The following is a 57,671-nucleotide window of genomic DNA, read 5'->3' as shown; positions in this document are numbered from 1 at the left end:
CTTGATGTCCAGCAGGGACGCGGCGCGGAACGCCTCGATGAGGTCGTAGTGCGTGACCGACGGCTTGCCCTCGGCGACCACGGCCCACTTGTAGTCGTGCTGCGGGTGCCGGCCCACGGGGGCGTCGATGGTGCCGCTCATCGGGTCCGGGTGACCCTGGACGAGGGCGTGGTAACGCTTGTCGACCGTACGCTCGCGGAACTGCGTCTTGAGCGAGGTGTACGCGCGCTCCGACTTGGCCACGACCATCAGGCCCGACGTGCCGACGTCGAGCCGGTGCACGATGCCCTGGCGCTCGGCGGCACCGGAGGTGGAAATGCGGTAGCCGGCGGCGGCGAGGCCGCCGATGACGGTGGTGCCGGTCCAGCCGGGGCTGGGGTGCGCGGCGACACCCACCGGCTTCACGATCACCAGCACGTCGTCGTCATCATGGATGATCTCCATGCCTTCGACGTGCTCGGCGACGATCTGGACGGGGGCGACGGGGGCGGGCATCTCGACCTCGAGCCAGGCCCCGCCGTGCACGCGCTCGGACTTCCCGACCACCGCGCCGTCGACCTGGACCTTTCCGGCAGCGGCGAGCTCGGCCGCCTTGGTCCGGGAGAACCCGAACATCCGGGAAATAGCGGCGTCGACGCGCTCGCCTTCAAGGCCATCGGGAACGGGCAGGGTGCGGATCTCGGGAATCGTACTCACCCGTCGAGTATGCAGGACCACACCGACAAGCCTTACCGAAAGCCGCCCCCGGCCCCTTCGACGGGGCCCTGCCTCAGCTCTTGTGCACGGTCCCGTCCGGGTCCAGGCCCCGGAACGACAGGATCACAATCAGGATTCCGCCGCAGACGACCGCCGAGTCCGCGAGGTTGAAGACCGCGAAGTTCGCGGGCGCGATGAAGTCGACGACCGCCCCCTCCAGGAAGCCGGGCGTACGGAAGATCCGGTCGGTGAGATTGCCCAGCGCCCCGCCGAGCAGCAGCCCCAGAGCGATGGCCCACGGCATGCTGTAGAGCTTGCGCGCCAGCCTGGCGATCACCACGATCACCGAGGACGCGATGATCGTGAAGACGATCGTGTACGCCTCGCCGATGCCGAACGCGGCCCCCGCGTTGCGGATCGCCCTCAGCTGCAGCAGCTCGCCGATCAGCGGGATCGTCTCGCCGCTGGGCTCCAGCTTGGCCACCACGAGCAGCTTGCTGCCGAGGTCGAGCGCGTAGGCGAGGAGCGCGATCACCAGGAGAACCGTGAGCTTCCGCTTCCCCCGCCCGGCAGGCTTCGCCGCACCGTCGTCCGACGCTCCGTCCGACGCCTCGTCCGCGGTGTCGGCACCGGCACCGGAACCGGCACCGACCTGCGGCCCGTCATCGGTCTTCCGCTTGTCGGCGTCCGCCGTCTTCCCGGCAGCCGTCTCCGCAGCGCCCTCGTCACCCGAGGACTGCTCCGGCCCGGCTCCCTCCACATCTGGCGTACCGATGATGCGCTCCGCCTCTGCCACGTCAGTCCCTCGCCCTCGTACCTGAATGAGCACGAGGGTACGGCACACACGTACGGACCCCGCTGGCCAGCAGCGCCCCAAAAGCCCCCATAGGGGCGCGGGGCTGTAGGGGACATGCGGCTCCGCCGCGTGGGCGCGGCCAGCCACGACGGCGCCGCACATGAGCGACGGCACCGACAGCGAAGCACTCAGTAACGCCGCTCCTGCTTCTGCTTGCACTCCACACAGAGCGTGGCGCGCGGAAAGGCCTGCACCCGGGCCTTGCCGATCGGCTTGCCGCAGTTCTCGCAGATGCCGTACGTCCAGGTGTCCAGCCGGTCGCGGGCGCGCTCGGTCTGCTCCAGCATTTCGCGGGCGTTGGCGGCCAGGGACATCTCGTGCTCGCGGGTGATGTTCTTGGTCCCGGTGTCCGCGTCGTCGTCGCCCGCGCCGTCGCCGGAGTCGCGCATCAGCCCGGTCAGCGCCTCCTCGGACGACACGATCTCGGCCCGCAGCCGCAGGATCTCGCTGTCGAGCTCGGCGCGCGCCTCGGCGATCTCGTCCGGCGTCCAGGGGTCCTCCCCGGGCCGTACGGCAAGCTCGCCCGGCACCACAGCCGTGGTGGCACGGGCCGCAGGCACCGCCTTCTTCCTGGCCGCGGTGGCCTTGGCCGTCGTGGCCCTGGCCGTCGTGGCGCCGCCCGGACTCTTCTTCGCAACCACCGTCTCGGCTCCCGTCTCCGCGGCCTCGGCCGCCCCCTCGGCCGCGGGCGCGGCCACCTGCCCGGCCGCCGCGGCAGGATCCGCGGCAGCCGCACTCGCGGCACCGGCCTTCTTGGCCGGAGCCTTCTTCGCCGCCGCCTTCTTCCCGGCGGCCTTCTTCACCGGCGCCCCGGCGCCGGCCGCTTCCTCCTCGGCCGGCACCCCGGCCCCGCTCTCCGCGGCGGCCTTCTTCCCCACCGTCTTCTTCGCCGGGGCCGCCTTCTTCACCGGCGCGGCCTTCTTCGACACGCCCGCCGGCGCCTTCTTCGCAGCAGCGCTTCGCTTCGCCGCCGCCGGTCCGGCCTGCTCCTTCTCGACGTCCTTCTCCGCGTCCTTCTCGGCGTCCTTCTCGGCGAGCGATTCCGCCAGCGCCGCCGCGAACTCCTCGGCGGAGTGCTTTTCGGCCGCCGCTCCGGTGGATCTCATCGACGCCGTTTTCTTCGTTGCGGCGCTCTTCTCAGCCACCATGGCCGCGGCCCCTTCACATTTTGTGATCTTGCACGCGCATCGTGCTGGGACGATAAATCGACCCCAACGCCGCGGCAACGGGGCACGCCGCCGGTTCCGCCCTCCCCACGTCGTGTCGAGACGAACCTGCATCCGTTGTGCCCAGCTCTCCGCCGGGTAATCGCCCCGCACCGGCGGGCCCGGAGCCCGCGGCGCCCCATGTGCCCATTCGGGTCACGGCCGGCCCGCCCCCGCACCCCGCGCCCGCTCCCCGCCCGCCCCCGGAAAACCGGTCTGCCGCCGCGCACCCCGCCCCGTACACTGGCCCAAGCGAAAGGCATCGATGGGGCCGAGTAGCGCCGCACGCAGCGATGAGCGATCCGGGGACGGTGAGAGCCCGGGGGCGAGCACGGCGCGAAGCATCACCCCGGAGCCGCCGGAAGAAAGCCCGCCACGAAAGCGGCGGGCCAGTAGACCCGGCATCGCGCCCCTAATGAGGGGGCCGCGGACGCACGTCGTCCGGGGTCAAGGAGGGTGGTACCGCGGGAGCAGCAGCATCGCTCTCGTCCCTCCGACGGAAGCCAGAAGTCCGCCGGAGGAAGAGACCCCCATGACAGCGCCGACGCCGCCGAAGCCGATGCCGCAGTACAACCCGGTCCCCGCACAGGTCGACCTGCCCGCCCTGGAGCACGCCGTGCTCGACTTCTGGGAGCAGGCGAAGGTCTTCTCGAAGTCCCTCGAAGCGTCCGAGGGCCGCCCGGAGTGGGTCTTCTACGAGGGCCCGCCGACCGCCAACGGCATGCCCGGCGCCCACCACATCGAGGCCCGCGTCTTCAAGGACGTCTTCCCCCGCTTCCGTACGATGCAGGGCTACCACGTCGGCCGCAGGGCCGGCTGGGACTGCCACGGCCTCCCCGTCGAGCTGGCCGTCGAGAAGGACCTCGGCTTCACCGGCAAGAAGGACATCGAGAACTACGGCATCGCCGCGTTCAACGACAAGTGTCGCGAGTCCGTCACCCGCCACACCGACGCCTTCGCCGCGCTGACCGAGCGGATGGGTTACTGGCTCGACCTGGAAAACCCGTACCGCACCATGGACCCGGAGTACATCGAGTCCGTCTGGTGGTCCCTCAAGGAGATCTTCAACAAGGGCCTCCTCACCCAGGACTACCGCGTCGCCCCCTGGTGCCCCCGCTGCGGCACCGGCCTCTCCGACCACGAGCTGGCCCAGGGTTACGAGACGGTCGTCGACCCCTCGGTCTTCGTCCGCTTCCCGCTGACCGGCGGCCCCCTCGCGGGCCGGGCCGCGCTCCTGGTGTGGACGACCACCCCCTGGACCCTCGTCTCCAACACGGCGGTCGCGGCCCACCCGGAGGTCCGTTACGTCGTCGCCACCAACGGCGAGGAGAACCTCGTCGTCGCCGAACCGCTCCTCGAAAAGGCCCTCGGCGAGGGCTGGTCGGTGACCGGCGAGTCCTTCACCGGCGCCGACATGGAGCGCTGGACCTACCAGCGCCCCTTCGACCTCGTCGAGTTCCCGGCCGAGGCCCACTACGTCGTCAACGCCGACTACGTCACCACCGAGGACGGCACCGGCCTCGTCCACCAGTCCCCCGCCTTCGGCGCCGACGACCTCGTGGTCTGCAAGTCGTACGGCCTCCCGGTCGTGAACCCGGTCCGCCCGGACGGCACCTTCGAGGAGGAGATCCCCCTCGTCGGCGGCGTGTTCTTCAAGAAGGCCGACGAGCAGCTCACCGCCGACCTCGACGCCCGCGGTCTGCTGTTCCGTCATGTCCCGTACGAGCACAGCTATCCGCACTGCTGGCGCTGCCACACGGCGCTGCTCTACTACGCACAGCCGTCCTGGTACGTCCGTACGACCGCCGTCAAGGACCGTCTCCTCGAAGAGAACGAGAAGACCAACTGGTACCCGGACACGGTCAAGCACGGCCGCTTCGGCGACTGGCTCAACAACAACATCGACTGGGCCCTCTCCCGCAACCGCTACTGGGGCACGCCCCTGCCCATCTGGCGCTGCGAGGACGACCACCTCACCTGCGTCGGCTCCCGCGCCGAACTCTCCGAGCTGTCCGGCCAGGACCACAGCGCCCTGGACCCGCACCGCCCGTTCATCGACGACGTCACCTTCACCTGCACCCACGAGGGCTGCTCGCTGACGGCGACCCGCGTGCCCGAGGTCATCGACGCCTGGTACGACTCGGGTTCCATGCCCTTCGCGCAGTGGGGCTACCCGTACAAGAACAAGGACGTCTTCGAGAAGCGCTACCCGGCGCAGTTCATCTCGGAGGCCATCGACCAGACGCGTGGCTGGTTCTACACGCTGATGGCGATCGGCACCCTGGTCTTCGACAAGTCCAGTTACGAGAACGTGGTCTGCCTCGGCCACATCCTCGCCGAGGACGGCCGCAAGATGTCCAAGCACCTGGGCAACACCCTCGATCCCATCCCGCTGATGGACCAGCACGGCGCGGACGCCGTGCGCTGGTTCATGGCGGCCGGCGGTTCCCCGTGGGCGGCCCGGCGGGTGGGCCACGGCACCATCCAGGAGGTCGTCCGCAAGACCCTCCTCACGTACTGGAACACGGTCGCCTTCCAGGCCCTGTACGCCCGTACGTCCGGCTGGGCGCCCAGCGCCGCCGACCCGGCCCCCGCCGACCGGACGGTCCTGGACCGCTGGCTGCTCTCCGAGCTGGGCGCCCTTGTCGACCAGGTCACTTCGGCCCTGGAGTCGTACGACACCCAGAAGGCGGGCAAGCTCCTCTCCGCCTTCGTCGACGACCTCTCCAACTGGTACGTACGCCGCTCGCGCCGCCGGTTCTGGCAGGGCGACAAAGCTGCCCTGCGCACCCTGCACGACGTCGTCGAGACGGTCACCCGGCTCATGGCCCCCCTGACCCCCTTCATCACGGAACGGGTCTGGCAGGACATGGTCGTCCCGGTCACCCCGGACGCCCCCGAGTCGATCCACCTCGCCGACTGGCCGAAGCCCGACCTGGCCGCCATCGACCCCACCCTGTCGACCCAGATGGCTCTCGTACGCCGCCTGGTCGAGCTGGGCCGCGCCACGCGCGCGGAGTCGGGCGTCAAGACCCGCCAGCCGCTCTCCCGGGCCCTGGTCGCGGCGACGGGCTTCGCCGCCCTCTCGCCCGAACTCCAGGCCCAGATCACCGAGGAGCTCAACGTCTCCTCCCTGTCCTCCCTCTCCGAGGTGGGGGGTTCGCTGGTCGACACGACCGCCAAGGCGAACTTCCGGGCCCTCGGCAAGCGCTTCGGCAAGGGCGTCCAGGACGTCGCGAAGGCAGTGGCCGCCGCCGACGCGGCGGCTCTCTCCCTCGCCCTCCGCGACGGTGAGGCCCCCCTGGTCGTGAACGGCGAAACGATCACCCTCACCCCCGACGAGGTGATCATCACCGAGACCCCCCGCGAGGGCTGGTCCGTCGCCTCGGACTCCGGTGCCACGGTCGCCCTCGACCTCGAAATCACCCCGGAGCTCCGCAAGGCGGGCCTGGCCCGCGACGCGATCCGCCTGATCCAGGAGGCCCGCAAGAACTCCGGCCTGGACGTCGCGGACCGTATCGCGGTCCGCTGGACCTCTTCCTCCCCGGAAACGTCCGAAGCCCTCTCCCACCACGCCTCCCTCATCTCCGAGGAGGTCCTGGCAACGGACTACGCACAGGGCGCCCCTGACTCCACCTACGGCTCCCCCTTCACGGACGAGCCCCTCTCCCTGACCTTCCACCTGCGCAAGGTCTGACCCGCCCGAACAAACGTGAAGGGCCCGGAGGCTGTTGCCTCCGGGCCCTTCCCATTTACGCGGGGCACGGGTGTCCTTCGCGCGGGTACGCCGTGGCTGATCGCGCAGTTCCCCGCGCCCCCAAAAACACTCCCTAGCCCTCCCTAGCCTCCTTGGGCAGCGGGGCCGCCCCCCGGGGGCAGTGGGGTCTCCCCTGCTCGAGCGAAGCCGAGAGCTTGGGGAAGGGTGGGCAAGGGGGCGGCCCCCACGCAGAGCACGCCCCTCCACGACCGCACGCCCCCGACACCGCCCCCCCCGCCACGCAAAAGGGCGGGCCCCAGGACCAAAAGGTCCCAGGGCCCGCCCCCAGCCTGCCGACGGCTACGCGCTCATCACGCGCACCAACCGCCTCAGTTGTCGTCCTCGTCGATCAGGAACCCACGCATCGGCGAAGGCGCCTGCTGCATCGGCTGCGGACCCTGCGGCCGCACCGGTGCCATCGGCTGGGTCATCGCCGGCGTCATCTGCTGCTGACCGCCGTACGACGGAGCGCCGTTGGACTGACCGCCGCCCATCGGAGAGGGCGCGCCCATCGACGGGTTGCCGCCCATGGAGTGACCCATCGAACCCGCACCGGCCGGAGCCATCGAGTTGCTCATCTGCGGGGCCGGCGGCAGCGAAGCCGTCGCCGGGGTCCGCGGCGGAGCCAGCGAGTCGTCGGCCTGGGTCTCCAGCTGACGCAGCTGCGACTCCAGGTAGGACTTCAGCCGCGTACGGTACTCGCGCTCAAAGCCGCGCAGGTCCTCGACCTTGCGCTCCAGCGTGGCGCGGGCGGACTCCAGCGAGCCCATCGCGACGCGGTGCTTCTCCTGCGCGTCCCGCTCCAGTGCGTCGGCCTTGGCACGGGCGTCCCGCTCCAGGCCCTCGGCACGCGAACGGGCCTCGCCGACGATCTTGTTGGCCTCGGAACGGGCCTCCGCGATCGCCTGGTCAGCGGTCTGCTGCGCCAGCGAGAGCACACGCGCGGCGCTGTCCCCACCGGGCTGCGGCATCTGCTGCTGCTGCGGCTGCTGCTGCATCGGGGGCTGTCCCATGGGACCGCCCATCGGGCCCTGGCCCATGCCCTGCTGCTGGCCCATACCCTGCTGCTGGCCCATCGGGCCGCCCTGCTGCATCGGGTTCTGGCCCATCGGGCCGGGGCCGTGCTGGCCCTGCATCGGACCCTGGCCCATCGGACCGGGACCGTGCTGGCCCTGCTGCGGGCCGGGGCCGTGGCCACCGGGACCGGCCGGGAGCTGGAGCGGACCGCCCTGCTGCTGGGGCTGCCCCATCTGCGGCTGCTGCTGCTGTTGCTGCTGCTGAGGCGGTCCGGATATGGCCGCGGGAACGGGCGCGCCCGGTCCACCGGGCCGGTTGTCCTGCGGTTCGGGCTTGCGCATGCCCTGCTGCTGGTTCTGCGCGGCCGCACGGGTCGCTGCGGCGAGCTTGGCCCGCAGGTCCTCGTTCTCGCGGAGCAGACGGGTCAGCTCGGACTCGACCTCGTCGAGGAAGGCATCAACCTCGTCCTCGTCGTAGCCTTCTCGGAGGCGGACGGTCGTGAACTGCTTGTTCCGCACGTCCTCGGGGGTCAGCGGCATCTCTTCTTCACCTCTACGTAGTCGTCGGCAGTCGGCAAGACCGTATCGCTCACATCCCGCGCCCAATGCTGTTCACAACATTGATCAGGATGTAGACGATGATCATCAGAACGAAGAAGGACAGGTCGAGTGCCACGCCCCCGAGACGCAGCGGCGGAATGAACCGCCGCAGAAGCTTGAGCGGTGGATCGGTGACAGTGTAAGTGGCCTCAAGAACGACCACCATCGCCTTGCCGGGTTGCCATGAGCGGGCGAACTGAAAAACGTAGTCCATGACGAGCCGGAAAATCAGCACGACGAGGAAGCACATCAGCGCGATGTAGATCACGTCCAGTGCGATGCCCATTCCCCTGCGTCCCTCTCCCCTGGCTCTCGCCTCAGTTCGGCCTCAAGGCCGGTTGTTTCCGGTTGTGTTGCTCTCGGCTCTGTCAGCTCTGGTTGAAGAAACCGCCCTCTGCGATACGGGCCTTGTCCTCCGCCGTGACATCGACGTTAGCAGGCGACAACAGGAACACCTTCTGCGTCACTCGCTCAATGCTGCCATGCAGACCGAAGACGAGTCCCGCGGCAAAGTCGACAAGTCGCTTCGCGTCGGTGTCGTCCATCTCCGTGAGATTCATGATCACCGGAGTGCCCTCGCGGAAGTGTTCCCCGATGGTACGGGCCTCGTTGTAGGTCCGGGGGTGCAGCGTGGTGATGCGGTACGGCTCCCGCTCGGACACGACCTTGGGCATGATCACCGGTGCGTTCTTCTCCAGGCTCGGGCGTTCAGGTGTGATGGATGCCACGGGGGCAATTCGTGCGGGTCGTCCGCTTTCCACCGGAAGCTGAACGGGCTCGCGGGGGGCCGGGGGTTGTGCCACTCGTACCGGTTCGTCCCGCTCCCGCTCGGCCTGGTGCGGGGGCTGGTGGCGACGGTGGTCACGCTCCGGCTCCGGCTCGGGTTCGAAGTCGTCGTCGGGGTCAAAGCCCCGGCCGTCGTACCCATCGTCCTCCACGAGGCCGAGGTAGACCGCCATCTTGCGCATAGCGCCGGCCATTTCCTGAGTCCTCCGCTCTGTGGTGGATCGGCCTCGTCACCAAGTGCCCGCGATCCACTGGGCCTGCCCCCGAATAGTGGGGATGACCATATTTTCTGCTGTGGTCCGACTGCTTCGCGACGTTACCCGAGGCGAGGGCGGACACCGAGTACCGCAGTGCCGACGCGCACATGTGTCGCACCGGCAGCCACCGCCTCGTCCAGATCCGCGCTCATTCCCGCAGACACCATGGTGGCAGCCGGATGTGCCGTGCGCAGCCGGGTCGAGATTTCCATCAGTGCCCCGAAAGCGGCTTGTTGGCGCCCCGCGTACTCCCCGGAAAGGGGAGCGACGGTCATCAGGCCGTCCAGCCGGAGTCCCTCCGCGGCGGCCACCGCGGCGGCCAGCTCCTCGACCCCTTGGGGAGAGACGCCGCCCCTTTCGCCCCTTTCGCCCACCTCGGCGTCCAGGGCCACCTGGAGCAGGCAGCCGACCTCGCGCCCGGCCCGTACGGCCGCCGCGGACAGGGAGCCGACGAGCTTGAGCCGGTCCACGGACTGCACCTCGTCCGCGTAACCGACCACCGAGCGCACCTTGTTGGTCTGCAGCTGCCCGACGAAGTGCCAGGTCAGCGGCAGGTCCGCGCACTCGGCGGCCTTGGGGGCCGCGTCCTGGTCGCGGTTCTCCGCGACATGACGCACCCCCAGCTCGGCGAGCAGCCGGACATCGCTCGCCGGGTAGGTCTTGGTGACCACGATCAGGGTCACTTCTTCACGCGCGCGCCCGACAGCTGCACAAGCGGAAGAGATACGTTCCTCCACCTGTGCCAGGTTCGAGGCGAGTTGGTCCTTGCGTGCCGGGAGCCCGGAGGCCTCGGCGCTTTCCATACGGTCCGTCATGTCCTACCCGCCCAACCAGACATATCCGGCGAGCCGACCCGTGGTGCGGTCCCGCCGGTAGGAGAAGTGGTCGCCCGACTCGCGTGTGCACACCGGCGACTGCGACCGCGTCCGCACCCCGAGCGCCGCGAGCTGGGCGTGCACTCCGGCGCTCACGTCGACCGCCGGAGTGCCCCAGCTGGTCTCGGCCCAGGCGGCCGGTTCGATCGCGGCCGCGTCGGCGCGCATCTGCTCGGGCACCTCGTAACAGCGCCCGCACACGGCGGGCCCCGTCCAGGCCTTGGTACGGGAGGGTTCCGCGCCGAGCGAGACCATCGCCTCGACGGCCGCGGGCACCACCCCGGCCAGCATCCCGGGCCGGCCCGCGTGGGCCGCCGCGACCACTCCGGCGACCGGGTCGGCCAGGAGCACCGGGGTGCAGTCGGCGGTGAGCACCGCGAGGGCGAGCCCCCGACGGGCGGTCACGACCGCGTCGACCGAGGGGATTTCGGCGCCGGGTGCCCAGGGTCCTTCGACCACCGCGACGTCCCGCCCGTGCACCTGGTTCATCCAGACCACCTGTGCCGGGTCGAGCCCCATGGACTCGGCGGCCAGCCGGCGGTTCTTCCGTACGGCGTCGGGGTCGTCGCCGACCGCTCCGCCGAGATTGAGCTGCTCGTACGGAACGGCGCTCACCCCGCCCCACCTGTCGGTGAAGGCGAAGTGCGCGCCGCTCTCGTCGTCGTACCGCTGTATCACTGAGCGCTTCCGGTCACTTCAGGAAGTCCGGCACGTCCAGCTCCTCGGCCGCGCTGTCCGCGTACGACGGGCGGGCCGGCGGGACGTGCGGCGAAGGCTGCGGGGCCGGGGCCTCGTTGACCGGTGCGGGCGCGACCGGGGCCGGCGCCTCCTCGCGGATCGGTACGGAGCCGATTCCGGTCGGACGCGAGGGCTCCGGGGCCGGGCGCGAGGCCGGGGCGGGCTCCTCGCGCTTGCCCGCTCCTGCTCCCAGTACGTTCTCGCGCCGGGCCGGCGGCTGTCCGCCGTCGAATCCGGCGGCGATGACGGTGACCCGTACCTCGTCGCCCAGGGCGTCGTCGATGACGGCGCCGAAGATGATGTTGGCCTCCGGGTGGGCCGCCTCGCTGACCAGCTGGGCCGCCTCGTTGATCTCGAAGAGACCGAGGTCGGAACCGCCGGAGATGGAGAGCAGTACGCCGCGGGCGCCGTCGATGGAGGCTTCGAGAAGCGGCGAGGAGATCGCCATTTCCGCCGCCGCCACCGCGCGGTCGTCGCCGCGCGCCGAGCCGATGCCCATGAGCGCCGAGCCGGCCTCGGACATGACCGACTTGACGTCGGCGAAGTCGAGGTTGATCAGGCCCGGGGTGGTGATCAGGTCGGTGATGCCCTGGACACCGGACAGCAGGACCTGGTCGGCCGACTTGAAGGCGTCGAGGACAGAGACCTGACGGTCGCTGATCGACAGCAGTCGGTCGTTGGGAATGACGATGAGGGTGTCGACCTCTTCGCGGAGCTGGGCGATGCCGTCCTCCGCCTGGTTCGCACGCCGCCGGCCCTCGAAGGTGAACGGGCGGGTGACCACGCCGATCGTCAGGGCGCCCAGCGAGCGGGCGATGTTGGCGACGACGGGGGCGCCACCGGTTCCGGTGCCACCGCCTTCGCCTGCCGTCACGAAGACCATGTCGGCCCCCTTGAGGACCTCTTCGATCTCTTCGCGGTGGTCCTCTGCCGCCTTCCGGCCGACGTCCGGGTTGGCGCCGGCGCCAAGGCCTCGGGTGAGTTCACGGCCGACGTCCAGCTTGACGTCGGCGTCGCTCATCAACAGCGCTTGCGCGTCGGTGTTGATCGCGATGAACTCGACGCCCTTGAGACCGACCTCGATCATCCGGTTGATGGCATTGACACCACCGCCGCCGACACCGATGACCTTGATGACTGCGAGGTAGTTCTGCGGTGCTGCCACGTCGAAGGCCTCTCGCCTCGATTTACGTGCCGCCACGGAGTTTGCAGCGCCGCGACGACTGATGCCGATTTGGGACGGTCCGAACGCCGACCCGAACCCTAACGCTGAAGTTTAGGGTTACCAGTGTGTCTGTTCCTTGGACTCTTCCGAACAGGACACTAAGTCGACAAGTGGTGCGCGTTCAACGAACACGCCGAACCTCCCGTTTTTCTTTTCACCCTATGTGATCACCCATATCGCTGACCAACCAGGGGGCTGGCCAGGCCGAATGACCGTCAACTCCCGCTCGCCGCCGGGGCGGTGGGGGCACTTACGTCGAAGTGTCCCGCTTCGGGCGCCGCTTTCATGAGAGCGAGAAGCGCACGCGACTTGGCCGCGTTGTCCTCGCCGCTGCCCCAGAAGGCAGTTCGGCCGTGCCCGAGGTCCAGTGTGATCGAGTCGAACGAAGTCACCTTCACCGTCGCCAGGTTACGGGCCAGGGCCGCCGGAAGCTCGCTCGTGACGCGCACCGCCCCCTCCAGAAGCCTCTGTTCGCCGAAACGGCGCAGGCTCGGGGAGCGCTGTGCCGCCAGTTCGAGGAGAGGTACCCCCTTGGGGGCTTTCGTCACAGTGGCGAACCGCACACCGTGGCGGTCCACTTCGGTGAACTTCGCGTCCTTTTCGATGAGGAGCACCGGCTTTCGCTCCGTCACTTTCAGACCGATTCCGTGCGGCCACGACCGGACCACGTCGATCGTGTCGATCCGGGGCAATTGTTCGCGAACCCGGTCCTCTATGGCTCCCGTGTCGACGGAAATCATCGGAACTCCGGTCGGAACCGCGGCTGCCGCGAGCACTTCACCGGGTGTCAGAACCTGGGTCCCGGTGGTCTTCACCTGCTCCACGCGCAGCCAGTTCGAGCCGTAGAGCGCCCAGACCGCGCCACCGGCGAGCAGGATCGAAAGGGCGAGGAGGAGAACGACCGGGCGGCTGACGGGAATCCGCAGCCGCCCGCCCGCGCGTCCCTTCCGGGGCGCCCGGGGCGTGGCCGGGCCCGACTTCGCTTTCGTACCGCGTTCGCGGGTCGTCGGTCCGGCCACGTGCCTCTTGCCTCCTGTGTCGGGGGCCGGTCAGCCGGCCCGGCGTGCTGCGATCGCCTGGTAGACCATGCCGACGAGCAGCTCGTCGGCGTCCCGGCGGCCGAACTCCGATGCCGCGCGCGACATCTCGTACAGCCGGTGCGGATCGGCGAGCACCGGCAGGATGTTGGCCTGCACCCACTCGGGGGTGAGGACCGCGTCGTCCACCAGCAGCCCGCCGCCCGCGTTGACCAGCGGCTGGGCGTTCAGCCGCTGTTCACCGTTGCCGATGGGCAGCGGGACGTAGGCGGCGGGGAGCCCGACGGCGGAGAGTTCGGCGACGGTCATGGCGCCCGCGCGGCAGAGCATCATGTCGGCCGCCGCGTACGCCAGGTCCATCCGGTCCACGTACGGTACCGGGATGTAGGGCGGCATTCCGGGCATGTTGTCCACGCGCGGCAGTTCGTTCTTCGGGCCGACCGCGTGCAGGATCTGGATTCCGGCGCGCTGGAGGTACGGAGCGGCCTGCTGGACCACCTCGTTGAGGCGGCGGGCGCCCTGCGAGCCGCCGGAGACCAGCAGCGTCGGCAGGTTCGGGTCGAGCCCGAACGCGGCGCGTGCCTCGGGGCGTACGGCCGCCCGGTCGAGGGTGGCGATGGTGCGGCGCAGCGGGATGCCGATGTACCGGGCGCCCCGCAGCTTGCTGTCGGGCGTGGAGACCGCGACGGCGGCTGCGTACCGCGAGCCGATCTTGTTGGCCAGGCCGGGCCGGGCGTTGGCCTCGTGGACGATGATCGGCACCCCGAGGCGCTTGGCCGCGAGGTAGCCGGGCAGTGCCACGTAGCCGCCGAAGCCGACGACGCAGTCCGCCTTGGTGCGCTCCAGGATCTGCTCGGCGGCCTTGATGGTGCCGCGCAGCCGTCCGGGGACGGTGATCAGCTCGGGCGTGGGCTTGCGCGGCAGCGGTACGGCGGGGATCAGCCCGAGCTCGTAGCCGCGTTCGGGTACGAGCCTGGTCTCCAGCCCCCGTTCCGTGCCGAGGGCCGTGATCCCCACGGTGGGGTCCTGCCTGCGCAGGGCGTCCGCGAGGGCGAGCGCGGGCTCGATGTGGCCGGCGGTCCCCCCACCGGCGAGTACGACATGCACCGAAATTCACCGCTCTCCGGACGGACGCTTTTTGACGCGCCGTCTCATCGTTTTCCATCTCGTCCCGGGCCGCCTCATGGCCAGTGCGGCCCGCGCCGCCGGGTCGTCACGCGCGAAGGCGATCAGCAACCCTACGGCGAACATGGTCGGCAGCAGCGCCGAGCCCCCGTACGAGAACAGCGGGAGCGGGACACCGGCGATCGGCAACAGGCCGAGCACCGCACCGATGTTGATCGTGGCCTGCGCCATGATCCAAGTGGTCACACCTCCCGCTGCGTACCTCACGAAGGGGTCCTCCGTGCGTCCGGCCACGCGGATACCCGCATAGCCTAGGGCCGCGAACAGGGCGAGTACCGACAGTGTCCCCGCCAGACCCAGTTCCTCGCCGGTGATGGCGAAGATGAAGTCGTTGTGGGGCTCGGGGAGTTGACCCCATTTCTCCACACTCGCACCGAGCCCGGATCCGAACCAGCCGCCGGATGCGAGGGCGTAGATTCCGTGCACGGCCTGCTGGCACTGCCCCTCGGGGCCCATCTCGGTGCTCAGTACGCAGTCGAGGCGGGCCATCCGGTTGGAACTGGTCTTGACGAGTACGAAGCCGAGGAATCCGGCGATGCCCAGGACGCCCGCGAACAGCCGGGTCGGCGCACCCGCCAGCCACAACAGGCCGAAAAGGATCGCGGTGAGGATGATCGCGGTGCCCATGTCCCCGCCGAGCATGATCAGCCCGAGCAGCATGAAGGCCACCGGCACGAGCGGCACCAGCATGTGCTTCCACTGGGCCAGCAGGTGCTTGTCCTGCTTGCGGGCGAGCAGGTCCGCGCCCCACAGGATGAGGGCCAGCTTGCCGAACTCGCTGGGCTGGAGCTGGAAGGGGCCGCCGAGGGAGATCCAGTTCTGGTTGCCGTTGACCGCGCGCCCTATCCCGGGGACCTGGACGAGCGCCATCAGGAAGACCGTGCCGGCCAGCAGCGGGTAGGAGAGCGCACGGTGCAGCTTGACCGGCATCCGGGCGGCGGCCAGCAGCAGCACGGCGCCGATGGCGGCGGCCAGGAACTGCTTGCGGAAGAAGTACGAGCTGACCAGATGGAGCTGGAGAGCCTTGATCATCGACGCGGAGTAGACCATCACCAGGCCCAGACCCGTGATGAGGAGCGCGCTGCCGAGGATGACGTAGTAGGCCGTCAGGGGGCGGTCCCAGGCCCTGCGGACCTGCTCGTACAGCTTGCGGGGACCACCGGGGCCGCGCGGGGCCCCGGCCGGTGTCCCGCCGCGTGCTGCGGCGGGACGTGCGCCTGACGTTCTTCTGGCCGTGGCCGGCATCTCGGTGGTCCCCTCCAACAACAGTTGCGCCGATGAGCCGGGGCCGGATCATCGGCCGGGGTGTCTACCGCCCGTTGTCCGCCTGGGCCTCGGCCAGTTCGCGTACGGCGTCGGCGAAGGCCTCGCCGCGCCTGTTGTAGTTGGCGAACATGTCCATCGAGGCACAGGCCGGGGCCAACAGCACCGTGTCCCCCGGCTCGGCGAGTGCGGCCGCCGCACGGACCGCCGCCTCCAGTGCCCCAGTGTCGGTCCGGTCGAGGTCGACCACCGGCACCTCGGGTGCGTGTCGCGCGAGGGCTTCGCGGATGAGAGCACGGTCGGCGCCGATCAGGACGGCGCCGCGCAGTCGCTTTGCCGACTTCTCGACGAGTTCGTCGAAGGTGGCGCCCTTGGCGAGGCCGCCGGCGATCCAGACGATGGACTCGTACGCGGCCAGCGACGCCTCGGCTGCGTGCGTGTTGGTGGCCTTGGAGTCGTCGACGTACGCGACGCCTGCCACGTCCGCGACGTGCTCGATGCGGTGCGCGTCCGGGCGGAAGGCGCGCAGGCCCTCTCGTACGGCTGCGGGCTTCACGCCGTACGCACGGGCCAGCGCGGCGGCCGCGAGGGCGTTGGCGAGGTTGTGCGGGGCGGCGGGGCGCACGTCGGAGACCTCGGCGAGCTCCTGGGCGTTCTTCTGCCGGTTCGCCACGAAGGCGCGGTCGACGAGGATGCCGTCGACGATGCCCAGCTGGGAGGGGCCCGGGGAGCCGAGGGTGAAGCCGATCGCGCGGCAGCCCTCCGTCACGTCGGCCTCGACGACCAGGTGCTCGGTGGCGGGGTCGGCGACGTTGTAGACGCAGGCGACCTCGTTGCCCTCATAGATGCGGCCCTTGTCGAGGGCGTAGGCGTCCATGGAGCCGTGCCAGTCGAGGTGGTCCGGCGCCAGGTTGAGCACGGCGGCGGAGTGGGCGCGCAGGGACGGGGCCCAGTGCAGCTGGTAGCTGGAGAGCTCGACGGCGAGGACGTCGTACGCGTCGTCCTGCAGGACCACGTCGATGATCGGGGTGCCGATGTTGCCGACGGCCGCGGTGCGCAGGCCGGCCGCGGTCAGGATCGACGCGAGCATCTGGGTGGTGGTGGTCTTGCCGTTGGTGCCGGTGATGGCGAGCCAGGGGGCGGCGCCGGGGCCGCGCAGCCGCCAGGCGATCTCGACGTCGCCGACGACGTCGACCCCCGCCTTCGCCGCCGCCTCGAAGAGGGGGCTGGAGGGCTTCCAGCCGGGCGAGGTGACGATGAGTCCGGTGCCCTCGGGGAGGGTGTCCGCGTCCGCCAGACGTACGGCGATGCCTTCGCCTTCGAGCTCCGCCGCGCGGGCCCGGTGCGCGGCGCTGTCGCCGCCGTCGACGACGGTGACGCGGGCGCCGAGGCCGGCCAGGGCGCGGGCGGCGCTGATGCCGCTCACGCCGAGGCCGGCGACGGTGATGCTCTGGCCGTTCCAGGATTCCCGGGTGGTCACTTGCCGGCTGCCCATCCTGCGTAGAAGAGACCGAGACCGACGATCACGCACATGCCCTGGATGATCCAGAAGCGGACCACGACAAGGACTTCCGACCACCCCTTGAGTTCGAAGTGGTGCTGGAGCGGTGCCATCCGGAAGACCCGCTTGCGGGTCATCTTGAACGAGCCGACCTGGATGACCACCGACATGGTGATGAGGACGAAGAGTCCGCCGAGGATGGCCATCAGCAGCTGCGTGCGGGAGCAGATCGCCAGACCTGCGAGCGCGCCGCCCAGTGCCAGCGAGCCGGTGTCGCCCATGAAGATCTTGGCGGGCGAGGTGTTCCACCACAGGAAGCCGAAGCAGGAGCCCATCAGGGCGGAGGCCACGACCGCGAGGTCGAGCGGGTCCCGTACCTCGAAGCAGGCGTTGGGGTTGGTGAGGCTCGTCGCGTTGGCGCAGGACTCCTGGAACTGCCACAGGCCGATGAAGGTGTACGCGCCGAAGACCATCACGGAGGCGCCGGTGGCGAGTCCGTCGAGGCCGTCGGTGAGGTTCACGCCGTTCGACATCGCGAGGATCATGAACAGCGCCCACACCACGAACAGCACGGGCGTGATCGACCAGCCGAAGTCCGTGACGAAGGAGAGCCGGTCGGACGCCGGGGTCTGGCCGCGGCTGTCGGCGAAGTTGAGCGAGAGCACCGCGAAGGCGATGCCGACGATCAGCTGGCCGAGCATCTTCGCCTTGGCGCGCAGGCCGAGCGAGCGCTGCTTGACGATCTTGATGTAGTCGTCGAGGAAGCCGACCAGGCCCATGCCCGCCATCAGGAACAGCACCAGCAGGCCCGACAGCGTCGGCTGACTGGAGGTCAGCACCTTCGTCAGGGCGTACGCGATGAGCGTGGCCAGGATGAAGGCGATGCCGCCCATGGTGGGCGTACCGCGCTTGCCGTGGTGGCCGCGGGGTCCGTCGTCGCGGATGAACTGGCCGTAGCCCTTGCGGGCCAGCAGCTTGATCAGCAGCGGTGTGCCGATGAGCGTCAGGAAGAGGCCGATGGCCCCTGCGAAGAGGATCTGGCTCATGCGCCTGCGACCTCACCCTCGGTGGCGGGATCGAGCAGTGCCTGGGCGACCGCTTCGAGGCCGACCGACCTGGATGCCTTCACCAGCACGACGTCTCCCGGGCGCAGTTCCTTGCGCAACAGGTCGATCGCCGCCTGCGTGTCGGACACGTGCACCGACTCCTCACCCCACGAACCCTCGTTATAGGCGCCCAGTTGCAGCCAGGACGCCTCTCGGCCCCCGACCGCCACCAGCTTGCTGACGTTGAGCCGGACGGCGAGCCGTCCGACCGCGTCGTGCTCGACGAGTGAGGTGTCCCCCAGCTCGGCCATGTGACCGAGCACCGCCCACGTACGACGTCCCTTGCCCATGGACACGAGCGCGCGCAGGGCGGCTCGCATGGATTCGGGGTTCGCGTTGTAGGCGTCGTTGACAACCGTCACGCCGTCAGGCCGCTCGGTGACCTCCATGCGCCAGCGGGAGAGGGTCCCCGCCTCGGAGAGCGCCACGGCGATCTCGTCGACGGACAGGCCCAGCTCATGGGCGACGGCGGCCGCGGCGAGCGCGTTCGACACGTGGTGCTCACCGTACAGCCGCATGGTCACGTCACTGCACCCGGAGGGTGTGTGGAGCGTGAAGGCCGGGCGGCCGTCCTCGGTGAGCCGGACGTTTTCGCCGCGTACGTCTGCGGATGCGGACTCGCCGAAGAAGAGGACGCGCGCCGTGGTGCGGGACGCCATCTCCCGTACGAGACCGTCGTCGGCGTTGAGTACGGCGACGCCGTCCGCCGGCAGCGACTCCACCATTTCGCCCTTGGCCAGGGCGATGTTCTCGCGGCTGCCGAACTCACCGACGTGCGCGGTCCCGACGTTGAGCACGAGTCCGATGCGCGGCGGGACGAGCTCCGTCAGATGGCGGATGTGGCCGATGCCCCGGGCGCCCATCTCCAGGACCAGGTGCCGGGTGTCCTCGACGGTCCGCAGGGCGGTGAGCGGGAGGCCGATCTCGTTGTTGAGGCTGCCTTCCGTGTACACCGTGGGCGCCTTGCGCTCCAGGAGCTGGGCGATCAGGTCCTTGGTGCTGGTCTTGCCCGCGGAGCCGGTGAGGGCCACCACGTCGGCGCCCAGGCGCCCGACGACGCTGCGGGCGAGTGCACCGAGCGCCTCGGTCACGTCGGGGACGACGATCGCCGGCACGCCGACGGGTCGGGTGGCCAGCACGGCCACCGCTCCCGCGTCGATGGCGCGCCGCGCGTAGTCGTGGCCGTCGACGCGTTCACCGGCGTACGCGGCGAAGAGGCTGCCGGGGCGGACCTGGCGGGAGTCGATGACGACCGGGCCCGTGACGGTGACTTCACTGTCCGGTATGTCGTGCGGCTGTCCGCTGACGAGGTCGGCGATCTCGGCGAGGGAGAGGGCGATCACTGCTTCATCCCATCTCGTGCCGGCGGCGCTCGATGGCGTCGCGCAGCACCTTGCGGTCGTCGAAGGGGCGGACCACTCCGGCGATGTCCTGGCCCTGTTCGTGGCCCTTGCCCGCCACGAGGACGGTGTCGCCGCTCTTCGCACGGGCGACGGCCTCGGCGATCGCGGCGGCCCGGTCCTCGAACACGGCGACGTCGCCACGCTCGTGGGCGGGCACCTCGGCGGCGCCCGCGAGCATGGCCGCGAGGATCGCGAGGGGGTCCTCGGAACGGGGGTTGTCGGAGGTCAGTACGGCGGTGTCGGCGAGCCGTGCGGCCGCCGCGCCCATGGGGCCGCGCTTCTGCTGGTCGCGGTCGCCGCCGCAGCCGAGCACGATGTGCACCTCGCCCTCGGTGACCTTGCGCAGGGCGCGCAGCACCGATTCGACGGCGTCCGTCTTGTGGGCGTAGTCGACGACGGCGAGGAAGTCCTGGCCCGCGTCGACGCGCTCCAGGCGGCCCGGGACGCCGGGGACCGCGGCGATGCCGTCGGCGGCGGTCTGCGGGTCGTACCCGGCGGCGGCCAGGGTGACGATCGCGGCGAGGGTGTTGGCGACGTTGAACGGGCCCGGCAGCGGGGCGGTCGCACGGACGTGCTCGCCCTGCGGGCCCAGAGCCGTGAACGTGCTGGTCTGCGGCCCGACCTCGACCTTCTCGGCGCGCCAGTCGGCGTCCGGGTGGCCCTCGGCGGAGAACGTGATCACCGGCACGGTCGCCTCGGTGACCAGGCGGCGGCCGTACTCGTCGTCGAAGTTGAGGACGCCGAGCCGGGACCGCTCCGGGGTGAAGAGCTGCGCCTTCGCCCGGAAGTAGTCCTCCATGTCGGAGTGGAACTCCATGTGCTCGGGGCTCAGGTTGTTGAAGACGGCCACGTCGAAGACGCAGGCGTCGACCCGGCCGAGCACCAGGGCGTGGCTGGAGACCTCCATGGCGACCGACTTGACGCCCCGTTCGCGCATCACCGCGAACAGGGCCTGCAGGTCGGTGGCCTCGGGGGTGGTCCGCTCGGACTTGATGCGCTCGTCGCCGATCCGCATCTCGACCGTACCGATGAGCCCGGGGAGGTCTCCGGCCTGCTTGAGGCCGCCCTCCACGAGGTACGCGGTGGTGGTCTTGCCCGAGGTTCCGGTGATGCCGATCTGGAGCAGGTCGCGGCCGGGGTTTCCGTAGATGTCGGCGGCGAGCTGGCCCATGCGGGCGCGCGGGTTCTCGACGGCGAGGACGGGCAGTCCTGTCGCGGCGGCGCGTTCGGCGCCCGTCGGGTCGGTGAGGACCGCGGCGGCACCGAGTTCGGCGGCCTGCGAGGCGAAGTCGGCGCCGTGGAAGCGTGCGCCGGGCAGGGCCGCGTAGATGTCGCCGGGGCGGACCGCGCGGGAGTCGTGGGTGATTCCGGTGGTCTCTCCAGGTCCTGGGGACTCGATGCCCAGCCGTTCGGCCAGCTCCCCGAGGGTCGTCGGGCGGACCCGGTCCGGCCTGGGCGCTCCGGGGTAGTTCACCGGGGCGTCCTTCTGGGTGGTTTGGGACTGATCAGCGTGTGGCACGGCGGTGAGCGTACCCGGCGGACCGGGCTCCGGGCGAAAGCAGGGGGCCTGTGCAACCCGTTTTCGGAGGTCGTTGGTGAGGGTTGTCACTGAGGGTTTCCGCTTCGGTACAGAGGATTGGCGGTTCGGCGCCCCGGATTCCGGTCGGGCCCGGTCAGGACCCCGGTGTGAAGGAGACCGGGAGGTGGGCGGGTGTGCCGCCGGTCGGGGCGACCTGGCGGGTCTTCAGGGCGAACTCCATGACCTGCTTGTAGATCGGGCCGCAGATCTGGCCGCCGAAGTAGCTGCCCTTCGTGGGGTTCTGGATGGCGCAGTAGACGGTGACCCGCGGCTTGTCGGCGGGCGCGAACCCGGCGAAGGACGCGGTGTAGCCCTTGTAGCGGCCGGTCAGCGGATCCACCCGGTTGGAGGTGCCGGTCTTGCCGCCGACCCGGTAGCCGGGGATGCGGGCCTTGGTGCCGGTGCCCTCCTCGTCGTCGACGACGGACTCCAGCATCTGGGCGAGGGTCTTGGCCGTCCGGTCGCTGACCACGCGGGTCTTCTTCGGGGCGGGGGCGGGCGAGAAACGTCCGTCCGGGCCCTTCGTACCGCGTACGAGGGTGGGCTCGATCCGCACTCCCCCGTTGGCGATCGTGGAGTACACGGACGCCGCCTGCATCGCGTTGAGGGAGAGGCCCTGGCCGAAGGGGATCGTGTACTGCTGCGAGGTGCTCCACTTGTCCGGCGGGGCCAGGATGCCGGACGTCTCGCCGGGGAAGCCGAGACCGCTGCGCCGGCCGATGCCGAACTTCGTCAGGTACGAGTGGAGGACCTGGTTCGCCTCGGGCTGGGTGTTGCCGAGCTCTCCGGTGGCCAGGATGGTGCCGATGTTGGAGGACTTGGCGAGGACCCCGTTGAGGGTGAGGTTCCAGGTCGGGTGGTCGATGTCGTCCTTGAAGAGGCGGTCGCCCCTCTTGAGGCGGTTGGGGACGACGACGTGGGTGGCGGGGGTGGCCGCCTTCTCCTCCAGCACGGCCGCCATGGACATGATCTTGCTGGTGGAGCCGGGTTCGTACGCGTCCTGGAGGGCGGCGTTGCCCATCGCGGCGGCGTTCGCCTGCGAGAGGTCGTTGGGGTCAAAGCCTGGCGCGTTGGCCATGGCCAGCACCTCGCCGGTCACCGTGTCCTGCACTATGACGTACCCGCGGTCGGCCTTGGACTTCTTGACCTGTTCCTCGATGGCGCTCTGCGCGGCCCACTGGATGTCGCGGTCGATGGTGAGCTCGATGTCGGAGCCGGGCACGGCGGGGGTCTCGTTGGCGCCGGCGGTGGGCACCCGGCGGCCGTTCGCCTGGGCGAAGGTGACCTCGCCGTCCTTGCCCGCGAGTTCCTTGTCGAGCTGGACCTCCAGGCCGCCTGCGCCGCGGCCCGCGGCGTTGACGAAGCCCAGTATTCCGGCGGCCAGGTCGCCGTTGGGGTACACGCGGGTGCTGCTGGCCTCCTGGAGGATGCCGCCGAGGAGGTTGACGGCGGAGTCGGGCTTGCGCTTGTTCGCGACGGCGGCCCGGTCCCCGTACACGCTCTTGAGGTCCTTGATCTGCTTCCAGACCTGCGGGGTCTGACGGCGGGCCAGAACGACGTACCGCGTCTTGGGCGTGGCGAGCTTCTTCGCCAGCTCGGCGGGGGGCCTGCCGAGGATCGGGGCGAGGATCGCGGCGACCTGCTGCGGCGCGTCCGGGATCTTGGCCTGCTCCGGGGCGTACATCCAGGGGTCGGCGGTGATGTCGTGCGCGTCGACGCTGGCGGCCAGTGCGATGCCGCTGCGGTCGGTGATCTCGCCGCGCTCGGCGGTCAGCGTGTGCCGGGCCTGCCGCTGCCGTTCGGCCTTGTCGGTGTACGTGGCCGCGTCGACGGCCTGCACCTGGAAGAGCCGTACGACGAAGGCCAGCATCACCAGCGTCAGCCCGAGGCTGACGAACCGCAGCCGGGGCTTGGGGCTGCCGAGCCGAAGCGTCTTGCCCCTCGGCTTCGCCTTCCCGGCGGCGGGGCGGGCTGCGGGCCTGCGGGCGGCCGGGCGGCCGGGGGCGGGGACCCGCCGGCGCGGTGGTTCCTTCGTCGGGGGCACTGCGTCACCTGCCGGGGGTCGTCGGGGGATGCTGCGCGGGCGGCGGCGTGGTGGACGCGGCCGGTGGGGCCGATGAGGTCCGCGGCGCCGGCGGGGCGTGGGATGCGGGCGGGGCCGCCGGGGTGGTCGCGCCCGCAGGGGTGGTCGCGCCCGCAGGTGGCGGCGGAGCGGGTGCTTTCTGCGGCCGTACGGGCTCGGGGGCGGGCTCCGGCGGCGGGGCCTGGCTGGGCGTGCCGCGGACCTTGCCGTCGGGGCCGAGGAAGGCGGGCGAGCCGCCGGGGACCATGCCGAGCTCCCTGGCCCGGCGCTCCAGGGCGCCGGGGGCGGAGCGGTCGTCGACGTCTCGCTGGAGCGCCTGCTCCTCGTCGGTGAGCTCGGTGGTCTGCTTCTTGAGGTCGTTCAGCCGGAACGAGCCCTCGTTGAGCGCCGAGTTCAAAATGAGCAGGCAGATCAGCCCGCCGCCGAGCAGCACCACGACCAGCAGCACGAAGGGAGTGCGCGCCGCCTGGTGGGGGCCCGCCGGCAGCAGCTCGGAGAGCTTCGCCGCCCTCCCTCTCAGCTGCCCGCCCCTCGACTGCCTGCCCCTCAACTGCCTGGCCGGTCTGCTCACTCGGCTTCTTCCTCCCGGATGCGCTGGGCGCCACGCAGCCGGGCGGGGGCCGCCCTGCGGTTCTCGGCGACCTCTTCCTCGGTGGGCAGTTCGGCGCCGCGGGTGAGGAGCTTGAGGCGCGGCTGGTAGCGCTCGGGGACGACCGGCAGCCCGGCCGGCGCGGTGTTGGCGGCGCCCGCCGCGAAGACCTGCTTCACGATGCGGTCTTCGAGCGACTGGTACGACATGACGACGACCCGGCCGCCGACCGAGATCGCCTTCACGGCGGCCGGAATGGCGGCCTCCACGCTGTCGAGTTCGCCGTTGACCTCGATGCGCAGCGCCTGGAAGGTGCGCTTGGCGGGGTTGCCGCCGGTGCGCTTGGCGGCCTGCGGCAGCGAGTCGCGGATCAGCTCGACGAGCCGGGCGCTGTTGGTGAAGGGGTTCTTGTCGCGCTCGCGCACGACGGCGGAGACGATCCGCTTGGCCTGCTTCTCCTCACCGTACTGGCGCAGGATGCGGACCAGCTCGCCGGGCGCGTACGTATTGAGGACCTCGGCGGCGCTGACGCCGGCCGACTGGTCCATCCGCATGTCCAGCGGGGCGTCCTGCGCGTACGCGAAGCCGCGGTCGGCCTCGTCGAGCTGCATCGAGGAGACGCCCAGGTCGAACAGGACGCCCTGCACGCGCGCGATGCCCAGCTTCTCCAGGACCTCGGGCAGCTCGTCGTACACCGCGTGCACGAGGGTGGCACGGTCACCGAAGGGGGCGAGGCGCTCGCCGGAGAGCCGCAGCGCCTCCTTGTCCCGGTCGAGCCCGATCAGGCGGACTGAAGGGAACTGGGTGAGGAGGGCTTCACTGTGGCCGCCGAGTCCGAGGGTGCAGTCGACGACGACCGCTCCTGGCTCGGAAATGGCCGGGGCCAACATGTCCAGGCACCGCTGGAGCATCACCGGGACGTGTCGGGACTGGCTCATGCGCCCTCTCAGACAGGGGCGCGCGGCTGAGGTTTCCGTATACGTACGGCCTGGTCCCCACCCGCTCGGGAAGGGGAGCCGGCCGCAGGGGCCGACCGACGAGCGGGCGGAGGCCGGACCGTACGCAGTGGTAAAAGAGCTGCACTGCCGCGCGCGCTGGGGAACTACTGGATTTCGTACAACGCGTCACTTTAGTCCACCGGTCCTCGCGGTCAATCAACGGGCGGCACACCGCGCGCCGTGCCCGCGACAGACCCTCCGGCCGGTCTTTCACTCGTACGAGGGAAGCGATCCACCCCTTGAGAAGACCCTGTGGGTTAGCTCACAACGGGACGGGTTGACGTTCTTTTTCCCCCACCCCGGCAGGCCCGGCGCTTCCATGACCATTAACGTCATAGTCATGTCGACTTCCGCATCGTTCACCGAAGGCCCTGACGACCCGACGGTCATCGACCGTCTCGTCTCGGCCAATCAGCGGTACGCCGCCGGCTTCGAGGACCCGGGTATGGACGCGCGCCCCGTGCTGCACGTCGCCGTGGTCGCCTGCATGGACGCCCGCCTCGACCTCCACGACGCGCTGGGCCTGGAGCTCGGCGACTGCCACACCATCCGCAACGCGGGCGGCGTGGTCACGGACGACGTGATCCGGTCGCTCACCATCAGCCAGCGGGCGCTCGGCACCCGGAGCGTCATACTCATCCACCACACCAACTGCGGTCTGGAGAGCCTCACCGAGGACTTCCGGCACGAGCTGGAGGACGAGGTGGGCCAGCGTCCTTCCTGGGCCGTCGAGGCCTTCCGGGACGTGGACCAGGACGTACGGCAGTCGATGCAGCGGGTACGGACCTCGCCGTTCCTGCTGCACACCGACGACGTACGCGGGTTCGTCTTCGACGTCACGCAGGGCCTGCTGCGGGAGATCGACCCGGCCTGAGGTCCGGACGGGGATCCGGTCCGGGATACGGGCCGGGACCCGGTCCGAGTGCGTACAAAAAAGCCCTAACTCCGGCATTTCGCATGCACTTGTCCACAGGCGAGTGACACGAAGCGGTAACGGCAACAAGAATGCGTGGAGGACATGGCGGCCGGGAACCCTCCGGCCGCGCTGTCCGTGTTTCGGGGTGGGCCGCTCGCGTCGTCGTGACGCCGGCCCGAAAGGGCCGAGGAGGGCCGGGTGACGACCTATGACGATCGAGCGAGCCTCACAGATCTGACCACCACAGCGGAGCGGATCCGCAGGTCGGTGGAGGCTGTGATCGAGGGCAAGCCTGAGGTCGTACGGCTTTCGCTGACCGTGCTGCTCGCCGAGGGGCACCTCCTCATAGAGGACGTGCCGGGCGTGGGCAAGACGATGCTGGCGAAGGCCCTGGCGAGATCCATCGACTGTTCGGTGCGCCGGATCCAGTTCACGCCCGACCTGCTGCCGTCCGACATCACCGGGGTGTCGATCTTCGACCAGCAGCGGCGCGACTTCGAGTTCAAGCCGGGCGCGATCTTCGCGCAGATCGTGATCGGCGACGAGATCAACCGTGCGTCGCCCAAGACCCAGTCCGCGCTCCTGGAGTCCATGGAGGAGCGGCAGGTCACCATCGACGGCCAGACCTACGAGCTGCCCAACCCGTTCATGGTGGTGGCCACCCAGAACCCGGTCGAGATGGAGGGCACCTACCCCCTCCCCGAGGCCCAGCGCGACCGCTTCATGGCCCGCGTCTCCATCGGTTACCCCTCCCCCGAGGCGGAACTGCAGATGCTGGACGTGCACGGCGGGCTCTCCCCGCTGGCCGACCTCCAGCCGGTGGCGCACGCGCACGACATCGTGAAGCTGATCGACGCCGTCCGTACGGTGCACGTCGCGGACGCGGTACGGCGCTACGCGGTCGAGCTGGTCGGCGCCACCCGCACCCACCCCGACCTGCGCCTGGGCGCCTCGCCGCGCGCCACCCTGCACCTGCTGCGGGCCGCGAAGGCCTCCGCCGCGCTCAGCGGCCGGGAGTACGCGCTGCCCGACGACGTACAGGCACTGGCGGTGGCGGTCCTCGCGCACCGGCTGCTGCCGACGGCGCAGGCCCAGCTGAACCGGCGCACCTCCGAGCAGGTCGTGCTGGACATCCTCCAGCGCATCCCCGTGCCCACCAGCGGTGCCGCGCCCGCACCGCCGTACGGCACGCCCGGCGTCCGGCCGCTGTGATGTCGGGGGCGGGCCCCGAGGCCGGGCCCGGGGAGAAGGACGCCGGGGAGAAGAACGGCCTCCGGGCGGCGCTGTCCGGGCTGACCACGCGCGGCCGGTCCTTCCTGGCCGCCGGTCTCGCCGCGGCGGTCTGCGCGTACGTCCTGGGGCAGGGCGACCTGCTGCGGGTGGGGCTGCTGCTGGCCGTGCTGCCGCTGATGTGCGTGGTGGTGCTGTACCGCACGCGCTACCGGGTCGCGGGCAGCCGCCGGCTGACCCCGGCACGGGTGCCCGCCGGTTCCGAGGCCCGGGTGCACCTGCGGATGGAGAACGTCTCGCGGCTGCCCACCGGGCTCCTGATGCTCCAGGACCGGGTGCCGTACGTGCTGGGGCCGCGCCCCCGCTTCGTACTGGACAAGGTGGAGGCGGGCGGGCGGCGCGAGGTGTCCTACCGGGTCCGCTCCGACCTGCGCGGACGGTATCCGCTGGGTCCGCTGCAGCTGCGGCTGACGGACCCGTTCGGGATGTGCGAGCTGAGCCGCTCGTTCAGCGCGTACGACACACTGACGGTGATCCCCCGGGTGGAGGCGCTGCCTCCGGTACGGCTGACGGGCGAGGCCAACGGGTACGGCGACGGGCGGCTGCGGTCGCTCGCGCTGGCCGGCGAGGACGACATCATTCCGCGCGGCTACCGGCACGGCGACGACCTGCGCCGGGTGCACTGGCGCTCCACCGCGCGCTACGGCGAGCTGATGGTGCGCCGCGAGGAGCAGCCGCAGCGGGCCCGCTGCACGGTGCTGCTCGACACCCGGCGGGCCGCCTACCTGGGGGCAGGGCCCGGCTCGGCGTTCGAGTGGGCGGTGTCGGGGGCGGCGTCCTCGCTGGTGCACATGCTCGAACGGGGCTTTTCGGTACGGCTGTTGACGGACGACGGGACCTCGGTGCCGGGTGACGGCGGGGGCGGATTCGCCGGTTCCACACAGGAGTCGGCGGACTCGGCCGGGCTGATGCTGGACACCCTCGCGGTCGTCGGGCACTCCGAGGGCGGCGGTCTGTCCCCCTCGTACGACGTCCTGAGGGGCGGCAACGAAGGGCTGCTGATCGCCTTCTTCGGTGACCTCGACGACGAGCAGGCGGCGGTGGCGGCGCAGATGCGGCAGCGCAGCGGCGGGGCGGTCGCGTTCGTCACGGACAGCGCGCTGTGGGCCGAGGGGGCGGATCCCTCGGGTGCCCTGCGGGAGAAGGCCGAGGACCGGCTGCGGCTGCTGCGCGACGCGGGCTGGACGGCGGTCTCCGTACCGCCGGGGGCGCCGCTGCCCGACCTGTGGCGGCAGGCGGAGGCGCAGCGCACGGGCGGCGTCGACTTGAAGAGCATGAAGACGGGAACATCGGGGATGTCGGGGATCTCGGGGGGCTGGTCATGAGCGGGACCTGGCTCGTGCGCGAGGACGGGTTCAGCGGGGGCCTGTTCAGCGCGGACGGGTTCAGCGCGGACGTGTTCAGCGCGGACGTGTTCAGCGGGGGCCGGTCGTGAGCGGGCGCGGGCGGATGACGCTCTGTGCGCTGGCCGCCACCCTGATGGCGTCCGCGGCGCTGATTCCGCTGGTGACGGACGCGGGCTGGTTCGTCACGGCGGCGGTCCTGCTCGCCGTGCAGGCGGGCGTCGGTGCGCTGGCGCGGCGGGTGCCGCTGGCCAGGGCGCTGACGGTGACGGTCCAGCTGGTCGTCTCGATGCTGCTGGTGACCCTGCTGTTCGCGGGGACGAAGGCGGTGGCCGGGGTGCTCCCGGGCCCTGACGCGGTCGAGGAGTTCGGGCGGCTGCTGAGCACGGGGTCCGCCGACATCAACCGGTACGCCATTCCGGCACCGGCGTCCGAGGGCATCCGGCTGATGCTGATCGGCGGGGTGCTGCTGATCGGGCTCACGGTGGACACCCTCGCCGTGACGTTCCGCAGCGCGGCCCCCGCCGGGCTGCCGCTGCTCGCCCTGTACTCGGTGGCCGCGGGTCTTTCGGGCGGCGGCGCGAGCTGGCTGTACTTCCTGCTGGCCGCGTCCGGCTATCTGCTGCTGCTCCTGGCCGAGGGCCGGGACCGCCTCGCGCAGTGGGGCCGGGTGTTCGGCGGGGCCGCCCAGGGGGCGCCGCGGCAGAGCGCCGCGGGGCTGGACCGGGGCAGCGGTGTGCCGCTCGCCCCGATCCGTACCGGACGGCGCATCGGCGTCCTCACCCTGGGCGTCGCCGTACTGGTCCCGGCCCTGCTGCCCGCCCTGAACGGCGGCCTGCTGGGCGGGAGCGGACCGGGGCGCGGCGGAAGCGGGGGCGGCGGCACCATCTCCGCGGTGAACCCCGTGGTCTCCCTCCAGGAGAGCCTCAACCAGCCGGTCGACCGCGAGGTGCTGCGCTACAGGACGACGGCGCAGCAGACGCAGGACATGTATCTGCGGCTCCTCGCCCTGGACGAGTTCGACGGCACCGCGTGGAAGTCCTCCGAGCGCAAGCTCAAGGACGTGGCCAACCCGCTGCCCCGCCCCGCGGGCCTGCGCCCCGACGTCCCCACCACCGAGATCGCCACCAACATCTCGGCCGCCGGGTCGTACTCCCAGATCTGGCTGCCGATGCCCTTCCCCGCGTCGCAGGTCGACATCGACGGGCGCTGGCGGTACGAGCCGGAGGGCCGCACCCTGATCGGCGACGGGGGCCAGACCACCAGCGGCGTCAAGTACACCGTCCGCAGCCTGGCCGTGCAGCCGACGAAGGAGGACCTGGCGAAGGCCCCGCCCACCCCTCCCGGGCTGCGCAAGGAGTACACCAAGGTGCCGGGGGACCTGCCGCCGGTGGTGAAGCAGACGGCGCTCCAGGTGACGAAGGGCGCGGGCAACGACTACGAGCGGGCGGTCCTGCTCCAGAAATGGTTCGCCTCCGAGGGCGGCTTCACATACGACACCCAGGTGCAGTCGGGTACCGGCTCGAAGGCCATCGTCAACTTCCTGAAGCAGAAGGAGGGCTTCTGCGTCCACTTCTCCTTCTCGATGACGGCGATGGCGCGGACGCTGGACATCCCGGCGCGGGTCGCGGTGGGCTTCACGCCGGGCACGGCGAGGTCGGACCAGACGATGTCGGTCGGGCTGCGGGACGCGCACGCCTGGCCCGAGCTGTATTTCGAGGGCATCGGCTGGACCCGGTTCGAACCGACCCCGACCCGGGGCAACGCGCCCTCGTACACCCGGCAGGAGACCCCGACGGACGGCCCGAGCAGCCCGGCGCAGCCGACCACCGGCGCGACGAGCGCGCCGACCGCGGCGCCGAAGCCGTCGGACAGCTGCCCTGCCGCCGAGCGGAGGCAGGGAAACTGCGGTCAGAACGCGCAGGCGGGCCCGGCGCGCCCGACCGACAGGGGTACGCCTACCGGCACGGTGGTGGGGATCGCGCTGGGCGTACTGGCGCTCGTACTCCTGCCGTCGCTTCCGCTGCTGTGGCGCACCCGGGTACGGGCCCGGCGGCTGGGTTCGGGCGGGCGCACGCCGTCGGACGCGGCGGTCCGGACCCTGGCGGCCTGGCGGGAGATCACCGACTCGGCGTGGGACCTGGGCATCGCGCCGGACGACTCGCAGACGCCGCGCAAGACGGCGGCGCGCATCGTCCGGCTGGGTTCGCTGGCGGGTCCGCCGGCGGAGGCGGTGCACCGGGCGGCCGGTGCGGTGGAGCAGGTGCTCTACGCTCCGGTGCCGCAGACGAGCAGCGGCCTGGTGGACGATGTGCACCGGGTACGGGCCGGGCTGTGGGACGCCGTGAACCGGCGGAGGCGACTGCGGGCGCTGCTGCTGCCGCGCTCGGCCGTGCGGGTGGCGTGGGCGCTGTCGGGGCGCTGGTCGGCACTGACGGGCCGCCTGTCGGCGCGACGGCCGCGGCTGGACGGGTGGACCGCGACGGTGCGGCGCCGGGTGGTCCGTCAGCGCGGGTGAGACGTCGGGAGTGAGGTGGGGACATGTGTGAGGGGGCGGCCACCGTCTGGTGGCCGCCCCCTCACGGGTACTGCTCAGGTGTGGTGCGCACGCTTACTGCTCGTTCTGCGTCAACTGCCCTGCTGCTCGTCGCGGCGGCGCTGCCAGCGCTGCTCTATGCGGTTCATCACCGAGCGGCGCTGCCTGGGCTGGCGGCGACCTGCGTCCGCCATGCCGGGAACGGGTTGTTCGCCTGGTTTGGGAGCCTTGCGCCATCCGGTGACCGCGAGGACGGCACAGCCGAGCATGACAAGGAAGCCGACCACGCTCACCCAGATTTGCTGGGCGACCATTCCGGCCATGAGGAGCGCGATACCCACAAGAAAGCCTGCGACCGCCTGGTAGACCCGTCGCCGGGTGTACGTACGCAGCCCGCTTCCCTCAAGCGCTGTCGCGAATTTGGGATCTTCGGCGTACAGCGCTCGCTCCATTTGCTCGAGCATTCGCTGCTCGTGCTCCGAGAGCGGCACGGAGTCCTCCTACTCGTCGGTCGCGGGGGGCGACCGGATGCGGCCCTTTCAGAATAGGCAGGGAATCGCCCCCGTGAAACCCGCCCTCTACGCCAATTCGCCAATCCGGGCCGCCGTGCCGGCTTGGCTGTTGAAGCGTGCATTCCCCAACGGCCGACCCGTCATGCCGACGGTGTCCTTCGATCATACGGGGCCCGGCGGCTGATCGGGGGGCCTGTGGCGGACTCCGTACTTCACTCGTACCCGGACTCGTCCCTGATCAGCCCCCGTGGAGGGACCGTTCGGGGCGTTGGCGGGCATTGCTCCGGACGGGCCCGGTAGCTGCTCCGGACCGGCTGGTGACGCGCTGGGGACCGGCTGGTGACGCCCTCCGGACGCTCCCGAGACGCACTCGGGGCTCAATCCGGACTCGCTCCGGGCTCACTCCGCGCTCGCTCCCGACGCGTTCTGGACGTGCTCACTCCCGACGCGTTCTGGACGTGCTCGGGGCCTGTCGCCGGGTGCGCTGCGGGGCTCCGGCTCAGGCCCGCTTTCCGCCCAGTACGTGCAGCTGGGTGGCCACCGCGTGGAACGCGGGGAGCTCGGCGGCGGCCGCCTCCAGCTTCAGCAGGGCCTCCATGGCGCCCGGCTCGGTGTCGACCAGGACGCCGGGGACCAGGTCGGCGAAGACCCGGACGCCGTGCACGGCACCGACCTCGACGCCCGCGCGGTCGGCCAGCTCCGAGAGCTGCTCGGCGGTGAAGCGGCGGGGCACCGGGTCGCCCTCGCCCCAGCGGCCCGCCGGGTCGGTGAGGGCCTGGCGGGCCTCGTTGAAGTGGCCGGCCAGGGCGCGGGCCAGGACGGCGCCGCCGCTTCCGGCGGCGAGCAGGCTGAGCGTGCCGGCCGGGCGCAGGGCCGCGACCACGTTGCCCAGGCCCTCGGCCGGGTCGTCGACGTACTCCAGGACGCCATGGGCCAGGACGGCGTCGAAGCCGTCGCGCTCGACCACGTCGAACAGGCCGAGCGCATCGCCCTGGACTCCGCGGACGCGGTCGGCGACCCCGGCCTCGGCGGCCCGGCGCTCCAGCGCGAACAGGGCGTTGGGGCTGGGGTCGACCACGGTGACGCGGTGGCCGAGCTTGGCGACGGGCACCGCGAAGTTGCCGGTGCCGCCACCGGTGTCGAGGACGTCCAGGCTCTCGCGGCCGGTTTCCTTGACGCGGCGGTCGAGGGCGTCCTTGAGGACCTCCCAGACCACGGCGGTACGGAGGGAGGCGCGGGGGCGCATCGATTCCGACACGGCATTGACTCCTCGGTGAACGGTGCGGGGCGAACAGTGCGGGGCGAACGGTGCGATCAACCCCGCTGACAAGGCCCCGCCCAGCCTAATGGCCCCCGGGCCCCGCCCAGGTCACCCCGCCTGCGCGGGGCCCGGCCGGGTGCCGGGGTCCGGTGTGTGCCGGGTGGGATCCGGTGCGCCTGGGGCGGGGTCCGGGGCACTCCGGGCAGGGTCCGATGCGCCTCGGGCGGGATCCGGTGCGTGCCGGGCGGGGTCCGGTGCGTCCCGGGTCTGCCCGGGGCCCGGCTCCTGGCCGTGCCCGGTCCCCTCCTGTCCGTCCCTGGTCCTGGGGAGCAGCGGCTGGAGTACGAGCATCCGCTCGACGATCCGGAGGAACATCGCGGCGTCGCGCACCAGGTCGTCGGCGTCCCTGGCGCTCGCCGCGCCTCGTATGCCCGCTTCCGCGCGGGCCCTGCGCTCGGCGCCGGAGGCGAACAGGGCGCTCCACTCCGCCAGTTCGGGTGCGGTCTCGGGCAGCACCTCCCAGGCGCTGCGGATGCGCTGCCTGCGGCGCGGGGTGGGCTCGGGGCGGCCACGGGCGGCGAGGACCGCGGCGGCGGTGCGCAGCGCGGCCAGGTGCGCCGTGGCGTACCGCTCGTGGGCGGCTTCGGTGACCACGGCTTCCTCCAGCCCCTGGCGGGCCTGGGCGAGCAGGTCGAGGGCGGCCGGCGGCGCCGTGGAGCGGCGCTGCACCGGGTGGACGTCGGCGTGAACATCGGCGTGGACACCAGCGCGAGCCATGACGAGCCTCCTGTCGTCGGGTAACGGCGCTGTGGCCGTATGTGCCCACTGTGAGGGACGCCACTGACAATCCGGCCTGACCTGGGCTTTTGCCCGAAGGCCCGGAGGGCATACTTTTAGACTGACCGGTCAGTTCAAAAATGGGGAGGGTGCGTGGACAGCCCGCACACCGGGACAGCAGTGACCGCAGTGAACTTTGGTCTGAAGGGCCCGCGCGGCTGGGCGTTCCGAGGCGTGGACTGCACCGCGCCCGCCGGTTCTTTCGTCGCGATCGTGGGTCCTTCCGGGTCCGGCCGCACCTGTCTGCTGCTCGCGCTCACCGGCCGCATGCGTGCCACCGAGGGCCACGCCGAAGTGGGTGGCCTGCGGCTGCCGAAGCAGCTGGCGGGCGTACGCCGCATCAGCGCGCTGGGCCCCGTGACAGGCGTGAGCGAGCTCGACTCCGCCTTCACCGTCGCCGAGCACCTGCGCGAACGGGCCCTGCTGCAGCGCCGGTTCGACGGATCGCTGCGGTCGCTGCTGCAGCGGCCCTCGGCGCGGCGGGCGGCGGCCCGAGCCAGGATCGACGCCGCGCTGGCCGCGGTGGGGCTCGACCTCGCCTCGCTGCCCAAGGGCGAGCGCACGTCCGTACGGGACCTGGAGCGGCTGGAGGCACTGCGGCTGTCCGTCGGACTGGCGCTGATGGCCTCGCCGCAGCTTCTGGCGCTGGACGACGCGGACCTGAAGCTGTCCGACGCGGAGCGCGCGCAGGCGTGGGACCTGCTGCGGTCGGTGGCTGAGGCGGGGACGACGGTGCTGGCCGTGTGCAGCGAGCCGCCGGCGGACGCGCTGCGGATCAGCACCGCGGCCGACGCCTCAAGAGGCGACGGCGCCACCGGCGCAGACACAAGCGCGGACGCAGACGCAGGCACAGGCGCGGACGCAGGCACAGGCGCTGCCGCAGACACAGACACAGCGAAGAACACGACGCAGGACTCGACCGAGGAGGGGGCGGCCGATGCGCTCGCCGAAACTGGCCGCTCTTGAGCTGAAGCGGTTCGGCAGGGGGAAGCTGCCGAGGGCCGCGCTGGTGGCGCTCCTGCTGCTGCCGCTGCTGTACGGAGCCCTGTACCTGTGGTCCTTCTGGGACCCGTACGGGTCGCTCGACAAGATCCCCGTGGCGCTCGTCAACGACGACAAGGGTGCGACCGCTGCGGGCAAGAAGATCGCCGCCGGTGACGAGATCACCAAGAAGCTGCTCGACAGCAAGGTCTTCGACTGGCAGGAAGTGAGCGCGAAGGATGCCAAGGACGGCGTCGAGAGCGGCAGTTACTACCTGTCGCTGACCATGCCTTCCGACTTCAGCGAGCGGATCGCCTCCAGCTCGGGCGACTCCCCGGAGACGGGCGCACTCCAGGTGCGTACGAACGACGCCAACAACTACATCGTCGGGCAGATCTCCCGGTCGGTGTTCTCCGAGGTCCGCAGGGCTGCTTCCACCAACACCTCCCGCAGCTTCCTCGACAAGATCTTCATCTCGTTCTCGGACATCCACGACGCGACCGAGAAGGCCGCCAAGGGCGCCACCGACCTCGACAAGGGTGTCGGCAAGGCGAAGAAGGGGTCCAAGGACCTCGCCAACGGGCTGACGAGCGCCAAGAAGGGCAGCGGGGACCTGTCGGGCGGCATCACGAAGCTCGACAAGGGCGCGGGCGACGTCGCGAACGGCGCCAAGCAGGTCGCCGACGGCACCAAGCAGCTCTCCGCGAAGGTCAACGGGATCGCCGGTCAGGTCCGCCCGTACCTGAAGGACGACGGCCAGTCGATCGCGCACGCGGCGCAGCTCGTCGCGGACTCCTCGAAGATCACCCGCAACCACCTGGACACCCTGGTCAAGCGGGCTCCCGGCGCCGCGAAGGAGTCACGCAAGGTCGCCACCGAGCTGGCCGCCGTGCACAAGGAGTTCTGCGAGGGCGCCGCCCCTGAGGGGACCGAGGGCGATCCCCGGGACGCCGCCCGCACGAAGGCCTGCCCGATCCTCAAGAAGGGCGTCACGGCGGCCGAGGAGGCCGCCACGGTGGCCGAGGACGTCCACGCCATGGTCAAGGACAGCAACAGCGACCTGGCTCTGCTCGACACCCGGCTCAAGGACGTCCAGAGCAAGTCCGAGGACCTCGTCCGCAAGGCCCCGCACCTGGACGACGACCTCAAGGGCGCCGTCGCGAAGGTGAACGCGCTGAACTCGGGCGCCCAGCAGGTCTCCCAGGGCGCGAACAAGGTGCACATGGGCCTCTCCTCGGCCCGTACCGGCGCCACCGACCTCGACAAGGGCGTCGGCAAGCTGAAGACCGGGGCGAACAACCTGGACGGCGGCCTCTTCAAGCTCGCCGACGGCAGCGGGAAGCTCGCCGGCGGGCTGCACGACGGCGTGGCCAAGATCCCCGACTACGACAAGGACGCCCGGGACAAGCGCACCGAGGTGATGGCCGACCCGGTCAAGCTCGCCTCGCAGTCGATGCACAAGGCGCCCAACTACGGCACCGGTTTCGCCCCGTACTTCATCCCGCTGTCCCTGTGGGTCGGCGCGATGGTGGCGTACATGCTGATCCAGCCGCTCAACCGGCGTGCGCTGGCCGCGGGTGCCTCCGCCTGGCGGATCGCCTTCGCGGGCTGGCTGCCGGTCGCCGCGCTCGGCGTGCTCCAGATCGCCGCCCTGATGTCCGTACTGCACTGGGGGCTCGGCCTGGAGATGGCCCGCACCGCCGGGACACTGGGCTTCCTGGCCCTGGTGACGTGCTGCTTCGCGGCGATCATCCAGTGGCTGAACGCCCGCTTCGGTGCGGCGGGACGCATCCTGGTGCTCGCCGTGCTGATGCTTCAGCTGACGTCGGCGGGCGGCACGTACCCCGTCCAGACGTCTCCGGGCTTCTTCAACGCGATCCATCCCTTCCTGCCCATGACGTACGTCGTCGAGGGGCTGCGCAGGCTGATCTCCGGTGGCGGTCTGGAACCGGTCTGGACGGGCAGCCTGGTGCTGGCCGCCTTCACCGCGGGGGCGCTCGCCCTCACCGCCCTGTCCGCCCGGCGCAAGCAGGTCTGGACGCTGGACCGGCTGCACCCGGAGCTGAGCCTGTGAGCACCCCGCCGGTACGCCCCGAGAGCGCCGCGGAAGCCGGGAGACCTGGGAGAATCCACTCCATGGACAGCACCAGCACGCGCCGCCGCAACACCCGGCAGAAGCTCTATGAGGCGGCCGTGACGCTCATCGCCGAGAAGGGCTTCTCCTCGACCACGGTGGAGGAGATCGCCGAGCGGGCCGGTGTCGCCAAGGGCACGGTGTACTACAACTTCAAGAGCAAGAGCGAGCTCTTCGAGGAGCTGCTGCGGTACGGCGTCGGGCTGCTCACCGCGTCCCTCCAGGAGGCGGCCGACGAGACCGCCTCAAGAGGCGGCACCAAGGTCGAGGCACTGGACGCGATGATCCGGGCCGGTCTGCTCTTCATCGACCGCTACCCGGCCTTCACCCAGCTGTACGTGGCCGAGCTGTGGCGCACCAACCGGGCCTGGCAGTCGACGCTCCTGGTGGTGCGCCAGCAGGCGGTGGCCGTCGTCGAGACCGTCCTCACCGAGGGCGTCGCGAACGGGGAGCTGACCGAGGAGATCGACATCCCGCTGACCGCCGCGGCGCTGGTCGGGATGGTGCTGGTGGCCGCGCTGGACTGGCAGGCGTTCCAGAGCGAGCGCTCCCTGGACGACGTCCACTCGGCGCTGTCCAGGCTGCTGCACGGGCGGGTGGGCGGCACCCAGCGCTGAGCGCGCGCGGCAGGCACGGCAGACGCTGAAGGCACGGCAGACCCTGCAGCCACGAAAAACACCGGTCCGGTGAGGCTCGATCCCCCCGAGCCTCACCGGACCGGTGCGTCACCCCCGTGCCCCGTTACGTCCAGGGAGCCGCGCCGCTTCCGCCGCCCCGTGTCGGCGGTCTCGGCGTCGGCGCCCCTTCCGTGCTCACCACTCTGTCGTGTCCCCAGGTGGGAGCCCATCCGCGTACCTACTCATCTCTCGTACTAGGTACGGATACTCAAGCCTGCGTGTTCCACCTCAGTCGCGCCCGGCGGCAACTGGCTACGATCACGTCCGTGTCCGTACTCCCTCTCGTCTTCACCAGTGGCTGGGCCAGCGGAATCAACGCCTATGCGGTGGTCCTGCTCCTCGGCGTCTTCGGCGCGACCGGACTGACCGACGAGGTGCCTGCCTCGCTGCAGCGCACCGATGTCCTGGTGGTCGCCGGAATCCTCTTCCTGTGCGAGGCGGTCAACGACAAGATCCCGTACCTGGACTCGCTCTGGGACAGCGTCCACACGGTGATCCGGCCGATCGCTGGCGCGGTCGTCGGAGCGCTGCTCGCCGGGCAGAACGGCTCGCTGCCGGAGCTGGCGGCCGGCGCGGTGGGCGGTTCGACCGCACTGGTCAGCCATCTGGTCAAGGCCGGGACGCGGATGGCGGTGAACACCTCGCCCGAGCCGTTCAGCAACATCGTGGTGAGCACCGCGGAGGACCTGGGCGTCGCGGGGGTCATCACCTTCGCCATATTCCATCCGGTCGCGGCGGCCTCGATCGCCGCGGCGCTGCTGCTGACCGGGCTGGTGATACTGGTCTTCCTGGCGAGCCGGATCAGGCGGTTCCGCCGCCGTCGTGCACAGCGCCGCGAAGAGAAACGCCTGGCGGGGAGGGGTGCCGGGAGCGGTGCGCCGCCTCCCGGCTGAATTGTCGGTGGCGGCCGTTAAAGTCACTGGCATGGCACGGATTGTGGTGATCGGCGCCGGGCTCGGCGCGATGGCGACCGCCGCCCGGCTGGCCGTCGCGGGCCACCGGGTGACGGTGTACGAGCGCGGGGAGACGTACGGCGGCTCGGTGGGCCGCTTCGAGCGGGCCGGGTTCGCCTTCGACACGGGCCCCGACCTGCTGCACCTTCCCGCCGTGTACCGGGACGTGTTCGTGAAGACGGGCAAGGAGCCCCTCGAATCGTGCGTCGCCATGGCGCAGGCCGACCCGGCGAGCAGGCACTTCTTCCCGGACGGCACGGCGGTCTCGCTGCCCAACGCCTCGCGCGCCGGTGTCGTTTCGGCGCTGGAGGAGGCGCTGGGATCCGGCCTCGGCGAGCGCTGGGGCGAGTTCATGAACCGGGCGCGGGACGCCTGGGACCGCACCCGGCGCCCGCTCCTCGAAGAGCCGCTGCGTGCCGACCGGCAGGCGCTGGGCCGCGATCCGTACCCCTCCGTACGGCAGAAGCGGCTGCTGCGCCGCGACCGGCAGGCGGCCACCCTCGCCGAGGTCGCCGCCCGGGAGCTGGCCGATCCCCGGCTCGCCGCCCTGCTGGAGAGTTACGCGCTGGCGTACGGCCTGGACCCGCGCGACGCCCCCGCATCGGCCGCCGTACTGCCGTATCTGGAGCAGACCTTCGGCAGCTGGTACGTGGCCGGGGGCACCCGGGAGCTGGCCCGTGCGCTCCACGAGCGGTGTCTGGCCCGCCGGGTGGAGTTCGTCTTCGGAGCGGAAGTCGCCTCGGTCGTCGAGAAGGACGGCCGGGCGGCGGGCGTGGAGCTGGCCGACGGGACTCTCGTCGAGGCGGCATCGGTGGTCGCGGCGGTGCCCCCGGAGCGGCTGTCCGCGCTGCTGGGCGGGCGGGACGCGTACGGGACGCCGCCTTCGGACGAGCCGGGTCCGGTGCGAGCCGACCTTCCGGTGCGAGCGGGCCGGGTGACGGTGTTCCTGGCGCTCAAGGGCGGCCGGGAGGCCGGCGCGGTGCACCGGAGCGTGGTGCACCCCGCGCACCGGGAGTTCGAACTCCGGGAGATCTTCGACGAGTTGGGCCTGGTGGAGTCCGTCGGCGACGACCTCTCCCCCACCGTGTTCGTCTCGCGCCCCGACGATCCGGCCCTGCGCCCCGACGACGGGCACGAGGCCGTGGTGCTCACCGCCGCCGCACCGGTGCACGCCGCGTACGACTGGAGCAGGCCGGACCTGGCCACGCTCTGGGCCGACCGGATGGTGTCCGCCGCGGCCACCGCGATTCCGGGTCTGGCCGACCGAATCCTGTGGCGCGAGGTCCGTACGCCCCGGGACACCCGAGCCGTGACCGGCGCGGCGGGCGGGGCGGTTCCGCCGCCCTCGCTGGCAGGTCGGTCCGCTCGCTTCCTCGCCCCGTCGAACTCCACCGCCCTCCCCGGGCTGTACGCGGCCGGCGGCTGGGCGCACCCGGGCGGCGGGCTCGCGCACGCAGGGATGTCGGGGGCGCTGGTCGCCGGGCTGATCGTGGAGGGCGACGGCTTCCGCGGCTCCCGGTAACAGGCTGCCCGTGACAGACACGACGCCGCTTTGTCCACTGTCGGCAGTGGACAAAGCGGCGTCGTGCTGATGCGGGTGCCGGTGCGGGTGCGCGGTGCGGGTGCGCGGTGTGCGGTGCGGGAGGTCAGTACCGGTACTGGCCGTTCGCCCCGGTGTCGTAGCCGTTCGGGTATCCGGCCGGCTGCTGCGGCGCCTCCGGGCCGAGCGGCTGCTCGCCGTCGCGCTGGTGGGGCACGTGCGGCACCCACACCCCGCCGGGCGGCGTCTCGCCCGCGTAGTTCTCGTAGCCGCCGGTGTTGTACTGCTGCTGGCCGCCGTACAAGTCGTAGTCGCCGCCGCTGCCGTAGGACTGGGTGCCGATGTACGGATCGGAGTAGGCGGCGTACTGCTGCTGCCCGCCGTCGTACGCGTAGGCCCCGGTGTCGTGGGACTGGCCGCCCTGCGGGTCGTAGGCGGGGTAGGACCCGCTGCCGAAGTCGTCGAAACCCTGTGCCTGGGGCGCGGCGGACTGCGAGGCGGCGTAGGGCGCCGAGGAGTCGTAGATCCCGTACCGGCCGGTCTCGTCGGGCATCGGCTGCGGCTCGTAGACCGCGGTCTGCGGGTCGGGGTGGCCGGCCGTGCCGTGCTGCCCCTGGGTGTCGAAGCCGGGCGCTCCGTCGTCGAACCCAGCCGCTCCGCCGAATGCGGGTGCTCCGTCGAAACCCTGCGCGGCGTCAAAACCCTGCGCGGCGTCAAAACCGGCGTCGGGCCGGTCCTGCGCCTCGTACTCCAGGTCGGAGACCTGCAACGTCGGCTGCTGTGCGGCGGATTCCTCCGCACCGCCCCTGCGTCGCTTGCTCGCGCCCGGACTGCCGCCGATCGCCCAGCCCGTGGAGAAGCCGCGGCGGAAGGACAGCGTGACGTACGTCTGGCCGACGGCGAAGGCGACGGCGCCCGCCGCGATCACCACGACGGACGGCAGCAGCACGCCGACCACGACGACGGAGAAGCCCGCGAACGCGAGCACCCGCCAGCGCAGCCGTGCCTTGTACTGCAACAGCACTTCGCCGAGCAGCCACAGCGCGACGACGCCGAATGCGATGTAGAGGACCGTCCAGCCCATGTACGCCCCTCTCCTGCTGCCGCGGATCCCCTGGTGGACTCGGCGGCGCGAGTACAGCTGTGGTGACTGCTACGACGACGGCCGCGTCGGCGGTGACGTCTGGCGTTGCGTTTCGTGTGTGTCGTGCAGTCCGAGATTCTCGTAGATCTCAAGTGTCGCCGTCGAGTTGTTCAGCGTGATGAAGTGCATTCCCGGTACACCTTCGGCAAGCAGCGTCGCGCAGAACTCGGTGGCGAACTCGATGCCAATGGAGCGTACAGCGGCCGGATCGTCCTTGACCGCGAGGATGCGCTCTTTCACGGCGTCGGGGAAATGCGCGTTGCTGAGCTGCGGAAGCCGGTCCAGCTGCTTGACCAGCGTGACAGGCATCACTTCGGGGATGATCGGGGTGTCGCAGCCCGCCGCCTGGACGCGGTCCCGCATCCGCAGATAGCTCTCCGGATCGAAGAACATCTGCGTGATGGCGTAATCGGCACCGGCCCGGCACTTCTCCACGAAGTGGCGGATGTCGGAATCCCAGGTGTCCGAGCGCGGGTGCATCTCGGGAAATGCGGCGACACCGACACAGAAGTCGCCGGACTCCTTGATGAGTGCGACGAGTTCGGAGGCGTACGTCACGCCTTCCGGGTGACGGACCCACTCGCCCATCGGGTCGCCGGGCGGGTCGCCGCGTACCGCGAGGATGTTCCGGATTCCGGCGTCGGCGTACTGCCCGACCATGTTGCGCAGCTGGGCGACCGAGTGGTCGACGGCGGTGAGGTGCGCGACGGGCGTGAGGGTGGAGTCGGAGGCGATCTTCTGGGTGGCCTTGACGGTGCCCTCGCGCGTGGAGCCACCCGCTCCGTAGGTCACGGAGACGAAGCTGGGGGCCACCGCCTCGACACGACGCAGGGCGTTCCAGAGGTTCTGCTCACCCTTCTCGGTCCTGCGGGCCGAGAATTCGAAGGAAAACGACGTCTTTCCGGTCTCCAGCAGCTCACGCACCGTAAGCGCGCGGTCTGTTCTGGTGGAAGCTGTGCCAAGGGCCATGTCGAAAGGTTAGCCAGGGGCGTGCCGCACCCCCAACCGCCAAGGAGACAAAGGTCCGTTATGCCGGTTTCTTGTCCACCCTTCGGACAGTTGTCCGGCCAAACACCCGTCGCCCACCGCGGTCGTACGACCGTCACCTGCCGGTCGTGCGACCGTCGCCTACCGGTCGTACGACCTGATCCGCTTGGCCAGATCGGCGGCGGCAGCAGCCGGGTCGGCAGCCTCGGTGATCGCGCGGACGACCACGACGCGGCGGGCGCCCGCGGCCAGCACCTCGTCGAGGTTGCGCGCGTCGATGCCGCCGATGGCGAACCAGGGGCGGCTCTGGGCGAGCGAGGCCGCGTACCGCACGAGGCCGAGCCCGGGGGCGTACCGGCCGGGCTTGGTGGGGGTGGGCCAGCAGGGACCGGTGCAGAAGTAGTCGACGCCCGGCTCGGCGACGGCGGCGTCGACCTCGGACTCGGCGTGCGTGGAGCGGCCGATCAGGACGTCGCCGCTGCGGGAGCCGAGGATCGCGCGGGCGGCGGGGACCGGCAGGTCGCCCTGGCCGAGGTGGAGGACGTCGCTGCCGATGGCGTGCGCCACGTCGGCGCGGTCGTTCACGGCGAGGAGCTTGCCGTGCCGGCGGCAGGCGTCGGCGAGGACCGCCAGGTGCTCCAGCTCCTCGCCCGCCTCCATGCCCTTGTCGCGGAGCTGAACGATGTCGACGCCACAGGACAGCACCGCGTCGAGGAAGGCCGGAAGGTCTCCCTGCGCCTTGCGGGCGTCCGTGCAGAGGTAGAGCCGGGCGTCGGCGAGCTGCGCGCTGGGCGTGGGCATGGTGCGGTTCCCCCCGTGGTGGCGGGGTGTCCCCCGTCGGTCGGCGGCGGTGTGCGGTCCGCCCGGCCGGGCGGACCGCACAGCGCCGTGGTGTGGTGCGGCGTCGTCAGAGGGCGAGCGCCTGGGCGCGGCGCTTCACCTCCGTGCCGCGATTCTCGCTCAGGGCCTGGGCGGGGGTGCCGGGCAGGGTCGGGTCGGCGGTGAAGAGCCACTCCAGCATCTCCGCGTCGGAGAAGCCGTCGTCCTTCAGGACCGTCAGGAGCCCGGGAAGGCCCTTGACGATCTGGTTGCCGTCGAGGAAGGCGGCGGGCACCTGCAGCGAACGGTTCTCACCGCGCCGCACGGCGATGAGCTGGCCGTCCTTCACCAGCTGCCGCACCTTCGTCACCTCCAGGTCGAGCATCTCCGCGATGTCGGGGAGGTAGAGCCAGGCGGGGACGAGCGATTCGATCTTTGCGTCAATCTCGGTCACAGGACAAGCGTGCCATCCGGGACCGACAGTCGGTACCCGGGCCCGTCCGGCCGGGGGATTTCCTACGGCTTCCGTACGGCCGACTTCAGCGGTACGGAAGGGTCGGCGGCCAGCGCCGGGTCGAGCGCCGCCCCCGCCTCCACCAGCTTGCGGCCCTGTGCCAGGTCGCGCGGGCGGCCCACCGCGAGCAGGGCCACCAGGGCGCCGCCGCGCAGCCAGCACACCGACCAGGAGGGTCCGGCGGGCTCGCCGCGCCAGATCGTCTCGTCGGCGTCCGCGTGGTGGCCGACGTACTGCACGAAGCGGCCGAACTGCTCGGACCAGAAGTACGGCACGGGGTCGTAGGGCAGCGGGGCGCCGCCCAGGATGTTCGCGGCTACCGTGCGCGGGCCCTGGAGCGCGTTGTCCCAGTGGTGCACGAGCAGCCGCGTGCCGTACCGCCCGGACGGGAAGGAGGCGCAGTCCCCGACCGCGTACACGTCGGGGACCGAGGTCCGCAGGTGCACGTCGGCGGTGACGGAGCCGTCCGGGCCGAGCTCGATGCCGGAACCCGCCAGCCAGGCCGTCGCGGGTCTGGCGCCGATACCGACGAGGACGGCGCCGGCCGGGATCCGGCGGCCGTCGGCGAGGAGCACCGCGCCCGGCTCCACCGCCGCCACGCGCGCGTGGGTGAGGAGCTCGGCGCCGCCTTCGGCGTACCAGGCGGCCATCGGCGCGGCGATCTCGGCGGGCATCGTCCCGGCGAGCGGCCGGTCGGCGGCCTCCACGACCGTGACGGTGCAACCCGCTTCCCTTGCGGCGGTGGTGAACTCGGCGCCGATCCAGCCCGCGCCGACCACCACCACGTCGGCGGCCGCGTCCAGCACCGGGCGCAGCCGCCGCGCATCGTCGAGGGTGCGCAGCAGGTGGACGTCGGGGACGCCGGCCGTGCCGGGAAGGGTGACGGGGTCCGCTCCGGTGGCGAGGACCAGGGCGTCGTACGGCACCGGCCCGTCGGGGGTGTCGATCTCGTGGTCCGCCGGGCGCACCCCGGTGACGTCGAGCCCCAGCCGGAGCTCGATGCCCAGCGCGTCGAAGTCGACCTCGAAGGCCGAGCCCTCGGCCTTGCCGAGCAGCACCGCCTTGGACAGCGGCGGCCGGTCGTACGGCGGGTGGGGCTCGGCGCCGATCAGTGTGATCCGGCCTCCGTGGCCCTGCTCCCGCAGGGCCACGGAGGTCTGCACCCCGGCCATTCCCGCACCGACGACGACGATTCGCTTCTGCTCGCTCACCCGACCACCTTATGTATCTGACACAACGTCAGGAAAGGAGTTCCTCGACCACGCTCGTGCCGCTGCCCTCCTGGGACTCCCATGCCCAGCTCTCGTCCAGCCGAACGCGGCCGTCCGCGAGCAGCGTGACCGTGGAGACGCAATGTCCGGACGAAGTCGTTCCGTCCCGTTTCAGCTGGACGTACCTGAAGTCGAGCCGGTCCCCCGCGCGCGTGCCGACCAGCTGCCCGCGCACGACGTCGCCGCCCGCGTACTCGGCCCAGATCCGGCCGTCCTGCTCGTGGTACGTGAAGCGGGTGCGGGTGCCGACCTGCCCGGGGGCCTGGTCGGCGACCGGCGCGAGGACGAGTCCGTCGAGCGAACGGGGCACGGGGTGCTCCCTCACAGTCTGTTGAACCCAAGGACTAGTCTGGTCACCGTACAAGCACTCACGGGAGCCCGGCTGACCGGGCTGAGAGGGAGGCTGACCAGGCCTCCGACCGTACGAACCTGATCCGGGTCATGCCGGCGAAGGGAGGGGCTGGACGCCCATGCACACATCTCCACACCCGCACGCTTCCGAGCACCTGCACGCTTCCGAGCAACGGCCGTACGACGTCCTGGTGGTCGGCGGCGGAATCATCGGCCTCGTCACGGCCTGGCGGGCCGCGCAGCGCGGTCTGCGCACCGCGCTCGCCGACCCCGCACCGGGCGGCGGCGCCGCACAGGTGGCGGCCGGAATGCTGGCCGCCGTCACCGAACTCCACCACGGCGAGCAGACCCTGCTCGGCCTCAACCTCGCCTCCGCGCGCCGCTATCCGGACTTCGTCACGGAGCTGGAGGAGGCGTCGGGGCAGGACACCGGCTACCGCGCGTGCGGCACCCTCGCCGTGGCGCTGGACTCCGACGACCGGGCCCACTTGCGCGAACTGCACACCCTGCAGCGGCAGTCGGGCCTGGAGTCGGAGTGGCTGAGCGGGCGCGACTGCCGCCGACTGGAGCCGATGCTCGCGCCGGGCGTGCGCGGCGGGCTGCGGGTGGACGGCGACCACCAGATCGACCCGCGACGGCTGGCAGCCGCCCTTCTGACGGCCTGCGAGCGCGCCGGGGTGGTTGTGTACCGCACGACGGCCGAGCGGCTGTCCGTCGTACGGGAGAGGGCTTCGGGCGCGCTGCTGGCCGACGGCACCGAGGTCGTCGCCGACCAGGTGGTGCTGGCCGCCGGTTCGCTCAGCGGGCGGCTCGCGGGAGTGCCTCAAGAGGTGCTGCCGCCGGTGCGCCCGGTCAAGGGACAGGTGCTGCGGCTGACGGTGCCGCCCGCCTACGCCCCGTTCCTGAGCCGTACGGTGCGCGCCGTGGTGCGCGGCAGCGAGGTCTATCTGGTGCCGCGCGAGAACGGCGAGCTGGTCGTGGGCGCGACCTCGGAGGAGCTCGGCTGGGACACCACCGTCACGGCGGGCGGCGTCTACGAGCTGCTGCGCGACGCCCACGAGCTGGTCCCCGGCATCACCGAGCTCCCGCTCACCGAGACCCGGGCCGGGCTGCGCCCCGGCTCCCCCGACAACGCCCCGCTGCTCGGCCCCACCGCCCTGCCGGGCCTGCTGCTCGCCACCGGGCACTACCGCAACGGGGTGCTGCTGACCCCGGTCACCGGCGACGTCATGGCGGACGTCCTGACCACCGGCGAACTCCCCGAGGAGGCGCGGGCGTTCACCCCGCAGCGCTTCACTTCCGACTCCGCACCCGACTCCGCCCCCGTACCCGTGCCCGTGCCCGTACGACAGGAGCAGCCCGCATGAACACCCCGGTGAACGTGTCCGTGAACGGTGAGGGGCGCGAGGTCTGCGCCGGTACGACGCTCGACGACCTCGTCGCGGCGCTCACGCGCGCGCACGCGGGCGTGGCTGCCGCGCTCAACGAAACAGTGGTGCCGCGCGGCCGGTGGGCGGCCACCGCCCTCGCCGACGGCGACCGCGTCGAAGTACTCACCGCGGTCCAGGGAGGCTGACGACATGGCAGACGATCTCTTCGAACTGGGCGGCGCCGCGTTCTCGTCCCGGCTCATCATGGGGACCGGCGGCGCGCCCAGCCTGGAGGTGCTGGAGCGGTCGCTCGTCGCGTCCGGGACCGAGCTGACGACGGTGGCGATGCGACGGCTCGATCCGTCCGTGCGGGGCTCCGTGCTGTCCGTGCTGGAGAAGCTGGGCATCCGGGTGCTGCCCAACACGGCAGGCTGCTACACGGCGGGCGAGGCCGTGCTCACGGCCCGGCTCGCACGCGAGGCGCTGGGCACCGACTGGGTGAAGCTGGAGGTCATCGCCGACGAGCGGACCCTGCTGCCCGACCCGGTCGAGCTGCTGGACGCGGCGGAGGTACTGGTCGACGACGGCTTCACCGTGCTCCCGTACATGAACGACGACCCGGTGCTGGCGCGGAAGCTGGAGGACGTGGGCTGCGCGGCGGTCATGCCGCTGGGCTCGCCGATCGGGTCCGGGCTCGGCATCCGCAACCCGCACAACTTCGAGCTGATCGTGGAGCGGGCCGGGGTGCCGGTGATCCTGGACGCGGGGGCGGGGACCGCGTCGGACGCGGTGCTGGCGATGGAGCTGGGGTGCGCGGGGGTGATGCTCGCCTCGGCGGTGACGCGGGCGCAGGAGCCGGTGCTGATGGCGGAGGCGATGCGGCACGGCGTGGAGGCGGGCCGTCTCGCGTACCGCGCGGGGCGCATCCCCCGCCGCCACTTCGCGCAGGCGTCGTCGCCGGGCGAGGGCCTGGCCCGGCTGGATCCGGAGCGGCCGGCGTTCTGAGGGGAGTGCGATAGGTGCGGGTGCGTCGCGGCTGGTCGCGCCCGCGCGGCCGCGCCCCTGAAGGGGCGCGGCCGTCACAGCTCGGCTTCAGAACGGCGGCAGCAAGTACATCCACGCCCGACCTGTCCCTACCGGCTCGTAGACTCCCTCCGTGGACACGACCCTCCAGGACCCCCTCGTCGGGCAGCTGCTCGACGGCCGCTACCGCGTCGAGGCACGCATCGCCGTCGGCGGGATGGCCACGGTCTACCGGGCCGTGGACACCCGCCTCGACCGGGTGCTCGCGCTCAAGGTGATGCACCCCTCGCTGGCCGCGGACGACTCCTTCGTCGAGCGGTTCATCCGCGAGGCCAAGTCGGTGGCCCGCCTCGCACACCCCAATGTGGTGGGCGTCTTCGACCAGGGCACCGACGGCAGCTACGTCTACCTGGCGATGGAGTACATCGCGGGCTGCACCCTGCGCGACGTGCTGCGCGAGCGCGGCGCGCTCCAGCCGCGGGCCGCGCTCGACATCCTGGAGCCCGTGCTGGCCGCCCTCGGCGCCGCGCACCGGGCCGGGTTCGTGCACCGCGACATGAAGCCGGAGAACGTCCTGATAGGGGACGACGGCCGGGTGAAGGTCGCCGACTTCGGTCTCGTACGCGCCGTGGACACGGTCACCAGCACGACGGGGTCCGTCCTCGGTACGGTCTCCTACCTCGCCCCCGAGCAGATCGAGCACGGCACCGCCGACACCCGCGCCGACGTGTACGCCTGTGGCGTGGTCCTGTACGAGATGCTCACCGGCAGCAAGCCGCACTCCGGCGGCACTCCCGCCCAGGTGCTCTACAAGCACCTCAATGAGGACGTGCCGGCGCCGTCCGCCGCCGTGCCGGGGCTGGCCCCGGCCCTCGACGAGCTGGTGGCGAGCGCGACGGCGCGCCACCCGCAGGCCCGCCCGTTCGACGCGGTCGAGCTGCTGGGGCAGGCGCGGACCGCGCGGTCCGCTCTGGACGATGCCCAGCTGGACGTCGTACCTCCGCGGGCGCAGGAGAACGTGAGCACCGGTCCCGAGGAGCGGACCAGTGTCATCCCGCGGACCCTGCCCACCGAGCAGCACACGAGCCGGCTGCGGATGCCGCTGCCGGAGGAGCCCGAGCCCGCGGGGCAACGGCGGCGGTGGCCGATGTCCTCGCGGCGCGGCCTGGTGGGGCTGGTGACCGCCGTCCTGCTGGTGCTCGGTCTGGGCACCGGGGTCTGGTACATCAACTCCGGGCAGTTCACGCAGGTGCCGCGGCTGCTCAGCCAGCCCGAGAAGGAGGCCCGCAAGAAGCTGGACGCCGCCGGCCTCGACCTGAAGGGCGTGGAACGGAAGTTCAGCGACACCGTCGCGCGCGGCGCCGTCATGGACAGCGACCCGGCGCCCGGCGAGCGGATCCGCACCAACGGCTCGGTGACGCTGGTCCTCTCGCGCGGCCCCGAGATCGTGAAGGTCCCCGACCTCACGAGGATGCCGCTGGCGAAGGCCAGGGGCGAGCTGAAGGACGCGGGGCTCGCGCCGGGCGTCGTCACCAGGGCGTTCAGTGCGGACGTCCCGCGGGGCGCGGTGATCAGCACGGACCCGGCGGCCGGCACCGGCCGGTCGCCGGACTCCGCGGTGGCGATGGTGGTCAGCAAGGGGGCCCCGGTGGACATGCCGTCGGTGACCGGGCAGAGCGTCGAGGACGCCAGGAGCAGGCTCGAAGGTCTCGGCCTGAAGGTCGACGTCGCGCCGGGGCAGGTCAACTCCCCTGCGGAGGCGGGCAAGGTGGGCCGCCAGTCGGTGGCCGTCGGCACCCGGCTCGGCGAGGGCGAGCGCGTCACGCTCACCGTCTCCAAGGGGCCCCGGATGATCTCGGTGCCCGACGTGCTCGGCAAGGAGCGCGACGAAGCGAGCCGCATCCTCAAAGAGGCGGGCTTCGAGGTCGAGGTGGAGCGGCCGTTCCTGTCCTTCAGCAAGGTGATCGACAAGCAGTCGGTGGCCGGTGGGGAGCAGGCCCCCGAGGGCAGCAGGATCACCATCTCGACGAAGGTCCTGTAGCGAGGGGGCCCTGCGGTCCTGTGGCGAGAGCACAGCGGTCCTGTAGCGAGGGGCTCCGCGGCGGTACGGCATCCTGGAGGGTGATGAGCACCGCAGATACCCCCACCCAGTTCCCCGTCGGCCTCCCGGCGTCCCGCAACCCCGTCGGCGGTCACATCCCCGTCGCGGGCGGCCTCGCCAAGGTCGGCCTGCCGTACGCCCGCGAGATGGGCGCCGAGGCCGTCCAGGTCTTCGTCGCCAACCCGCGCGGCTGGGCGACCCCGGCCGGGAACCCGGCGCAGGACGAGCAGTTCCGGGCCGCCTGCGCCCAGGAGCGGATCCCGGCGTACGTCCACGCCCCGTACCTGATCAACTTCGGTTCGCACACCGAGGCGACCGTCGAGAAGTCCGTGGAATCGCTGCGGCATTCGCTGCGCAGGGCCCGCGACATCGGCGCCCTCGGGGTCGTCGTGCACACCGGTTCGGCGACCGGCGGGCGGCCCCGCACGGAGGCTCTCGCGCAGGTCCGCACGCACCTGCTGCCGCTGCTCGACGAGCTGACCCACGACGACGACCCGTACCTCCTGCTGGAGTCGACGGCCGGCCAGGGCTTCTCGCTCTGCTCGCGGACCTGGGACTTCGGCCCGTACTTCGCGGCGCTGGACTCGCATCCCAAGCTGGGCGTCTGTCTCGACACCTGCCACATCTTCGCTGCGGGGCACGACCTGGCCGGTCCCGGCGGCATGAAGCAGACCCTCGACCTGCTGGTGGACACCGTGGGCGAGGGCCGCCTCAAGCTGATCCACGCCAACGACTCCAAGGACGTCACCGGCGCGCACAAGGACCGTCACGAGAACATCGGCGCAGGTCACATCGGTGAGGACCCGTTCCGCGAGCTGTTCTCGCACCCGGCGACCGAGGGGGTGCCGCTGGTGATCGAGACGCCCGGCGGCAAGGAGGGGCATGCCGCGGACGTGGCCCGACTGAAGGAGCTGCGCGCGTTCTGAGGCCTCCCGAGCACCCTTGAGGAATACCCTAGGGGGGTATACGGTTCCTGTCATCGACAGGAACCGCCATCCGAGTTGGGGGCACACCGTGCAGCACCACGAGGCTCACACGCACCACAGGCACGACGCGGGCGACAGCAGCGGCACCGGGGGCACCAAGGGCGCCAAGGTCACCTGGGGCGCCGCCGCGCAGGCCACCCTGCACTGCCTCACCGGGTGCGCCATCGGCGAGGTGCTCGGCATGGTGATCGGCACCGCGCTCGGCTGGGGCAACGCAGCGACGATGATCCTGGCGATCGTGCTGGCGTTCTTCTTCGGTTACGCGCTGACGCTGCGCGGCATCCTCAGGGCGGGCGTGGACTTCCGTACCGCCTTCAAGGTCGCCCTCGCTGCCGACACCCTGTCGATCGCCGTGATGGAGCTGATCGACAACGGGGTGATCGTCTTCTGGCCGGGCGCGATGGACGCCCATCTGTCGGACGGCGTCTTCTGGGGCGTGCTCGCGGCGGCCCTCGCGATCGCCTTCGTGGTCACCACACCCGTCAACAAGTGGATGATCGGCCGCGGCAAGGGGCACGCGGTGGTCCACCAGTACCACCACTGAGCACCCGCGGAAGAGAGCGGCCTCAAAGAGGCGGCGCCGCAGCGGAAGAGAGCGGCCTCAAAGAGGCGGCCCCGCAGCTACAGCTCGGGGCCGTCCCCCGGCTCCTCCTGGTACGAGTACCGCTGCTCGCGCCAGGGGTCGCCGATGTTGTGGTAGCCGCGCTCCTCCCAGAAGCCGCGGCGGTCGGCCGTCATGTACTCGATGCCGCGGACCCACTTGGGGCCCTTCCAGGCGTACAGGTGCGGCACGACCAGGCGCAGCGGGAAGCCGTGCTCGGCGGTGAGCAGATCGTCGCCCTTGTGCGTGGCGAGGATGGTGCGCTCGGAGGTGAAGTCCTCGATGCGGACGTTGGCGCTGTAGCCGTACTCGGCCCAGACCATGACGTGCGTGACGGTCGGGGCCGGCGGGGCGAGTTCCAGGACCGTACGGGCGGCCACACCACCCCATTCGGCCCCCAGCATGCTGAATTTCGTCACGCAGTGCAGATCGGCGACGACCGTCGAGAACGGAAGTGCGGAGAACTCCTCGTGGGTCCAGCAGTGCTTCTCGCCGTCCGCGGTGGCGCCGAAGACGCGGAACTCCCAGCGTTCGGGCTTGAATTTGGGGACGGGCCCGTAGTGAGTGACCGGCCAGCCGCGCTGCAGCCGTTGTCCCGGCGGAAGCTCGGAGTGCTCGATTTCGCGGTGTTCCCGGCTTTCCGGCTGACCCATGCCTCCATGGTGACAGACAGCGGAGGGTGGTCATGACCGGGTCTGGGCCGATTCGGGCAACTCCTACTAAGCATGCACTTACTGGACGGGCCCGGAGCGGCGGTGCAAGGATGCGCGCAATCTGCCCGGCCACACCCCTGGAAGGAGCCCCAGCGATGCAGGGCGACCCCGAGGTCATTGAATTTCTCAACGAGCAGCTGACCGCCGAACTGACGGCGATCAACCAGTACTTCCTCCACGCGAAGATGCAGGAGAACTTCGGCTGGACGAAGCTCGCCGCCTACACGCGGTCGGAGTCGTTCGACGAGATGAAGCACGCGGAGCTTCTGACCGACCGCATCCTGTTCCTGGACGGCCTGCCCAACTACCAGCGGCTCTTCCACGTCCGCGTGGGCCAGACCGTCACGGAGATGTTCCAGGCCGACCGGCAGATCGAACTTGAGGCGATCGACCGCCTCAAGCGCGGCGCCGAGGTCATGCGGGGCAAGGGCGACATCACGTCCTGCAAGATCTTCGAGGACATCCTGGCGGACGAGGAGCACCACATCGACTACCTCGACACTCAGCTGGAGCTGGTGGAGAAGCTCGGTGAGGCGCTCTACATCGCCCAGTTGATCGAGCAGCCGAGCGAGGCCTGAGCCTCACTCTCCGAGGTGCCTAGGCGGCCTCTTTGAGGTCCACCTGATCCGCGGCGGCCGTCAGCTCGTGCTTCTCGATGAGGTCACGGCGGGGGCACGCGCCCCGGCCCAGCAGACCCTGGATCGTACGCACGCAGTTTCCGCAGTCCGTGCCGGCCTTGGTGACGGAGGCTATCTGGCGCGGGGTGCACGCTCCGGCGGCGGCGTGGTCCTTGATCTGCCGGTCGGTCACGCCGAAGCAAGAGCAGACGAACACGCGGACACCTCGATCCCTCAGCCAGGCCGGTCCATGGTCAGGTAAACCTAACCTTACCCGGCGGGCTCTGCTCGTAAAAGCCTTTCGCGGCATACGACTGTGGGGCACGGATCACATCGATCCGTGCCCCACAGTCGTACGTACGAAGGAGACCTACTGGTCGCGGTACATCTCCGCCACCAGGAACGCCAGGTCGAGCGACTGGCTGCGGTTCAGCCGCGGGTCGCAGGCCGTCTCGTAGCGCTGGTGCAGGTCGTCGACGAAGATCTCGTCGCCGCCGCCCACGCACTCGGTGACATCGTCACCGGTGAGCTCGACGTGGATGCCGCCCGGGTGGGTGCCGAGGCCCTTGTGGACCTCGAAGAAGCCCTTGACCTCGTCGAGCACGTCGTCGAAGCGGCGGGTCTTGTGGCCGGATGCGGCCTCGTAGGTGTTGCCGTGCATCGGGTCGGTGATCCAGGCGACGGTGGCGCCGGATGCGGTGACCTTCTCGACCAGCTCGGGCAGCTTGTCGCGGACCTTGTCGGCGCCCATGCGGACGATGAAGGTCAGCCGGCCGGGCTCGCGGTCCGGGTCCAGCCTGTCGATGTAGCCGAGCGCCTCGTCGACCGTGGTCGTCGGGCCGAGCTTGATGCCGATCGGGTTGCGGATCTTCGACGCGAACTCGATGTGCGCGCCGTCCATCTGCCGGGTGCGCTCGCCGATCCAGACCATGTGGCCCGAGGTGTCGTAGAGGTTGCCGGTGCGGGAGTCCACGCGGGTCAGCGCGGCCTCGTAGTCCAGCAGCAGCGCCTCGTGCGAGGCGTAGAACTCCACCGTGCGGAACTCGGCCGGGTCGGTCCCGGCGGCCTTCATGAAGTTCAGCGCGTTGTCGATCTCGCGGGCGAGCTGCTCGTAGCGCTGGCCGGACGGCGAGGACTTCACGAAGTCCTGGTTCCAGGCGTGCACCTGGCGCAGGTCCGCGTAACCGCCGGTGGTGAAGGCGCGCACGAGGTTGAGGGTCGAGGCAGAGGCGTTGTACATCCTCTTGAGGCGCTCGGGGTCCGGGATGCGCGCCTCCTCGGTGAAGGCGAAGCCGTTCACCGAGTCGCCGCGGTACGTCGGCAGGGTCACGCCGTCGCGGGTCTCGGTCCCCTTGGAGCGCGGCTTGCTGTACTGACCCGCGATCCGGCCCACCTTGACGACGGGCACGGACGCGGCGTACGTCAGCACGGCGCCCATCTGGAGGAGCGTCTTGAGCTTGTTGCGGATGTGGTCGGCCGACACGGCGTCGAAGGCTTCGGCGCAGTCACCGCCCTGGAGCAGGAACGCCTCGCCCTTGGCGACGGCTCCCAGTCGGGCGCGCAGCTGGTCGCACTCACCCGCAAAGACGAGCGGCGGATACGATTCGAGGTCCGCGACAGCATCGCGCAGCGCCTCAGCATCGGGGTACTCGGGCTGCTGCGCCGCAGGAAGGTCGCGCCAGGTGTTGCCACCGGTGAGGGTGGTCTTCGCGTTCACGGTCACTCGGCCAGCCTACGGGGTACGACCCGGTGCTCCGCGCCGCGCTCACAAGGTGAGACGTCGGGTCCACGACCAGTGGGCGGGAACGGTCAGCGTGAGCGGGCCGGTGCCGCCTTCGGCGGGAGCGAGCGGGAGTTCCCGTACGAAGGGCCCGACCGCCACCCGCAGGAACAGTTCCCACTCGCCGCTCCCGGCCGGCCCCAGCGGCGCCGACACCGTGAACCGGTCGCCCGGGTGCCGGGTGACCGACAGGCCTTCGAGCACGGTCCGCTCCCCGTCCCGGACCAGCAGCAGGCCCAGCTCCGCCAGGCCCGTACAGCCCGGCAGTGTCACGGCGGCGGTGACGTGCGGGGTGCACAGGGGGCGGCGGGTGACGACGGCTCGGGCGTCCGCGCCCAGCGGGTGGCGGCGGGTGCCGACGTCGAGGTTGAGGTGGTGGTGCGGCAGGGAGGCGTGGACGGCCACCGGGACGACGGGCACCGAACCGCCGCCTGTGAGGTACGGAACGGGGGCGGGCATCGGGTCGGGGGCGCACAGCCACGCGGTACGGGTGAGGCCGCCGGCGGTGACCCGGATCCGTACCGTCCAGATGCCGTCGGCGAGCGGCAGGCGGGGGCCCGCGGCGCGGGCGGGGTCGATCGTGGCCCGGTAGCCGCCGTCGGGGCCGGTCTCGGCGGGCACGGTGATCTCGGTGCCGCCCTCGCCGCCGGTGCGCAGCAGCAGCTGCACCTCTTGAGGCGCCGGTGCGGTGTGCGACAGGGAGGCCGTGCCGGACAGCAGGAGTGCCCCGTCGTCCCAGACCGGGGCCGCCGGGCTCTGCCGGAGCACCACGCGGGAGGCGGGCGGGGCGTCGTGGCCCTCCGGATAGTGGCAGTCGTAGTCGGTGACGGCTGAGGCGGTACGGGGGCCGTCGTCGAGGGGGGTGCGGCGGCGGAGGCTGCAGGGGCCGTCGTCCGCGACGGCGGTCGCGTCGCTGCCCGCACTGCGGCCGTGGACAGTGTCGGCGTCCTCCTTCTCGGCCGTCCTCAAGAGGCGTTCCAGGGCCTCCGGGGCAAGGTGGTGGGTGGGGTCGAGGACGAGCAGGTAGTCGCCGGCGGCGTGCGCCGTGAGCTCTTCCCCGCCGTGCGGGACCACCCGCACCTGGGGGCGGTGCCGCGCGAAATCACCGAGCCAGACGGACGTCCGTGCCGCCGGCCCGCCGTCTCCCGCCGCCGTGTCGACGGCGACCACCTCCAGCTGCTCCTGCCCCAGCGTCTGGGTGAGCAGCGAGCCGAAGCATCTGTCGAGGTGGTGGTGCGCGGTGCCTCCGCGCACGGGAACGATCACACTGACGCGAGGAGCCACAGAGCACACCTTCCGAAGACCGGTCGGCCGTCGCGCCGGTGTCCGCGGGGCCCCCGATCGGAAGTTAAGGCCATGTGCGCCCCCGACAGGAGGGGTTGGGCGCAACTTCTTTCGTCCCGCGGCCGGCCTCGTGCGTGGGGTAGGGTGCGGCACATGTTCGCGACGACTCAGACGACCCAGGTTCAGAACTGGTGGTGGACCGCTCATCCGGCGGCCCACTGATCGCGCGTACATCCACTGACGCACAGGCCGCCCCAGGAGGGCGGCCTTTCTGCATTCCCGGCCGTTCCTCCCGCCCAGGCTCCCCAACGCCCCGGAAGGAACCCCCGATGTCTCCCGTGTCTCCCGTGTCTCCCGCCGACCTGCTGTCCCGTCTGCTCGACGACGCCTGCCCGCCCTTCGCGCTGCTGCGCCGACGCACGCCCGGCCGCGCTCACGACACCGTCGAGGTGCTGATCGGCCCGGTGCACGAGGCCGAGCGGCTCGCGGACCTGCCGGTGGGCGGGGCGGGGCGGCCGGTGCTCGCCCTCGTACCGTTCCGGCAGATCAGGGAGCGCGGCTTCGACGTGCGCGACGACGGGACGCCGCTGAGCGTGCTGGTCGCGGACGAGGTGTACGAACTGCCTCTTGAGGGCGTGCTGGACGCACTGCCCGCGCACGACGTGCGGGTGGAGGGCGGCGGTTTCGACGTCGGCGACGAGGAGTACGCGGGGATCGTCTCCCGGGTCATCGATTCCGAGATCGGCCGGGGCGAGGGCGCGAACTTCGTCATCCGGCGGACGTACACGGGGGAGATCCCGGGGTTCGGCAGGGCCGACGCGCTGGCCCTCTTCCGGCGGCTGCTCGACGGGGAGCGGGGCGCGTACTGGACGTACGTCGTGCACACCGGAAATCAGCAGGGGACCGGAGGGACTTCCCTGGAAGGGCGGGGGTCGCAGACGGGCGGGCGCACGCTGGTGGGCGCGAGCCCGGAGGTGCACGTGCGGATGTCCGGCGGGACGGTCGTGATGAATCCGATCAGCGGCACCTACCGCTACCCGGCCGACGGGCCGACCCCCGACGACCTGCTGGACTTCCTCGCCGACCCGAAGGAGACCGAGGAGCTGTCGATGGTCGTCGACGAGGAGCTCAAGATGATGTGCACCGTCGGCGACATGGGCGGGGTGGTGGTCGGCCCCCGCCTCAAGGAGATGGCCCATCTGGCGCACACGGAGTACGAGTTGCGGGGGCGCAGCTCGCTGGACGTGCGGGAGGTTCTGCGCGAGACGATGTTCGCGGCAACGGTGACGGGCTCGCCCGTGCAGAACGCGTGCCGGGTGATCGAACGCCACGAAGTCGGCGGCCGGGGCTACTACGCGGGCGCCCTGGCCCTCCTGGGCCACGACGCGTCCGGTGCGCAGACCCTCGATTCGCCGATCCTGATCCGTACCGCCGACATCTCCCCCGACGGCCTGCTGCGGGTGCCGGTCGGCGCGACCCTCGTACGGCACTCGGACCCGGCCGGCGAGGTGGCCGAGACGCACGCCAAGGCTGCGGGGGTGCTGACCGCTCTGGGAGTACGCGAGGGACGCCCGCGGGACGAGTCGGCGCGGCCGCTGCTGGCCGACGACGCACGGGTGCGGGCGGCGCTGGACGGGCGACGGGCACAGCTGGCGCCGTTCTGGCTGAGGATGCAGGAGCGCGCCGAGACGCTGTCCGGACATGCGCTGGTGGTGGATGCCGAGGACACCTTCACCGCGATGCTGGCGCACCTGCTGCGCGCGTCGGGTCTTGAGGTGACCGTACGGCGCTACGACGAGCCGGGGCTGCGGGAGGCGGCGCTCGCCCACCCCGGCCCCGTGGTGCTGGGTCCCGGGCCCGGCAATCCGGCGGACGCGGCCGATCCGAAGATGCGGTTCCTGCGGGCGCTGGCGGCGGACCTGCTGAGCGGGCACGCGCGTGGAGGCCTCGCGCACGGGGTGCTCGGGGTGTGCCTGGGGCACGAGCTGATCGCGGCGGAGCTGGGCCTGGAGATCGTACGGAAGCAGGTTCCGTACCAGGGGGCGCAGGAGCGGATCGACCTGTTCGGGCGGCCGGAGACGGTGGGGTTCTACAACAGCTTCACCGCGGTGTGCGACGGGGACCGGGCGGCGGAGCTGCGCGCGCACGGCATCGAGGTGGCCCAGGACGCCGGGTCGGGCGAGGTGCACGCGCTGCGCGGCCCCGGTTTCGCCTCGGTCCAGTTCCACCCGGAGTCGGTGCTGAGTCTGCGGGGCACGGCGGTGGTGACGGAGCTGCTGTGTTCTTTCATGAGGACGCACCTGGTCTGGGACTGGAACGGCACACTGCTCGACGACATCCGCGCGGTCGTCGGGGCGACCAACGCCGCCTTCGAG

General features: G+C 71.2%; 50 protein-coding genes, 1 pseudogene and 1 riboswitch (1 of these 52 running past the window's edge). Of the genes and pseudogenes, 19 read left to right on the top strand and 32 right to left on the bottom strand.

What is annotated here, in order from left to right; genetic code table 11:
• From AB0D18_RS09825 to AB0D18_RS09815, 3 genes are all read right to left on the bottom strand, one after another.
• Positions 1-696 carry the 5' portion of an RluA family pseudouridine synthase gene (locus AB0D18_RS09825; protein WP_362414843.1) on the bottom strand. The gene continues 246 nt to the left of window position 1, outside the view, so only the first 696 of its 942 coding nucleotides appear in the window; it begins with the start codon at positions 694-696; the stop codon falls past the left edge of the window.
• A 73-nt stretch (positions 697-769) separates the two neighbouring features.
• Entirely contained in the window at positions 770-1,492 is a 723-nt protein-coding gene (gene lspA / locus AB0D18_RS09820; RefSeq protein ID WP_362414841.1) for a signal peptidase II, read from the bottom strand.
• A 188-nt stretch (positions 1,493-1,680) separates the two neighbouring features.
• A complete protein-coding gene (locus AB0D18_RS09815; RefSeq protein ID WP_362414839.1) occupies positions 1,681-2,658 on the bottom strand; it encodes a TraR/DksA family transcriptional regulator in 978 nt (325 codons plus the stop codon).
• Between the two features lie 631 nt (positions 2,659-3,289).
• Here AB0D18_RS09815 and ileS point away from each other — a divergent pair.
• The gene (gene ileS / locus AB0D18_RS09810) at positions 3,290-6,454 is read left to right on the top strand and encodes an isoleucine--tRNA ligase (RefSeq protein ID WP_362414837.1); all 3,165 of its coding nucleotides are present in this window, start codon (positions 3,290-3,292) and stop codon (positions 6,452-6,454) included.
• 389 nt (positions 6,455-6,843) lie between these two features.
• Here ileS and AB0D18_RS09805 read toward each other — a convergent pair whose 3' ends face one another.
• The 16 genes from AB0D18_RS09805 to rsmH form a co-directional block, all read right to left on the bottom strand.
• Positions 6,844-8,070, bottom strand: a complete 1,227-nt coding sequence (locus tag AB0D18_RS09805) for a DivIVA domain-containing protein (RefSeq protein WP_362414835.1) — start codon at positions 8,068-8,070, stop codon at positions 6,844-6,846.
• A gap of 49 nt (positions 8,071-8,119) precedes the next feature.
• Complete coding sequence (locus tag AB0D18_RS09800) at positions 8,120-8,416, bottom strand: YggT family protein (RefSeq protein WP_362414833.1); 297 nt, start codon at positions 8,414-8,416, stop codon at positions 8,120-8,122.
• An 82-nt stretch (positions 8,417-8,498) separates the two neighbouring features.
• Complete coding sequence (gene sepF / locus AB0D18_RS09795) at positions 8,499-9,110, bottom strand: cell division protein SepF (RefSeq protein ID WP_362414831.1); 612 nt, start codon at positions 9,108-9,110, stop codon at positions 8,499-8,501.
• Positions 9,111-9,232: 122 nt separating this feature from the next.
• The gene (locus AB0D18_RS09790; protein ID WP_362414829.1) at positions 9,233-9,988 is read right to left on the bottom strand and encodes a YggS family pyridoxal phosphate-dependent enzyme; all 756 of its coding nucleotides are present in this window, start codon (positions 9,986-9,988) and stop codon (positions 9,233-9,235) included.
• A 3-nt stretch (positions 9,989-9,991) separates the two neighbouring features.
• Positions 9,992-10,726, bottom strand: a complete 735-nt coding sequence (gene pgeF, locus AB0D18_RS09785; protein ID WP_362414827.1) for a peptidoglycan editing factor PgeF — start codon at positions 10,724-10,726, stop codon at positions 9,992-9,994.
• A gap of 13 nt (positions 10,727-10,739) precedes the next feature.
• A complete protein-coding gene (gene ftsZ / locus AB0D18_RS09780; RefSeq protein WP_362414825.1) occupies positions 10,740-11,951 on the bottom strand; it encodes a cell division protein FtsZ in 1,212 nt (403 codons plus the stop codon).
• A gap of 275 nt (positions 11,952-12,226) precedes the next feature.
• Positions 12,227-13,030, bottom strand: coding sequence for an FtsQ-type POTRA domain-containing protein (locus AB0D18_RS09775; protein WP_362414823.1), 804 nt, complete (start codon positions 13,028-13,030; stop codon positions 12,227-12,229).
• Positions 13,031-13,060: 30 nt separating this feature from the next.
• Positions 13,061-14,155 (bottom strand): undecaprenyldiphospho-muramoylpentapeptide beta-N-acetylglucosaminyltransferase, encoded by a 1,095-nt coding sequence (gene murG, locus AB0D18_RS09770; RefSeq protein ID WP_362414821.1) that lies wholly within the window; start codon positions 14,153-14,155, stop codon positions 13,061-13,063.
• A gap of 6 nt (positions 14,156-14,161) precedes the next feature.
• A complete protein-coding gene (ftsW, locus tag AB0D18_RS09765; protein ID WP_362414819.1) occupies positions 14,162-15,478 on the bottom strand; it encodes a putative lipid II flippase FtsW in 1,317 nt (438 codons plus the stop codon).
• A gap of 64 nt (positions 15,479-15,542) precedes the next feature.
• On the bottom strand, positions 15,543-16,991 hold the full coding sequence (gene murD, locus AB0D18_RS09760) for a UDP-N-acetylmuramoyl-L-alanine--D-glutamate ligase (RefSeq protein ID WP_362414817.1): 1,449 nt from the start codon (positions 16,989-16,991) through the stop codon (positions 15,543-15,545).
• Positions 16,973-18,043: a phospho-N-acetylmuramoyl-pentapeptide-transferase gene (mraY, locus tag AB0D18_RS09755; protein WP_362414815.1), complete on the bottom strand. Its 1,071-nt coding sequence runs from the start codon at positions 18,041-18,043 to the stop codon at positions 16,973-16,975. The genes murD and mraY overlap by 19 nt, the downstream gene beginning before the upstream one ends.
• Complete coding sequence (murF, locus tag AB0D18_RS09750; protein ID WP_362414813.1) at positions 18,040-19,446, bottom strand: UDP-N-acetylmuramoyl-tripeptide--D-alanyl-D-alanine ligase; 1,407 nt, start codon at positions 19,444-19,446, stop codon at positions 18,040-18,042. The genes mraY and murF overlap by 4 nt, the downstream gene beginning before the upstream one ends.
• A 4-nt stretch (positions 19,447-19,450) precedes the next feature.
• The gene (locus AB0D18_RS09745; protein ID WP_362414811.1) at positions 19,451-21,025 is read right to left on the bottom strand and encodes a UDP-N-acetylmuramoyl-L-alanyl-D-glutamate--2,6-diaminopimelate ligase; all 1,575 of its coding nucleotides are present in this window, start codon (positions 21,023-21,025) and stop codon (positions 19,451-19,453) included.
• A 154-nt stretch (positions 21,026-21,179) separates the two neighbouring features.
• Positions 21,180-23,129: a penicillin-binding protein 2 gene (locus tag AB0D18_RS09740; RefSeq protein WP_362414809.1), complete on the bottom strand. Its 1,950-nt coding sequence runs from the start codon at positions 23,127-23,129 to the stop codon at positions 21,180-21,182.
• A 4-nt stretch (positions 23,130-23,133) separates the two neighbouring features.
• Complete coding sequence (locus AB0D18_RS09735; RefSeq protein ID WP_362414807.1) at positions 23,134-23,739, bottom strand: hypothetical protein; 606 nt, start codon at positions 23,737-23,739, stop codon at positions 23,134-23,136.
• Positions 23,736-24,695, bottom strand: coding sequence for a 16S rRNA (cytosine(1402)-N(4))-methyltransferase RsmH (rsmH, locus tag AB0D18_RS09730; RefSeq protein WP_362414805.1), 960 nt, complete (start codon positions 24,693-24,695; stop codon positions 23,736-23,738). The genes AB0D18_RS09735 and rsmH overlap by 4 nt, the downstream gene beginning before the upstream one ends.
• A 400-nt stretch (positions 24,696-25,095) precedes the next feature.
• Between rsmH and AB0D18_RS09725 the strand changes: the two genes are divergently transcribed.
• The 4 genes from AB0D18_RS09725 to AB0D18_RS09710 all read left to right on the top strand — a co-directional run bounded on the left by AB0D18_RS09725 (position 25,096) and on the right by AB0D18_RS09710 (position 30,822).
• Positions 25,096-25,629 carry a carbonic anhydrase gene (locus tag AB0D18_RS09725; protein WP_362414803.1) on the top strand — a complete coding sequence of 178 codons (534 nt, stop codon included), beginning with the start codon at positions 25,096-25,098 and terminating at the stop codon, positions 25,627-25,629.
• Positions 25,630-25,869: 240 nt separating this feature from the next.
• Positions 25,870-26,883, top strand: coding sequence for a MoxR family ATPase (locus AB0D18_RS09720; protein ID WP_362414801.1), 1,014 nt, complete (start codon positions 25,870-25,872; stop codon positions 26,881-26,883).
• A complete protein-coding gene (locus AB0D18_RS09715) occupies positions 26,883-28,286 on the top strand; it encodes a DUF58 domain-containing protein (RefSeq protein WP_362414799.1) in 1,404 nt (467 codons plus the stop codon). Before AB0D18_RS09720 ends, AB0D18_RS09715 begins: the two co-directional genes overlap by 1 nt.
• A gap of 106 nt (positions 28,287-28,392) precedes the next feature.
• A complete protein-coding gene (locus tag AB0D18_RS09710; RefSeq protein WP_362414797.1) occupies positions 28,393-30,822 on the top strand; it encodes a DUF3488 and transglutaminase-like domain-containing protein in 2,430 nt (809 codons plus the stop codon).
• Between the two features lie 110 nt (positions 30,823-30,932).
• Here the strand turns inward: AB0D18_RS09710 and AB0D18_RS09705 are convergent, their stop codons facing one another.
• The 3 genes and pseudogenes from AB0D18_RS09705 to AB0D18_RS09695 all read right to left on the bottom strand — a co-directional run.
• Entirely contained in the window at positions 30,933-31,331 is a 399-nt protein-coding gene (locus AB0D18_RS09705) for a DUF3040 domain-containing protein (protein WP_362414795.1), read from the bottom strand.
• Positions 31,332-31,851: 520 nt separating this feature from the next.
• On the bottom strand, positions 31,852-32,610 hold the full coding sequence (locus AB0D18_RS09700; RefSeq protein WP_362414793.1) for a methyltransferase: 759 nt from the start codon (positions 32,608-32,610) through the stop codon (positions 31,852-31,854).
• A gap of 324 nt (positions 32,611-32,934) precedes the next feature.
• A pseudogene (locus AB0D18_RS09695) lies at positions 32,935-33,390 on the bottom strand (SAV_6107 family HEPN domain-containing protein); the annotation flags it as partial.
• Between the two features lie 153 nt (positions 33,391-33,543).
• Here AB0D18_RS09695 and AB0D18_RS09690 point away from each other — a divergent pair.
• The 5 genes from AB0D18_RS09690 (at position 33,544) to AB0D18_RS09670 (ending at position 39,717) form a co-directional block, all read left to right on the top strand.
• A complete protein-coding gene (locus tag AB0D18_RS09690; protein ID WP_362414791.1) occupies positions 33,544-34,416 on the top strand; it encodes an ATP-binding cassette domain-containing protein in 873 nt (290 codons plus the stop codon).
• Entirely contained in the window at positions 34,388-36,505 is a 2,118-nt protein-coding gene (locus tag AB0D18_RS09685; protein WP_362414789.1) for a YhgE/Pip domain-containing protein, read from the top strand. The genes AB0D18_RS09690 and AB0D18_RS09685 overlap by 29 nt, the downstream gene beginning before the upstream one ends.
• A gap of 62 nt (positions 36,506-36,567) precedes the next feature.
• Positions 36,568-37,182, top strand: a complete 615-nt coding sequence (locus AB0D18_RS09680) for a TetR/AcrR family transcriptional regulator (protein WP_362414787.1) — start codon at positions 36,568-36,570, stop codon at positions 37,180-37,182.
• Between the two features lie 326 nt (positions 37,183-37,508).
• On the top strand, positions 37,509-38,135 hold the full coding sequence (locus AB0D18_RS09675; protein ID WP_362414785.1) for a DUF4126 domain-containing protein: 627 nt from the start codon (positions 37,509-37,511) through the stop codon (positions 38,133-38,135).
• 31 nt (positions 38,136-38,166) lie between these two features.
• Complete coding sequence (locus AB0D18_RS09670) at positions 38,167-39,717, top strand: NAD(P)/FAD-dependent oxidoreductase (protein ID WP_362414783.1); 1,551 nt, start codon at positions 38,167-38,169, stop codon at positions 39,715-39,717.
• Positions 39,718-39,841: 124 nt separating this feature from the next.
• Here AB0D18_RS09670 and AB0D18_RS09665 read toward each other — a convergent pair whose 3' ends face one another.
• The 6 genes from AB0D18_RS09665 to AB0D18_RS09640 all read right to left on the bottom strand — a co-directional run bounded on the left by AB0D18_RS09665 (position 39,842) and on the right by AB0D18_RS09640 (position 44,780).
• Complete coding sequence (locus tag AB0D18_RS09665) at positions 39,842-40,819, bottom strand: hypothetical protein (protein ID WP_362414781.1); 978 nt, start codon at positions 40,817-40,819, stop codon at positions 39,842-39,844.
• Between the two features lie 69 nt (positions 40,820-40,888).
• Positions 40,889-41,848 (bottom strand): methylenetetrahydrofolate reductase [NAD(P)H], encoded by a 960-nt coding sequence (gene metF, locus AB0D18_RS09660; RefSeq protein WP_362414779.1) that lies wholly within the window; start codon positions 41,846-41,848, stop codon positions 40,889-40,891.
• A 159-nt stretch (positions 41,849-42,007) separates the two neighbouring features.
• The gene (gene thiE / locus AB0D18_RS09655; protein ID WP_362414777.1) at positions 42,008-42,667 is read right to left on the bottom strand and encodes a thiamine phosphate synthase; all 660 of its coding nucleotides are present in this window, start codon (positions 42,665-42,667) and stop codon (positions 42,008-42,010) included.
• A gap of 106 nt (positions 42,668-42,773) precedes the next feature.
• On the bottom strand, positions 42,774-43,139 hold the full coding sequence (locus AB0D18_RS09650; RefSeq protein ID WP_362414775.1) for an Rv2175c family DNA-binding protein: 366 nt from the start codon (positions 43,137-43,139) through the stop codon (positions 42,774-42,776).
• A gap of 62 nt (positions 43,140-43,201) precedes the next feature.
• A complete protein-coding gene (locus tag AB0D18_RS09645) occupies positions 43,202-44,371 on the bottom strand; it encodes an FAD-dependent oxidoreductase (RefSeq protein WP_362415301.1) in 1,170 nt (389 codons plus the stop codon).
• 67 nt (positions 44,372-44,438) lie between these two features.
• Positions 44,439-44,780, bottom strand: coding sequence for a hypothetical protein (locus tag AB0D18_RS09640; protein ID WP_362414773.1), 342 nt, complete (start codon positions 44,778-44,780; stop codon positions 44,439-44,441).
• Between the two features lie 50 nt (positions 44,781-44,830).
• Positions 44,831-44,943: riboswitch (TPP riboswitch) on the top strand.
• Between AB0D18_RS09640 and thiO the strand changes: the two genes are divergently transcribed.
• From thiO to AB0D18_RS09610, 6 genes are all read left to right on the top strand, one after another.
• Positions 44,941-46,188, top strand: a complete 1,248-nt coding sequence (gene thiO, locus AB0D18_RS09635; protein ID WP_362414771.1) for a glycine oxidase ThiO — start codon at positions 44,941-44,943, stop codon at positions 46,186-46,188. It overlaps the preceding riboswitch by 3 nt.
• Positions 46,185-46,397, top strand: coding sequence for a sulfur carrier protein ThiS (gene thiS / locus AB0D18_RS09630; protein WP_362414770.1), 213 nt, complete (start codon positions 46,185-46,187; stop codon positions 46,395-46,397). Before thiO ends, thiS begins: the two co-directional genes overlap by 4 nt.
• Before the next feature lie 4 nt (positions 46,398-46,401).
• Positions 46,402-47,196 carry a thiazole synthase gene (locus tag AB0D18_RS09625; protein ID WP_362414768.1) on the top strand — a complete coding sequence of 265 codons (795 nt, stop codon included), beginning with the start codon at positions 46,402-46,404 and terminating at the stop codon, positions 47,194-47,196.
• Positions 47,197-47,347: 151 nt separating this feature from the next.
• On the top strand, positions 47,348-49,255 hold the full coding sequence (pknB, locus tag AB0D18_RS09620; RefSeq protein WP_362414766.1) for a Stk1 family PASTA domain-containing Ser/Thr kinase: 1,908 nt from the start codon (positions 47,348-47,350) through the stop codon (positions 49,253-49,255).
• Between the two features lie 83 nt (positions 49,256-49,338).
• Complete coding sequence (locus AB0D18_RS09615) at positions 49,339-50,241, top strand: deoxyribonuclease IV (protein WP_362414765.1); 903 nt, start codon at positions 49,339-49,341, stop codon at positions 50,239-50,241.
• A gap of 88 nt (positions 50,242-50,329) precedes the next feature.
• Positions 50,330-50,845: a DUF4396 domain-containing protein gene (locus AB0D18_RS09610; RefSeq protein ID WP_362414763.1), complete on the top strand. Its 516-nt coding sequence runs from the start codon at positions 50,330-50,332 to the stop codon at positions 50,843-50,845.
• Between the two features lie 77 nt (positions 50,846-50,922).
• Here the strand turns inward: AB0D18_RS09610 and AB0D18_RS09605 are convergent, their stop codons facing one another.
• On the bottom strand, positions 50,923-51,555 hold the full coding sequence (locus AB0D18_RS09605; RefSeq protein ID WP_362414761.1) for a sulfite oxidase-like oxidoreductase: 633 nt from the start codon (positions 51,553-51,555) through the stop codon (positions 50,923-50,925).
• 155 nt (positions 51,556-51,710) lie between these two features.
• Here AB0D18_RS09605 and bfr point away from each other — a divergent pair, with 155 nt between their 5' ends.
• On the top strand, positions 51,711-52,193 hold the full coding sequence (gene bfr, locus AB0D18_RS09600) for a bacterioferritin (RefSeq protein ID WP_362414759.1): 483 nt from the start codon (positions 51,711-51,713) through the stop codon (positions 52,191-52,193).
• Positions 52,194-52,212: 19 nt separating this feature from the next.
• Here bfr and AB0D18_RS09595 read toward each other — a convergent pair whose 3' ends face one another.
• The 3 genes from AB0D18_RS09595 to AB0D18_RS09585 all read right to left on the bottom strand — a co-directional run bounded on the left by AB0D18_RS09595 (position 52,213) and on the right by AB0D18_RS09585 (position 55,296).
• Positions 52,213-52,449 carry a (2Fe-2S)-binding protein gene (locus AB0D18_RS09595; protein WP_362414757.1) on the bottom strand — a complete coding sequence of 79 codons (237 nt, stop codon included), beginning with the start codon at positions 52,447-52,449 and terminating at the stop codon, positions 52,213-52,215.
• Positions 52,450-52,602: 153 nt separating this feature from the next.
• Complete coding sequence (locus AB0D18_RS09590; RefSeq protein ID WP_362414755.1) at positions 52,603-53,955, bottom strand: class II 3-deoxy-7-phosphoheptulonate synthase; 1,353 nt, start codon at positions 53,953-53,955, stop codon at positions 52,603-52,605.
• A gap of 42 nt (positions 53,956-53,997) precedes the next feature.
• A complete protein-coding gene (locus AB0D18_RS09585; RefSeq protein WP_362414753.1) occupies positions 53,998-55,296 on the bottom strand; it encodes a glycosyltransferase in 1,299 nt (432 codons plus the stop codon).
• Between the two features lie 72 nt (positions 55,297-55,368).
• Here AB0D18_RS09585 and AB0D18_RS09580 point away from each other — a divergent pair, with 72 nt between their 5' ends.
• Both AB0D18_RS09580 and AB0D18_RS09575 read left to right on the top strand, forming a co-directional pair.
• On the top strand, positions 55,369-55,518 hold the full coding sequence (locus AB0D18_RS09580; RefSeq protein WP_362414751.1) for a trp operon leader peptide: 150 nt from the start codon (positions 55,369-55,371) through the stop codon (positions 55,516-55,518).
• A 107-nt stretch (positions 55,519-55,625) separates the two neighbouring features.
• Positions 55,626-57,671, top strand: a 2,046-nt coding sequence (locus AB0D18_RS09575; protein WP_362414749.1) for an anthranilate synthase family protein, incomplete at its 3' end; no start/stop codon positions are given.

It is taken from the genome of Streptomyces sp. NPDC048442 (assembly GCF_040651475.1).
In the GTDB taxonomy this organism is placed as follows: domain Bacteria; phylum Actinomycetota; class Actinomycetes; order Streptomycetales; family Streptomycetaceae; genus Streptomyces.
The sequence above is the reverse complement of the archived record's forward strand: the minus strand, read 5'-3'. Positions and strand labels throughout refer to the sequence as shown.

Coding starts and splice junctions, on each gene's coding strand:
- AB0D18_RS09815 (WP_362414839.1), bottom strand. CDS start 2,658: ATGAGATCCACCGGAGCGGCGGCCGAAAAGCACTCCGCCGAGGAGTTC.
- ileS (WP_362414837.1), top strand. CDS start 3,290: ATGACAGCGCCGACGCCGCCGAAGCCGATGCCGCAGTACAACCCGGTC.
- AB0D18_RS09805 (WP_362414835.1), bottom strand. CDS start 8,070: ATGCCGCTGACCCCCGAGGACGTGCGGAACAAGCAGTTCACGACCGTC.
- AB0D18_RS09800 (WP_362414833.1), bottom strand. CDS start 8,416: ATGGGCATCGCACTGGACGTGATCTACATCGCGCTGATGTGCTTCCTC.
- sepF (WP_362414831.1), bottom strand. CDS start 9,110: ATGGCCGGCGCTATGCGCAAGATGGCGGTCTACCTCGGCCTCGTGGAG.
- AB0D18_RS09790 (WP_362414829.1), bottom strand. CDS start 9,988: ATGACGGACCGTATGGAAAGCGCCGAGGCCTCCGGGCTCCCGGCACGC.
- ftsW (WP_362414819.1), bottom strand. CDS start 15,478: ATGCCGGCCACGGCCAGAAGAACGTCAGGCGCACGTCCCGCCGCAGCA.
- murD (WP_362414817.1), bottom strand. CDS start 16,991: ATGGGCAGCCGGCAAGTGACCACCCGGGAATCCTGGAACGGCCAGAGC.
- mraY (WP_362414815.1), bottom strand. CDS start 18,043: ATGAGCCAGATCCTCTTCGCAGGGGCCATCGGCCTCTTCCTGACGCTC.
- rsmH (WP_362414805.1), bottom strand. CDS start 24,695: ATGAGCCAGTCCCGACACGTCCCGGTGATGCTCCAGCGGTGCCTGGAC.
- AB0D18_RS09725 (WP_362414803.1), top strand. CDS start 25,096: ATGTCGACTTCCGCATCGTTCACCGAAGGCCCTGACGACCCGACGGTC.
- AB0D18_RS09715 (WP_362414799.1), top strand. CDS start 26,883: ATGTCGGGGGCGGGCCCCGAGGCCGGGCCCGGGGAGAAGGACGCCGGG.
- AB0D18_RS09685 (WP_362414789.1), top strand. CDS start 34,388: ATGCGCTCGCCGAAACTGGCCGCTCTTGAGCTGAAGCGGTTCGGCAGG.
- AB0D18_RS09680 (WP_362414787.1), top strand. CDS start 36,568: ATGGACAGCACCAGCACGCGCCGCCGCAACACCCGGCAGAAGCTCTAT.
- AB0D18_RS09670 (WP_362414783.1), top strand. CDS start 38,167: ATGGCACGGATTGTGGTGATCGGCGCCGGGCTCGGCGCGATGGCGACC.
- AB0D18_RS09665 (WP_362414781.1), bottom strand. CDS start 40,819: ATGGGCTGGACGGTCCTCTACATCGCATTCGGCGTCGTCGCGCTGTGG.
- metF (WP_362414779.1), bottom strand. CDS start 41,848: ATGGCCCTTGGCACAGCTTCCACCAGAACAGACCGCGCGCTTACGGTG.
- thiE (WP_362414777.1), bottom strand. CDS start 42,667: ATGCCCACGCCCAGCGCGCAGCTCGCCGACGCCCGGCTCTACCTCTGC.
- AB0D18_RS09645 (WP_362415301.1), bottom strand. CDS start 44,371: ATGGCCGGGGTGCAGACCTCCGTGGCCCTGCGGGAGCAGGGCCACGGA.
- thiO (WP_362414771.1), top strand. CDS start 44,941: ATGCACACATCTCCACACCCGCACGCTTCCGAGCACCTGCACGCTTCC.
- thiS (WP_362414770.1), top strand. CDS start 46,185: ATGAACACCCCGGTGAACGTGTCCGTGAACGGTGAGGGGCGCGAGGTC.
- AB0D18_RS09625 (WP_362414768.1), top strand. CDS start 46,402: ATGGCAGACGATCTCTTCGAACTGGGCGGCGCCGCGTTCTCGTCCCGG.
- AB0D18_RS09615 (WP_362414765.1), top strand. CDS start 49,339: ATGAGCACCGCAGATACCCCCACCCAGTTCCCCGTCGGCCTCCCGGCG.
- AB0D18_RS09605 (WP_362414761.1), bottom strand. CDS start 51,555: ATGGGTCAGCCGGAAAGCCGGGAACACCGCGAAATCGAGCACTCCGAG.
- bfr (WP_362414759.1), top strand. CDS start 51,711: ATGCAGGGCGACCCCGAGGTCATTGAATTTCTCAACGAGCAGCTGACC.
- AB0D18_RS09580 (WP_362414751.1), top strand. CDS start 55,369: ATGTGCGCCCCCGACAGGAGGGGTTGGGCGCAACTTCTTTCGTCCCGC.